Here is a 57,671-nt window from a genome sequence, read left to right on the forward strand (position 1 = left end):
TAAAAACCAAAACAAAATTGAAGTTTTTTTAAAGTTTTTTTTCGAAAGAAATCAAACTCCACTTCCTGTTATCATTACCAAATTTTTTAAGAACTTTTCGCTATCAAAGCGGCTGCAAATATAAGAAACTTAATTCTAATTCTGCAAATGTTCGATTCATTTTTTTTGATTTATTATTATCATCAAGAAAAAGCCGGAGATAAAAAATGAGAACCTGACACAAGATCAAAATTCTCAGCACTCCCGAATCGAGAGGTTGTTTAGTAGGTGTAAATAATCTTTTAAAAAAAATAAAAAATTCCTACGACCACCCTACCACTGCCTATAAAATACTACTAAACAACCATTTTATAAATCCACTCTCCGTTGAAAGTGGCTACAAATATAAGGGCAAAACCCTATTATTTCCAAACGTTTTTTAATAAAAAATCATCAATAAATCATATTCAATTGATTTATTGATGATTAATAATGAAATAAAATTCGAAATATTTTTATCTGGTCAATTTCCCCGTATTAAGGAGCTTATTTAGTCGCGCTAATTGATCCGAATCCCCCAACACAAAAAGTTGAAACTTTTGATCCAGTATAATATCTGGGGAAGGGTTATAAATATAGTTTCCCTCATCATCCTTTAAACCTATAATATTGGCTCCGGAAACATTTCTAACATTCAAATCAAGAATCGACTTACCGACAAAACAATTGGCAAGATTAGAACAGGAAACTTCTATAAGCTTAACACCCTTTATCGATTGGAGCAAAATTTTATCGACAAATTCAATAATATCAGGCTGGGCAACCAATTTAGCCATCTGCTGCCCACCAAGAAGATCAGGCATAATAACATTATTGGCACCAGCACGCTTAAGCTTATTATCAGACTGAAGCTTGGAAGATCGGGATATGATTCGAATATCAGGATTTAACTCTCTGGCTGTTAGACAAACGTAGACATTTGCGGCGTCATCAGGAATAGCCGTAATCAGCGCCTTGGCTTTTAAAATGTTTGCAGACGTTAAGATCTCTTCCAAAGTGGCATCCCCCTGAATAAACAATAGTTCAGGAATCATTCGTATTTTATCGATACTGGATTCCTTAGAATCAATCACTACAACCTGCTCACCATGATTAAGTAATTCGAGACTTGCCTGACGTCCGTTACGACCAAAACCACAAACGATAACATGATTGCTTAATTTCTCAATTTTTCTAGCCACTCTATAATCTTTTAAATTTCTACGAAAAACACCATCTAATATAAACCGGGTTACTGCTGAAACAATATAACCAAAAATACCAAAACTGGATAATATCAAGAATATTGTAAAAAGCTTTCCATTATCAGAAAGATCATGAACTTCTTTAAAACCAACAGTTGAAATGGTAATAACGGTCATGTATAATGCATCAATAAAATTGTAATCATCATTGAGATGCATGTAACCAACAGTTCCAATACTGATGACCACTAACATCAGAATCAGAGCGAAACTAAGTGTTTTAACATTTTCTTCCCAGACCTTACGTCCCTTTAATGCCATTGCTCGTTTTTATGTGAAAATTAAAAACTAATTTAATCAATCTTATCTAATCACAATAAGGAAAACTACATTTGTTCTGAACGAATAATTCGATTTCCCAATTCACACTCCAAACATCTATACGCGTTACAATATTCCGACTTCAAATGTAACAGAGATTGAGAATGATATGCTGACTTTAGTTGTATTCCTATTTCTTTCCAACCATTTACAATCCTATTCTTTTCGGATTTCAAGCTTTCAAGAATAAACAAAGCTCTATCAACATAAATTGGATTTCCAATTTCTTTACCATAGACAAATAATATGGGGACAATTGCATTAATAATTAAAACATCGACAGTTGCCTGGCCCAAAACTTTGGGCTTATAATCAGCTTTCTCTCCAAAACGATAATGCGTTAACCAATACTGAGAGGCTTCAACCTGCAATAAGGTGTGAAAATCTGCAACATTCTCTATTTGAATAATTTTTGAAAACAAGGACTGTGATTTGTAGATCAGATTAGCCAATTGTGCAATTCGGACTGTAGGAAAGTTTACCGGATGCAGTCGCATAAACTTCCATCGTCCCTTTTCAAGGGGCTTTAAGTCAAATTTGTTTCTCAGAAAATTGTATTCCGCTTGCAGTTTGGAGTAATAGGGATCGCTTAAATTAGAATCATGAAGAAAACCTGCCTGACCGAATAAAATCGCCTCCAACTGCAGAGGAGAATTCTTCTGCTTGGCAAGAATTTTCAAGGGAATTGATCGAGCCAGTTGCTCAAAAGGATCGGCATTAAGTTTCATCCCAAAATAACGAGCCAAAACCTGATAAAACGTTTCTTCCCAGGAATTGGAATTTTGGTGATACATCTGCTTAATGCCCACAGCTTTTCGCTCCAATCGTTCCAGCAACATCCTATCGAGCCAATGACTTACAAAAAAATTATTCAACTTGGGAATATCCCTTTGACAAGGAATCCACAACTGAGAAGACATTAAAGATTGGTATCTATCCAGATATTGCTCAGATATCTCCAACTTAAGACAAGGCAAAAGTCTACCATTAGATAAAACGACATCAACATCATTTTCATAAACAACATGCAGTATGACATTGTTGTATGCGGCATCACTATCGTGATGATGTTTGTACCAATCAGAAGATTTTAAATGAATTTCAACATTCCCAACCCAAAGCAAACCATCAATTTCAATTCGAGCTTCAAAGAAATCCGGCCCCGAATCTCTATTCAACCGTCCCGTATCTATCAGACACAATCGATGTCCTTGATCAGAGAATAAGTTTTGATCATCAAAAAGACGATAAGTCCAGATGTAGTGTAGGAAATCCTCATTCATAAAAACAAATTCTAAGTTGTCAAAATAGAATACTAAATTTATGATATGATTTCTAAGAATACAACAAAAAAAGCGATGATCTTAAGATCATCGCTCCTTTATCTTCTTAATATCAAGATTATAAAATCCCTTTAGCATCCATCAAGTCTGCCATTTCTTCCTGAAGTTCAAGTGCTTTTTCGCGAGCCACTTCTGCAAATTTTGGTGTTGAATCTGCATAGATAATCCCTCGGGATGAGTTAACCAATAAACCACAATGATCATTCATTCCATATTTTGCAACTTCCTGCAAACTACCACCCTGAGCGCCTACGCCCGGAACCAATAGGAAATGATTGGGAGCAATCTTACGAATATCAGACAACATTTCTGCTTTCGTAGCACCTACTACATACATCATATTATCCTGAGAACCCCACTCTTGTGATTTCTCAAGAACTTTTTCGAACAATTTCTGCTCACCTTCTTGAAAGAATTGAAAATCGAAAGCCCCCTTATTAGATGTCAATGCCAATAGAATTACCCACTTGTCTTTATATGAAAGAAAAGGCGTAACCGAATCTTCACCCATATATGGCGCAACCGTAATCGAATCAAAAGGCATATTCTCTAAAAATGCACTGGCATACATTTTCGAGGTATTACCAATATCACCGCGCTTAGCATCAGCAATTAGAAAGACTTCAGGATAATTTTCCTTAATGTAACAAACAGTCTTCTCAAGAGAAAGCCATCCTTTTGCCCCTTTACACTCGTAAAAAGCAATATTGGGCTTGTAAGCGACAACCAAATGAGCTGTTGCATCAACAATGGCTTTGTTGAATTCAAAAATTGGATCTTCTTCTTTTAGTAAATGTTCCGGAATCTTTTTCTCATCTGTATCCAAACCAACACATAAGAAGGACTTCTTTAATTTGATTTGCTCGAATAAAGCTTGATAGTTCATTTGTTATTTATTTAATGGTTGTTTGTATTTCTTATTAATGATGATCCATTAAAATGAGATCAAAAAAAAGGCAGTAGTTAAAAACCACTGCCAAATATTATTATAAACCACTTTCCTTAAGTCGCTCTGCATTCTCCTCAACCTGAAGTTTATCGATAATCTCCTGAATATCGCCATCCATAATTGCACTCAAATTATACAGAGTCAAGTTAATTCTATGATCGGTAACTCGACCTTGTGGGTAATTGTATGTTCTAATTTTAGCCGAACGGTCTCCTGTTGACACCATCGTCTTACGTTTTGATGAAATCTCATCAAGATACTTTTGGTGCTCCATCGCATAAATACGAGAACGCAACTCAATCATCGCCTTAGCTAAGTTCTTAAGCTGAGATTTTTGATCCTGACAAGTCACCACAATACCCGTTGGGATGTGAGTCAAACGAATTGCAGAATAGGTTGTATTTACCGACTGTCCTCCAGGTCCTGAAGAACAATAAGTATCCTTACGGATATCGCTTTCTTTTACATCAATATCAAACTCTTCAGCTTCTGGTAAAACCGCTACCGATGCCGCACTGGTATGCACACGACCTTGTGTTTCTGTTTGAGGCACACGCTGAACACGGTGTACACCTGATTCATATTTCAGAACACCATAAACATTAGCTCCTGTCACATTCAGCACCACCTCTTTGTATCCTCCAGAAGTTCCTTCGCTGCACGAAGACATAGATACCTTCCAACCTTTACTCTCACAGAATTTGGTATACATTCTATATAAATCCCCTGCAAAAATACTCGCTTCATCTCCACCAGCACCCGCACGGATTTCAAGAATTGCATTTTTTGAATCTTCAGGATCGGCAGGAACTAAAAGCAATTTAATATTTTGCTCCATCTCCGGTAATCTTTCCTCAAGCTCTTCCAATTCCATTTTTGCCATTTCACGCAATTCCTCATCGCTCTCTGTGGCTAATATTTCTTTTGATTCGGCAATAGTCTCAAGTGCATTTCTATATTCTCTTGCAGCAGAATCAACCAAATCCAATTCTTTATATTCTTTGCTCAACTTAACAAAGCGTTTCATATCACCCATAACCTCAGGATCGGTAATCAATTGACTCACCTCCTTAAAGCGGATAAAAACACCTTCCAGTTTACTTAGTAACACATTATCGCTCATTCCTATAATCTCTTAAAATTTGCACAAAATTAGGAAAATAAAATCACATTAATCGATTTGCACCTTATTATTAAAACAATTCAACCAATTAATATATCATAATAATAATAAACTAAGGACTCTATCTAAATTCTCTAAACTTTATCCAAGCATAATGAAGTCGCTTGAATTATAAATACAAAGAAGCCGATCATCCATCAATGGGATGATCGGCTCATATTATAAATTCTATTTAATATTCGAATTGCCCGAATTCACTTTTAATCGTCAACTTCTTACTGTCAGAAGCTTCAACTCGCCCAACAATTTTCGCATCTACATTAAAACTTTTCGAAATTTCGATAATATCATTTGCAATTTCAGCAGGCACATAAAACTCATAGCGGTGTCCCATATTGAATACCTTATACATCTCATCCCATGAGGTTCCACTTTGCTCCTTAATCAACTTAAATAAGGGTGGCACATCAAATAGGTTATCTTTTACGATATGAAGATTGTCGACAAAATGAAGAACTTTTGTTTGAGCTCCACCTGAACAATGAATCATACCATGAATTTGAGAACGATACTTATCTAAAGCTACTTTTACAATAGGAGCAAAAGTACGGGTTGCTGACAAAACTAATTTTCCAGCATCCAATTCTGTGCCTTCAACGGCATCAGTTAATTTACAATTCCCTGAATAAACCAAGTTTTCAGGGACTGATCCATCAAAACTTTCAGGATATTTTTCTGCAAGATATTTTGAGAATACATCATGACGAGCAGAAGTCAATCCATTCGACCCCATACCCCCATTATAGCTTTCTTCGTATGTCGCTTGACCAAATGAAGATAAACCAACAATGACATCACCCGCTTGAATCTTTTCATTGGTAATAACATCTTTGCGTTTCATTCGACAAGTTACAGTTGAATCCACAATGATCGTACGAACCAAGTCACCCACATCAGCCGTTTCACCACCAGTTGAATAAATATTCACCCCTAAATCGCGATACTCTGCAAGCAATTCTTCTGTTCCATTAATAATTTCAGAAATAACTTCACCTGGGATCAGGTTTTTATTGCGACCAATAGTCGACGAAAGTAGAATATTATCGACAGCTCCTACACAAAGTAAATCATCAAGATTCATGATAATCGCATCCTGAGCAATCCCCTTCCAAACGGATAAATCACCCGTTTCTTTCCAATACATATAAGCCAGAGACGATTTTGTTCCTGCTCCGTCAGCATGCATGATATTACAATATTCTTCATCTCCAGTAAGGTAATCAGGAATTACCTTACAAAAAGCCTTTGGATAAAGCCCTTTATCAATATTCTTTATTGCATTATGCACATCTTCCTTCGATGCGGAAACGCCTCTTAAGTTGTATCTTTCGTCTTTTCTCATGGTTGGATAGTAGTAAAAAAAGCGCCCTGCATGGCAGAACGCTTTTGTTATTTTTTTGCCGTCGTAAAGTTAGTATTTTTTCCCTTTAACGAAAGCCCTATTCCTCAACTATCTCTTCGATCTTTTTGATCTGTCAAATCTTGACTTTGACTTCTTATCAATTCTCTTTATTTTGATTTCTGTTCTTCTGTTCATTTGAAGGGCAACCTGCTTCTGCTCATCCGTACTTAATCCGTCAATAAATTCTTTACTCAAAACATCACCCACTTTTAAGAATGGATATTTATCTTGTCCTTCTTGTTTTACAACCCAAGGCTTGTTTTCCCCATAGCTCAAAGCCTTCAGTCGAGCTGAATCAACCCCTTCGTCAACCAAATAATCAACACAAACCTGTGCTCTCAATTTCGAAATACTATCGTTCACCTGTTCATTGCCTACAAAATCAGTATGCGAACTCAGTTCTATCAGAATATCAGAATGCGTTTTCATTGTTTCAACTAAATCGTTCAAAGCCTCCTTTGCCTCATCAGTCAAAACCCACTCATTAAATCCAAACAAAACGTTCTTCAATCGGATTGGAACCCCAACTCCTTTAAGCTCAAAGTTCAAATCGACATTCAACTTTTCATCCATATTTCCAGCATCGATAACTTTCTTTTCGGTAAGAAAATCATCCCCCGAAACGGTCACTGTATATTTTGTATCAGCATGAATTGGTAATTTAAACTCACCCTTTTCTCCCAAACTGATATTCGATTTCTCTCCTTTATCTGATTCAACTTGCACACGAACTCTCTTACCGACTAAACCCTCGTCAAAATGAATTTTACCTTCTGCTATTTCTATAATCGTAGGATCAATCTCAAGCTTCTCAAAAGAAAAGATATCATCATTCCCCTTATTTCTAGATGATGCAAAAAGTCCCTTATTCCGACCTGACTGAAAAACAATACTAAAATCGTCAGCTTCAGAATTTATAGGATATTTCATATTCTCAACATCCCATACTTGTCCTCTGGGTTTAGCAACATACAAATCAAGACCTCCCATTCCGTCTAACCTATCGGATGCAAAATACAACATCCCGTTATCGCGGATATATGGGAACAGTTCATCCCTATCAGTATTAATATCTGACCCCATATTAATTGGACTTCCCCAACTTCCACCTTCCGACTTCACCATCCATATATCATTTCCACCATAACCCCCTGCCATATCCGATGCAAAATAAAGCGTTTCACCATCTGCCGAAATCGAAGGATGTCCAACTGATAGTGAATCAGGAACCAAATCTACTTTCTGCAAACCAGCCCATTCGTCTCCTTGCATCGCTACGCGATAAATCTTTGTCCCTTGGTCTTCTCCATCTACTTTCCTTGAAGATGTAAAGTACAACACATTCCTTTCAAGATCGATACATGCAGCCCCATCATTCAGGACAGAATTTACACTATCGCCTAATCTTACAGGTCTTTGCCATGCGAATTCGTCCTTAAATACCGTTTTCACATCAACAACCCGACCTCTTTTATTCTTAACATCCCGCTTAATCTCATTGGTATATTCTGAACGAAAAAGATTAGAATACTTATCACCTGTAACCCCATCTTTCTTAATTCCCAAACCACCTTTTCGGGTACTGGTAAAAACGATAATATTTGTATCTCCACTCAAATACAATGGTGCAAATTCGCTCGCTCGTGTATTAAGCATATCCATCGGACGAACCTTATAAGCTTGAGGGTTCTCTTTCCACTCCTTCAGTTTCTCAAAAACGCTAACCAATCTTTCCTCATCCCCTCTCAAATTTTCGGGCACATAATCCTTGTAAATGGCAAAAGTTTCTTCAGCATCCTCAACATCTCCATTCTTTATCTCTACCTGAGCCAAATGAATCAAAGCCTCCGGAAAAGAATCTCTTCTTCGAACAGCTTTTTTATACCAACCAGCCGCTTTTCTGAGCTCATTAATTTGTTCGAAACTAAGTCCCGCCTTATATGCCACATCTGATCTGAAATCATGATCTTTTGATTTGTTATAAGCCTTATCAAAATACGACTGTGCTTTATAATATTGGCCCTTATCAAACATTGCATCGCCTTTTCGGGCGTAATATTTGGGCGAACAGGCAATATTAAGTAGCAAACAAAGACTTAAACTAGCTCCGATTAAAATCCTCATATTAAAATGGTATAGATTATTCAAATTATAACTTAAACGTCCAATTTAGGAAATCCTGATAAAGATACAAAAGCAGACAAGCTTTTCACTCAGATCAGAAGTATTAATATTGATAAACACAATCAATCTCCTTTTTATTGTCTCAAACCGAGAAGAGAATGCATTTTTTACAAAAATAAAAAGAGAGCCCCAATGTGGAGCTCTCTCTTTTTTATCAATTATCTTAATACAATGGTCCTAAAGACCACTCTAATTATTAAATAATAATTCTCTATACTTAGGCAATGGCCACATTTCATTATCAACCACCAACTCCAGTTTATCGATATGGTATCTGATCTCTTCTAAATAATGACAAACTTTCTTGTCGTAAGCAAAAGCCGATTCCCTTATATCCTCAATAAGGTTACACTCTTTACGTGCATCCACCATTTCAACAACCTTAGCTTTAATAGCAGAAATATGAGATGATATTTGTTTAATCAACTCTTTTCTGGCCCCAGCCAATTCATCAAACTCACTGTTGGTGAAGATATCTCTTAAACCTTGAACATTCTGTATCAATTTTGTCTGATAAGCCACGGCAACCGGAACGATGTGGTTAATAGCCAAATCACCAAGAACTCGAGATTCAATCTGGATTTTCTTTGTAAACTTCTCCATCTCGACTTCAACACGAGCTTCCAGTTCTTTTTCAGTCATCACCCCACTACCGACAAGCGCCTTTTTCGATTCAAGATCCAAATATTTAGATATAGACTCAGGTACGCTTGTAATATTGGTTAGTCCTCTTTTTTCAGCTTCTTTAACCCAATCACCAGAATAACCATCACCATTAAAACGAATTGGTTTTGATTCGATAATCAATTTCTTCATCACCTGAAAAATAGCCTCATCTTTCTTAATTCCCTCTTCAATTAAGAAGTCAACCGAAGCTTTAAATTCATTTAACTGAACAGCAACTGCAGCATTCAAAGCTGTCATAGCTGCAGCATTATTCGAACTAGAACCTACAGCACGGAATTCGAATCGATTTCCTGTAAAAGCAAAAGGAGATGTACGGTTACGATCCGTGTTATCCAAAATAATCTCAGGAATACGACCAATACCCAATTTCAATGCCGTCTTCTCATCCGGGGTCATCTTTCTTTCTCCAACTTCCTCAACAATCATATCCAACATCTTAGAAACTTCGTCACCCAAGAATACTGAAATAATTGAAGGAGGTGCCTCATTTGCTCCCAAACGATGGCTGTTAGAGGCTGTTAAAATTGATGCACGCAACAAATCCTGATTCTTATATACAGCCATCAAAGTATTCACAACAAAACAAAGAAACTGAATATTCCCTTTAGGATTTTTACCAGGAGCTAAAAGCACAACCCCTGTATCGGTTCCCAATGACCAGTTATTGTGTTTCCCTGAACCATTTATCCCGGCAAAAGGTTTTTCATGAAACAAAACTCTGAATTTATGATGGCGAGCAACCTTCTTCATCACATCCATCAACAACTGATTGTGATCATTTGCCAAGTTCGCTTCCTCATAAATTGGAGCCAACTCGAACTGACTTGGAGCCACCTCGTTATGACGTGTCTTAACTGGAATCCCCAGTTTATGACATTCCAATTCAAGCTCCATCATAAAATTAGTCACACGCTCAGGAATCGAACCAAAGTAGTGATCATCCAATTGCTGATCTTTCGACGAAGAGTGCCCCATAAGCGTACGCCCTGTCAAAGCCAAATCCGGACGAGCCTGATACAAAGCCTCATCTATTAAGAAATATTCCTGCTCCCACCCCAAATTGGTGTGTACCTTAGTGACATTCTTATCGAAATACTGACAAACACCTACAGCAGCTTCATCAACAGCTGCCAGAGCTTTTAACAGTGGTGTTTTATAATCAAGAGCTTCTCCGGTATAGGAAATAAAGACAGTAGGGATACAAAGAGTTGTCCCCACAATAAAGGCTGGCGAAGAAACATCCCAAGCCGTATAACCTCGGGCTTCAAATGTCTGACGGATTCCTCCTGAAGGGAAAGATGATGCATCTGGTTCTTGCTGTGTAAGCAAATCGCCTGAAAAATTTTCAATCATATGACCACCATCACCGTAGTCGATAAAACCATCGTGCTTTTCAGCAGTTCCATCTGTTAATGGCTGAAACCAATGCGTGTAGTGCGTAACGCCATTCTCAATTGCCCAGGCTTTCATCCCTGCAGCAACACCCGAAGCCATTTTTCTGTCAATCGCGCCACCATTCTGATTAGCGTCAATCACAGCCTTAAATGCTTCTTTAGATAAATACTTTCTCATAGAGTCTGTATTGAATACAAGATCTCCATAATAATCGGTCACCTTATTTGAAGGCAAATGCACTTCTTTAGGAACTCTTGACAAAAGCTCTGTTAAAGCTTGAAAACGAATAGTGGACATGGTTATTTGGTATATAAGTTAGAGAAAGGGGGTAACTGTTTAAAAAAACACTTTTTCAGAGATACCCCCCCGTAATTCATAATGCAAAGATGAGAAAAATATTTTATTTCTCAAAACATACCTATTAAATTAGGGGTTGATTTACAAATTATGCACAACAAATAACAATCACCCCTGTAAAAACAGGGGGTGGTAATTAAAAATTTAATATTAGGGGAAAAATCAATTTCAACAAAAGCTGCATGCATCTGTTTAGCATGTCTACTAATAGTTATTAGGGATCTTCTTAGCATTCTTCATAAGATAATCCCTAACATCCGATTTTGATGAAATCAATTCATAGAACTCAGAAATATAGGCTAACAATTTAAGACGATTATTATTCTCGAGATAGGTAAAGTCAGAAATAAGAGAATACAATTCATCTTTGTGCTCCTTAAATTCTTCAAATGCAGTTTCAAATTCTTCTTTGGTCCATTGGTAGCTTTTATAACGCCTTTGATATTTTGCATCCAAGTCAATCTGAGGATCAGGCACAAAATACTCGTGACCAACCAGAGCACACCAGTCAAAATCATAAGGAACAGCTACAGGCAGGCTGTTTTCGTCAACTGACATCAGATCGATATTATGCAAACGAGACACATCCCAGTCACAATTACCAACCATATACTGGAATAAAGACAAAACCAACATATTCTTACGGAGAACCTGGTATTGTTTTATATTTCGAAATTTTAAAGAATGACGCCCTATCCGCTTTGCCAAGTGCAATTTATCCTCAACAAAAAAACCAAAACGCTGAAGCGTATCCAGCTTATTCGTATCTATAAAATTGACTCTTGCCAAACGAACCCGATAACTGTAGTCCGTAAAGACATTATACATCTTATAGACCAAAAACTCTTCAAGGGTGTGCAATTCATAATCTTTCTTGAAATTTTGACAATGACTCACATATTTAAGCTTATTTTGACCTTGAAAAATTGTTCCATCTGCTTTTTTTGCATGGAACTTAAAGCGTAAAGGCGGAAAATCACAGGTTTGTTTCCGAAGACGAAAGCCTCCTCTTGGTTTCAACTTAATGGCCATATTTGCAAACGCACAAGATGGATTTTTTACGGTCAAACTGGCATTATGAAACACTCTATTCTCTGAAACATCTGCAAAAAGACTTTCAAAATCAGTTTTAAGATCAATCTCCAAAAGCACCTCATTATCAAACAGACCAACCAAACTCAGACTATCCTGAGTCTGAACACGAGCAAAAGCATGCATGCCAGACACCATCACAAACAACAAAATTATCAAACGCCTCATTGTCTTTACTTAAATCTAATTTAAAAAAAGAAAGAAGTCGAATCTGCTACTTTATATACTCCTTCTCTCCATCTAACAAACAGCGATAAAAATGATCGCCAACTATTAATAATATTTGTGGTCGGAATTGTAGATATCCCATTGGAACATTAAGGGCACATATTTTTTTCTGGTAGAAAAACTTGATCTCATCAAGTTCGGTATGACCAAACATGATCTGTTTCGCACCATAAAAACTTAAAACCTCATCCAGTTCCTTATCTGTTATTCTAGAATAATACCTCGACTCTCTCATATAACCCCGATACCACAATGGGTTTCCTGGAAAATAAATCTTTTGCTTCAATTCTTTAGCCGACATGCTTCTGGCATTGAGCAAACTGTATCGAATATCCTCGTTAATTTGATCTATCGATAAATTCTTTTCAACCACATCATGTGATAAACCGCCATGAACAAAAAGCTTATCATTTATTTTTATTACTGAATTCAAAGATCTCAACCAACGTCCCATATCTGTATTTTCAGCAAAAAAATTATAATAATTCGTTAGCAAACGCTTACTCATATTCCGATACTTACCCGATATATACCGGGTATCATTCATCAATATCATCACCTCATGATTTCCCAATATCAGATGAACACACCCTCCTTGTTCCTGCGCTTTTCGAGATAATATTTGAATAAAATATAAGGCTTCAGTCACCTGATCTCCTCTATCAAAAATATCGCCAACAAAAACAAGATGATTCTTACCAAACTGCCAATTGCCTTTTTTATCAATAACCTGATTGGCAATCAAAAGCGTCTTCATTGTATCAAATTCACCATGAACATCGCCCACAACCATGATTGAATCGACCCCTGAATATTCAGCCTTAGGCGAGACAATTTTCTTTTTCTTAAGCCAATATCGATTTCTATCACCGTATAAGCCCTTAAACAGGATCGAATCTTTCTTAATCTTTACAAGCTTTTCTTTAACATCTATTGAGTTCTCTGCATGTTTGTGCGAAACATACCAGACCTTAACCCTATCATCTGACAACCAAAAGAAATGCGGACCATCTACATAATTGGGCAGATTAATCTTATCCACATCACCTTTAAATATTTTATCATAGGAAGAAAACGCACCTGAGTCCAATCGTTTTTTCTTCTGGGCCTGAGAAACACAAACACACAAAAAAACAGATAAAAACAGAACAAATCCTTTTATCCTAAAAGATGGCTTGATCAACCAGGCAATATTTATCAATACCGATACCAAAATAAGCAACATTCTCTAATCCAAACAAATATAAAAAGTCTCATACCAAACAAGGTGTTCACTATAGATACACTAGTGTTCATTAACGCACAACAAAAATAAATTGAGCTCTGATCTTTAAAGAGAAACAACCTTTTGCAAGATAGTCGCTCCCAAATTAAGATGCCCCTTCTTTTGTACAATAGTCCAACCTCGTCTTTTCAATTCTTTTGCAATAGCAGCATTTATCATGCCATGCCCTACCAAGATAGCAGTTTCTTCCTGATTAGCAAGCTTTTCTAAATTATCAGTCGAAAAAACAACTCGTTCTTTAGCTTTTTTGAAACTCTCTATGCCCTGATGATTAAAACCCAAAACCCAGGAAATACGACTGATCCCTTTCCACAAATCCAATGGTATTTTTATAATAGAACTGGCATTTACAATCTTCAATTCAAACTCTCTAAACACACTATCGGATACAACCGGATAAGAATTCCCAAATAAACTCAAGGCAGTTTCTTGTGACCGTGGCAAGGAAGAACAATAGATTTGGTGAGGTTTAGTTAATGCGATATTCACATAACCTGAAGGGAACTCACAAACCGGAGCCCTGTTATAATTCTCGAGATAATTCTGCGCTTGATCAGCAGAACAAAAGAACTTCTTTTTCAAATTGGGTTTTGCATGTCGAATCAGATAAATCTGAAGAATCCGCTCCCCCTTCTTCTTAAACTGATCTTGAAGATGCGCATCAATGTCTTGAACTGTAGTAAAAGGCAAATTCGTCTCAGCCTGTTGAGCAAATAGAGCCACAGTTGAAATTTGAAGAAAAAACACAATTTGAAACAGATATTTCAGCATACCCGAAAATAATAAATCTAAGCGAGATTACGTATTAAAAACAAATCACCCGACCTCCTCAGGAATAACAATCTTAAATTTCTGCAGCCTCCTGTGCAATGCATTCCAGTTTAAATTAAGAAGTTGGGATGCTTTCGTTTTATTATAACCACACTCTTTCAAGGCTCGCACAATAATATCCCGTTCGATCAAACCCAGATCAAAACTATTGATAATAGCAACCTGCTCATCTTTCTGAGCAATAACCGAAGGGAAGTGATCCAAATTTAAAGTATCTCCTTCACAAAGAATAACAGCTCTTTCAATCAGGTTCGACAACTCTTGTGTGTTCCCTGGAAAATCATACTCTACCAGCTTACTCTCTGCAAACACATCGAACCCATGAATGACTTTACGCATTTTTTCTGAAAAGTGACGGATAAAATAATTCATCAATAGGGGAATATCTTCCCGTCTTTCTCGAAGTGGAGGTATATTCAAATTATATCCAGTTAGTTTCTGAAGCAAGTCGGAACGCAAAGTATTCTTCGCTTTTAAACCATCTAAATCAACCGAACAGGCTGTAATTATACGAGCATCAACCCCCTCATATCTTCTTGACCCAATCTTGCAGTATCTTCTATTTTGAAGTACCGAATTCAACTTGGTTTGCTGATAAATTGACAGATCAACAATCTCATCAAAAAAAAGACTTCCACCTTTAGCAATCTCAAACCAACCCAATTCATCTTTTCGAGCCTCCTTTACAACTGCTTTATCATAGCCAAAAAATCGTGTCTCAAACATGGCGTCAGTCACAGCAGCCATATTAACAGCCGCAAAATGTTTCTTACGCCTACAACTTAAGTTATGAATCTTGCGAGCAATAGAATCTTTATACAAGCCAATTTCACCCGTTATAATCACAGAAATAGAATCATCCTTGGCCAATTCCTCAATTTGAGACTGAACATATTGCATTGATTCACTACAATAGAGTAAACCTACCGAATCTTGCCCATTAAGTTTCCTGGTTAGAAAAGAATTCCGCTGCTCCACTTCCCAGCTTTTCTTTTTCAAGGAAAGAAAATTCTTAGTCCGTTCTATTGATATTTTCAGAGTTGTGTAATCAAAAGGCTTTGGTAAAAAATCAATAACTCCGGCATCGAAAGCATCAACAATATACTGTTCCTCAATCCCTCCACTAATCATGATAACATCTGTTCCGGGATGAAGAGCTTTTATATTCTTCACAACCTCAATACCATTTGTTTCTGGCAGATTGTAATCACAAATTAAAACATCTATTCTTTCTTCAGATAGCAAATCAAAAGCATCAGTTGGGCATAATGCCGTAAAGACAATAAAATCTTTTTCCAGCCTTTGAGATGCAAGCTTCAAATAAAGAGGATTATCATCAAGAATCAGTATTCTTAATTTACTAGTCATGCGATTTCGTTATCAGGATTAGTTTCAATAGAAGAATCTACAGCAAACCATAGATTTATAGGTACATAATTAATTTAATCTCTCAAAAAACAGAATAACTAAATTACAACTTTTATAAATCAATCACCTAATTTTTAACACTTAAAGTTTAAACTTTACAACATAAAACTAAAACTTTCTAATACATAACAATAAACCAAGTATAGGAAATGATGGGGTACAAAAAAAGCCGATCGATAGATCGGCTTCTTGGGTGGTGCCACCTGGAATCGAACCAGGGACACATGGATTTTCAGTCCATTGCTCTACCAACTGAGCTATGGCACCCAATGGGATTCAAAAAATAATAAGTGGTACCACCTGGAATCGAACCAGGGACACATGGATTTTCAGTCCATTGCTCTACCAACTGAGCTATGGTACCCTATTATAATTTGTGATCAAGTTTTAAGTGTGGTGCCACCTGGAATCGAACCAGGGACACATGGATTTTCAGTCCATTGCTCTACCAACTGAGCTATGGCACCGCTTTACTTGAGCGACACAAAAGTAAGCAAAAAATTATCGCCTCCAAATAAATTCTTGAAAATAAACGGGTATTTTAATCGATATATAAAGTTCTTATTACCTTTGCAGCCTAATAAAACTTCATATGCTTTTCGAAACTCACACATTATCAAATGGTATCCGTTTAATTCATCGCCAAGTGGATCAAAAAGTGGCCCACTGTGGAATCATTCTAAATACTGGTTCCCGTGATGAAACTGATGCTGAATGGGGGCTTGCTCACTTTATTGAGCATGTTATTTTCAAAGGAACGAGCAAACGTAAGGCCTATCATATCTTAAACAGAATGGAAGATGTGGGTGGAGAACTCAATGCTTACACCACAAAAGAAGAGACTTGTATTTACGCAACATTTCTGGATAAGGATTATAAACGCGCTTTGGAATTAATTAGCGATATCAGTTTTAACTCAACCTTCCCTGAAAAAGAATTAGAAAAGGAGAAAGAAGTTGTTTTGGATGAGATTAACTCTTATAAGGACAGCCCTTCGGAATTGATTTTTGATGATTTTGAGGATTTAATATTCAAACACCATCCTATTGGGCGAAATATTTTGGGAACACCTGAAAACATCAAAAAGTTTAAAAAAGGAAATATCCAGAACTTTATCAAGAACAACTACCACACCGACCAAATGGTTATTTCGTCAGTTGGAAACATTTCTTTTAAGAAATTGGTTAAAATGGTAGACACCTTCTTTGGATCTATTCCGGAAAACATACGCACAAACAAGAGAGTAAAACCACAAATATACAAGCCCAGAACACTGGTTGTAGAAAAGAATACACACCAGCGTCATTGCATTTTAGGAAACATTGCCTACGACTTAAACGATGACAAACGCATTCCCCTATCTCTTTTAACCAATCTTTTGGGAGGACCGGGAATGAATTCACGTTTGAATTTAAGCCTGAGAGAAAGACATGGCTTAGCCTATAATATCGAATCGAACTATTCACCTTATGTTGATACCGGTGTTGTCAGCATTTATTTCGGCACCGACAAAGGTTATCTGGACAAATGCCTGTCTCTTATCTATAAGGAAATGGATTTGCTCTGCACAAAAAAACTCGGAGCAATGCAATTAAAACGTGCCAAGAACCAGATTCTTGGTCAGATTGCTATTTCCTGTGAAAACAACGAAAACTTGATGCTCAGCGTTGGGAAAAGCTATCTCCTTTACGACAAAATCGATTCTCAACAAGTTATTTACGATAAAATCGAAAGCATTACTGCAGAAGAACTCCTTGAAGTATCAAACGAGATATTAAACAAAGACAATTTGACCACTTTGATGTATAAATAATGATAGAAGTAAATAAAGAACTGGAAGACTATATACTCAGACATTCTGAAAACGAAGAGCAGATACTAAAAGATCTCAATAGAGAAACTCACCTGAAAATGCTTCGTCCAAGAATGCTTTCGGGACACTTACAAGGCAAATTTCTAAAGATGATCTGCCAGCTTCAAAATCCCAAACGTATTCTGGAAATAGGAACCTATACGGGCTACTCTGCCATATCAATGGCGATGGGCACATCTTCCGATTGCGAAATACATACCATTGACTGCAACGATGAGCTTGAACAGTTCACAAGGAATTTTTTCAATCGGTCAGGTTACGAAGATCGAATTACATTTCATATCGGTCAGGCATTAGATATTATCCCTCAGCTTGATGAAAAATTCGATTTGGTTTTTATCGATGCCGACAAGCGTCAGTATGTTGAGTATTACGAAGCCATCATGCCACGTCTAAACCAGGGCGCCTTTATCTTAGCCGATGATGTTCTATGGGATGGCAAGGTTTTGGAAGATATCGACCCCAATGACAAACAAACTCAAGGCATTTTAAATTTCAACAAACATATTCAAAACGACGATCGGGTGGAAAATCTAATACTTCCTATTCGTCACGGTCTGATGATGATCCGAAAAAAATAAATCGATTAAAATAAGATTAAGAAAGTTCCTGAATGAGTTGTACTCATTTTGGAACTTTTTTTTATTTCACCCCATCAATTGGTCACTACAACAAGTCGTTTTTTACCATCCATTTTAACTGTGATCGGTTTCTTAAACCTCACATGCTTAATGGCACCATCAGACTCAATCAGTTCTTGTTTCCTAAGAATATCGTATTCGATGTGCGACATTTCAGAATGGTGATAAACCGAGCAATACCCAATATTCATTGATGTGACATTATGAAAGAAGTGTGAGCCCGAAGAAGCCTCAAGCGGGTAATCTTTATAACTCGTTTCAACTATAAGCTTGGATCTGGAGATATCTTTCCATTGTACCGGAATACCAATCCATTGATCGCGAGTTCCCCATCGCCCTGGCCCAATCAGAATATAATACCGATCTTTATTTGCCATTTTTTGATTTATCGCGGCAATTTTATCTGCAATTTCTACTGTCATATCTTTTTTAAACAAATCGGGATCGATAAAAATAACATCTCTGATTCCTTCAACCAGGCCATTTCCCATTCCTGCATCTGAAAACACCAGGCTTTCTGAAGGGTTGACGGTATCCAAATCGATATTATAATCGTCGGCACCTGCCACCAATGGTTTTATTTGCAAGATATAAAAAGACGATTTCCCCTCTTCATCCCTATTTAAATCGACAGAAAATTCGATCTCAACAGCAGCTCCCATCGCTTCTTCTATAATCTCCAACAAGGTTCGAATTGTTTTAGCTAATGGGATATAATCGTATTTCAAAATATTGGCAAAATTTACAATTCGAGGCCCATACTTATCCAAACCAGGACTGATTGTGTCATTTTCAGCATCATACACAGAAGCACAGTGCGTTAAAGTTCCATGATCTTCGGCATCATCAATATCCAATCGAATAAGTCCAGCCGTATCCCCTTCCAGCAAATTCAATTCTTTTTTCCTAAGATTTACGGCATAAAATTCAGTCTGAGAATTCTTAAACTGATCTTTAGCTGTATTATTTTCACTTGCCGGAAAGGCAGGCGAAAAACGATACGCTTTTTCTCCATCAACCACATACTTCCCCAAACCGACTGCCAAAACAGCAAACCCTTCCTCAGGTTTCATATGTCCGTAAGGATAATAATTATAGGATTGAGCAACACCACTCATATGCGGATAAAAATAATCGCCATAAACATTGCCAACAACTTCCTGAATAATGATACCCATCATCTCCTCATCAACCGAATAATTATTCCCATGAATGCTGGTTTGGGATTCATTCGAAAAAACAGATGCATAAACCAATTTTATCGCATCCAAAACTTGTTGCAAGCGAATATTTAAATCCGGATTACTATTGGGTAGTAAATATGTCTGAAAAATTCCGGCAACCGGCTGCTGAAGAGAATCCTCAAACAAACCTGAAGAACGAATAGCCAGAGGACGATCAAAATTTGACAGAATATGCTTAATTCTATTCTTTAATCGAGACCTCAAACTACCTCCCAAAAACAATTGCTGAATTTCTTCATAGTTTGCAGCCTCCTTTATTTTATCGAGCAAATCGTTACGCTCCATAAAATTCATATACTCATCAATACCAATAACGGCAGTCATCGGAGCCTTCACATTAATTCCGGGCACATAGCTACTCAAATTCAGATTATAAAGCATGGAATTAATAAAAGCCAAACCTCTACCCTTACCGCCCAAAGAGCCTGATGACAATGCCACAATATTTTCTTCATTAAATCCTGGCTGGGTTTTAAAAGCAACAATTTTCCCCTTTTGTTTCTCATTCCGAAACTCATGAATCATACTGATCAGATAAGCCCTGATATCTTCTGCTGATTTAAAATCTGTCGTTTTGTAGCGGGCAATCATCTTTGCAATCTTCACTTCGCCACGAGCCATCAGCCACAAAGAAAAATTATTACGATTGGCATGATAGATTAACGATTCAGCTGGAATATTATACAAATGTTCCTCGAACTCCCGAAGCGACTTAGCCGTTACGATAGGATCTCCATGAATATTTTTATACACAAAATCGCCAAAGCCCAAATATTCTTCAATAAACGCACGAATATCCTGACGCAGATTATCAGAATTTTTCTCAATAAAACTGCATTTCATTTTTTTCGCATAAGATGCATTCCCAACATCCGATGATTGCAGAATAGCAGGCAAATTGGGCAATTCACTCCTAATCTGCTCCACCAGTTTAATCCCGGCTTTCTCGTCCATAACATCATGCACCTTAAACTTCACATCGGAAATCAGACAAAGCAAATAATCCTTATAACGATTGAAGATAGATATGGCCTCGTCATAATTCGAAGCCAAAAGGATTTTAGGTCGGGCTCGCATCCTGAGTATTTTGTATTGGGGATCGGTTATAACATCATCAATAATTCTTTGTGTTTGAGCCATTACACTCTGATAAAGCATAGGCAGGTATCGGGAGTAATATTTTGCAGAATCTTCAATAAGAAGAATGACTCGAACAAGTCCTACATCGGTATCATTTTCAGCGTTAACCTTATCCTCTAAACTTTTAATCATCGCGACAAAAACCTGAGACTCGCCATTCCAAACAAAAATTTTATCGATACTACTTAGATCATAGTGTTTTTCTTCATAAAAACTGATATCAACATCGTTATTCAGCAGAAGAAAAATGGAAATGTATGGAAACTCTTTCTTGACCCGATGACTAAGCTCGATAGGCGTTTTTTTATCTACACCTACCATTACAATTATCATATCAAAATGTTTCGATCTCAGCTGCTTCAATGCCTCATCACAACATGAAACACCTGTCACTCTTGGCATAGATGATAGATTCAGTTGATGATATTCATCAAAAATCTGCTCTGTAAACCGACCTTCCCGCTCAATATTATAAGCATCATAAAGATTTGCAACCAGCAAGATTTCTTTAACCTTAAAAGGCATCAAATCATGATAAACATCTCGATCTGCATTATTCCTATTCAGGTAGTCATTCAATAAATTTCTATTCTCAACCCGGACAAATGGCCCCTCTATATATTGATCATCTGAGTACTCTTCTCCTGTTTTTGTTATCAAATATTTTCCCGCTTCGGTATTGATATACCCCGAAATCATATTCGATATATTATCTATTAAATCGCGCTCCTCTTTAAGAAAAGGCCCTTCGTACAAATCTTCAAACTTCTTCGTGTAAAAAATTTCGATTAGACCGGTTCTCTTATCGATGCAAGCAAAACTTTGGCTCAAAACCCATGGCGAATCGCTAAATCCCGGACTTAAATATTGGCTCCCGTCAAAAGTGATACGCGTCGAAGTATAAGTAGGATACTGCATAGCCTCCTTTAAAATAAAGCAAATATGTTGCAGTGTATCGGGAATTGATTGCGCTTCTTTAATAACACTTGTCGTTTTATTAATAGCTGCCAATTCCTTCAACCGCTCAATATTTTCTTTAGCTAAACGAGAAACTTTTCCTTTATCTGATTGAGATGTCATAAGTCTGTATTTTGCGCCCTTTTAAATTTAACAAAAAATCAGATGATATAAAATCTTGACTCTCAAACATTTCTTTTTTACCTTTAATAAGAAATCTACATCTATTAGATTTCACCCATCCATCGAAATTCAAGATTATTAATTAGATAATAAATTCATTTCTCCAACCTAATACCTATTGTTATGACCCGTATTGAAAATTCAAGTTTCGGAAAAGAATTCATGAATAATTTAATTAATCGTAATCCCGGTGAGGTCGAATTTCATCAGGCTGTACATGAAGTCACTGAATCTCTACTCGATTTTATTGAAGACAACCCCAAGTATAAAAATGCCAAAATTTTGGAACGCATGTCTGAAGCCGAACGCATTATTATTTTTAGAGTGCCCTGGGTAGATGACAAAGGAAATATTCAGGTAAACAGAGGCTATAGAGTTGAAATGAATTCAGCAATTGGGCCTTATAAGGGTGGACTACGATTTCACCCAACCGTCAATCTGGGGATATTAAAATTTCTAGCCTTCGAACAGGTGTTCAAAAATAGCTTAACAACTTTGCCAATGGGTGGGGGTAAAGGCGGATCGGATTTCGACCCCAAACAAAAAACAGATGGTGAAGTTATGAGATTCTGCCAAAGTTTTATGACCGAACTTTCGAAACATATTGGACCTAATACCGATGTTCCCGCTGGAGATATTGGTGTTGGCGGACGTGAGATTGGCTTCCTTTTTGGTCAATACAAAAGATTGAGAAATGAATTTACCGGTGTATTAACCGGGAAAGGACGGGAATGGGGAGGCAGTTTAATTCGTCCCGAAGCAACTGGCTATGGTAATGTGTATTTTGCAGAAGAGATGCTAAAAACCCAAAATGACAATTTCAAAGGTAAAATAGTAAGCATATCAGGATCGGGCAATGTCGCTCAGTTCACAGCTGAAAAGATTATTGAGCTTGGAGGAAAAGTCGTTACGCTTTCTGATTCTTCCGGTTTTATTTACGATGCTGACGGGATAGATGAAGAAAAATTAAAGTTTGTTATGCGCCTTAAGAATATTAAAAGAGGGCGAATTGAAGAATACGCAAAAAAGTTTGGCGTAGAATACCACCCTAACGAAAGACCCTGGAAAATAAAATGTGATGTAGCTCTGCCCAGTGCAACTCAAAACGAGATCAATAAAGAAGAAGCTGAATTATTAATTAAGAATGGTTGCATTTGCGTTTCAGAAGGTGCAAATATGCCATCAACACCTGAGGCGATTGAGGTTTACCTAAAAAATAAAATTTTATTCGGTCCTGGGAAAGCTGCCAATGCAGGGGGTGTTTCAGTTTCAGGATTGGAAATGTCACAAAACTCTCTTCGATTAAGCTGGACTCGGGAAGAGGTTGACGCCCAACTCAAACGAATCATGCAGGATATTCATACCACCTGTGTAAAATATGGAAAGAACAAAGATGGCTTTGTTAACTACATGGATGGAGCCAATATTGGAGGCTTTGTAAAAGTTGCTGAAGCCATGCTGGCTCAAGGTTTAGTATAAAAAAAAAAGAGGCGCTATCGGCGCCTCTTTTCATTTCAACAAAAGAATCTTTTATTATAGCTCAATTGATCCTGCCAATCGAAATCCTCTTCCATCTTTTACAAAACTCAAATCACCCAATCTAAAATAAATTCCTCCTCGATAGGATACGCGTTCACATGCATCCGGAATATGATCGAAACAAACTGATTCAGGTGCCTCAACCCTAACGTAACCAACTTCAGGATAATACTGATAATATCGACCTCTTGCATAATAAAAATCACCATCACAATGATTAATTATAGTTGGCCTAACTGAAAATCTCACAACAACATCACCATATCTTGGATGCGCATAACATCTGTGTCCATGATGCTTATAATAACGACGAACAGCATGCTTGTGGTGATTATGCCCTTGATGCACATGTCTATCATATCGATCATGATGACGATGTCTTACAATTCTATCATTGTGATAATGATCCCCATCATAATGTCTGGTTCTTACCTTTGAATATTGCTTATCTTGGTGTCTATCTTTTTTATGACTTTTGGCATGATAGTTTCTCTTGTTATCATGCTTATTTTCTTTGGTTCTCTTGGTGTATTTGCTCTTTTCATGTCTGCCTCTCTCATCTTGGTGAGAACGGTGTTGAGCAAATGTAGGTAGTCCTGAAAATATAATTGCTGTTACCAATACTGTACCGGCAACCAACTTCTTTAATATCGATCTTCTCATGGCAATTGTATTTAAGTTTTTAAATAATCGTCATCCTCTGGTAGGGACAAATCTTAAACTGATATATCACTGTTTTTATTGCTCTATACAGCAAAGCTTGTGCCATAAAAATAAGAAAGCACCAAACACAAGCGCATTTGATGCTCTAAGAATATGAAATACAATTAGTTCAAACTTATTTTATTTGTTTTCTGCTGTTCCTCAGTAGCTCGGTCGGTAAAACTTCTTTTCTTAGGTCGGATTAAAACTCTCAAAGATTGATCAGAAGTAAAGTAGTTCCAAACCCAGTTAATTAAAATAAAGAACCGATTTTTAACCCCGACTATAGCCATTAGATGAACAAATAACCAAAGGATCCAAGCCATAAAACCTTGCATCTTTAAGCCAGGCAGATCAGCCACAGCCAAATTTTTTCCAATCGTTGCCAAAGATCCTCTATCCTTATAATGGAAAGTTTGCATCTTCTTATTCTTAAGTATATTCTTAAGATTCTTGGCCAAATTCCCGGCTTGTTGCAAACCAACCTGAGCAACCTGAGGATGTCCATTCTGAAATTCACCTTCTTTTTGAATAGACAAATCTCCTATGGCATATATATGATTCAAACCTGAAACTTGATTATACAAGTCAACACGCAATCGCCCCCCTCTTGTAGCTGCTATTTCAGAAATCCCTTTAATCGATCGGGCAGTTACACCAGCTGCCCAAACCAAGGTGTACGAATGAAAGGCTTCACCATTATCCAATTTAATTGACAATCCATCGTAATCTGCAACCCGAGCTTCAGTCTTAACAATCACACCCAATTTATTTAAATAGGCTTCTGCTTTCTTTGAAGCGACATCCGACATCCCATTCAGCAAGCGGTCTGAAGCTTCAAACAAATAAACATTCATCAAACTAAAATCAAGTTCTGGATAATCTTTAGGAAGAATATCTGATTTCATCTCTGCCAATGCGCCTGCCAGCTCAACCCCGGTTGGACCACCTCCAACCAAAACAATATTCATATAGTTGGCAGCCTTCTCAGGATCAGATTCATTAAGCGCTTTTTCGTAATTACGCAAAATTGAATTTCGAAGAAAAATGGCTTCAGAAACGGATTTCATTGGAATGGCGAATTGCTCGATATTCTTATTCCCGAAATAATTGGTATCAACTCCGGTAGCCAAAACCAAATGGTCGTATTTTAGTTTTCCCAAACTGGTATAAATCTCCTGAACATTGGGGTTTACCTCCAAAAGTTCTGCCATTCGAAAATGAACATTTTTACGTTTTTGAAAAATTTTACGCAATGGGAATGCAATAGAGCTTGGCTCCAAGCCCGATGTTGCCACTTGGTAAAATAAAGGCTGAAACTGGTGATAATTATTCTTATCAATTAAAACCACCTGATAGGCCGTATTGGCTAATTGACGCGCAAGCTTTAAACCTGCGAATCCACCCCCAATAATCACAACGCGCTTCTTTCCATTTTCAGGTATATGCTTAATATCTTCCATCTTATAATTATTAGAAAAATGACTCCAATCTCTTACTGGAATAAAAGATTCTTTTATCTGATACAAAATAAAGAACAAATTCTCTAATAATCTAATTTCATGCTATTTTTAACCTTTATAAAACAAATCCAAGTTTCGATTAGGCTCAAAACTTGGATCAATAATTAGATATTATATTCCGGACTATTTCTTTGCAGCAATAACTGACATTTCAACTAATAGTTCCGGTCGAGCCATTCGAGCTTCAACACAGGCACGAGCCGGCTGATGTCCATCCTCTACCCAAGCATCCCACACCTCATTCATTGCAGCAAAATCTTTCATGTCGCGCACATAAATAGTAACCGATAAAATGTGTTTCTTATCAGAGCCTGCTTGTTTCAATAACTCATCAATTTTTTCAAGAGTCGTTACTGTTTGTTCCTTAATATCTGCATTCGCATCTTTGGCTGTTTGTCCGCACAAATATATCGTCTGATTATGCTCTACAATTCGACTCATTCTGGGTGTTGAATCTTTTCTTATTATACTCATCGTGTATCGTATTTAAATTAATAGCGATCACGAAGATAATAAATCAACCTCTATACAAACATTTATTACTATCTTCATCAGAAAGTAATCCTGAAAAAACAATAATCATGAAAAAATCAGTTTGTGTCTTAGTTATATTAATAGGGCTCGCAGCCTGCAGTAATCGCTGTGCCTCAAAAGGTCAATCGAAAAATCCTCTTGAAGATTTAACTTGGCTGAAGGAATTAAAAGAATCTTTGAAAGATAGCGATGTTCAGAAAACGATTTATCAGGCTTCGTACAAAAAAGAAACCGTATTTTATTTGATGGTTACTGATCCTAGAGTCAGATTAGCCTTCGGAGTTACGCTGTGGGATTGCGAAGGTAAAGTAATACGAGAATTTAAATCAGGAGAATCTGAAGATTTTGAAAAACTGGTTATTGATAGAGTTGTTTTATACGAATACATCCCTAATAAAACAGAGTGATATTTATTCTTTCCCTCATAATTCTAATAATATAAAAAAAAGCGTCATTCCTAGGAATGACGCTTTTATTAATATATCGATTGTTCAAATTATTTCATACTGGCAATGCGATCTTCTAAAACCTTGATTTTAGCTTCAGCATCAGCCATTTTCTTCTTCTCCATTTCAATCACTTTGGCAGGCGCATTATTTACAAAACGCTCGTTGCTCATTTTCTTTTTAACAGACATTAAGAATCCTTGTGTGTATTTCAATTCTTCTTCCATCTTCTTAAGTTCTTCTTCAACATTAACAAGATCTCCAAGCGGAATAAAATATTCAATTGCATTCACAATAAATGACATGGCTCCAGTCATTTCACCATTTGCAACAGCAATTTCTTTCAGATTACACATTTTAGCCACAACACAGTCAAAAGAAGCATCGTAATTATCCTCTTTTGATTTGTAGTTCATCTCCAAAACTTCCTTGAAAGCAATATTTTTCTGCTTGCGGATATTACGAACAGCTACAATCACTTCTTTCACCTTCTCAAATTTTGCTAATAGCTTAGCATCATATGAATCTGGCTTAGGCATAACGGAAACCATGATGCTATCTTCTTCAGAACGATCGGCTAATAATTGCCAGATTTCCTCAGTTAAGAAAGGCATGAATGGGTGCAACAACTGCATCAACTTCTCGAAAAGAGAAACCGTTGAATCGAAAGTCTTCTTATCGATTGGTTGCTGATAAGCTGGCTTAACCATTTCCAAATACCATGATGAGAATTCATCGCGGAATAAGGTATACACAGTCATCAGAGCTTCGCTGATACGATATTGCTTAAACTGCTCATCCAATTGCTCCATGGTGTTGTTCAATCGAGCATGGAAAACTTCAGTTGCTATACGCGCATATTCAGGTTGTTCGATATCGGCAACATCCCAACCTTTAACCAAACGGAATGCATTCCAAATCTTCGTTGTAAAGTTACGTCCCTGTTCTGGTAAGTTTTCGTTGAATAGCAAGTCTCCTCCCGCAGGCGAACACAATAACATACCCACACGAACACCATCCGCACCATACTTAGAAATCAAGTCTAATGGATCTGGTGAATTACCCAATGACTTAGACATCTTACGTCCAATTTCATCACGTACAATACCAGTTAAATATACATTACTAAATGGCTTCTCTCCTTTATATTCATATCCTGCGATAACCATACGAGCAATCCAAAAGAATAGAATATCTGGTCCAGAAACCAAATCATTCGTTGGGTAATAATATTTGATTTCTTCATTTTCAGGATTACGAATACCGTCGAATACTGAAATAGGCCACAACCATGACGAGAACCATGTATCCAGTACATCCTCATCCTGACGTAAATCTTCAGCCTGATATGTTTTTCCTGTTTTAGCCGTAGCTTCAACTAAAGCTTCTTCAATTGTTTTGGCAACAACATAACCCCCTTCAGGCAAATAATAAACCGGAATGCGCTGTCCCCACCATAACTGACGAGAAATACACCAGTCCTTAACATTCTCCATCCAATGACGGTAAGTGTTTTTAAACTTAGCCGGATGCAATTGAATATCATCGTTCATGACATGCTCCAAAGCTGGCTCTGCCAATTCCTTCATATTAAGGAACCACTGCATACTCAGCTTAGGCTCGATAACCGCATCAGTACGTTCTGAGAAACCTACTTTGTTCACATAGTCTTCAACTTTAACCAAGTTACCGGCTTTCTCCAAATCAGGAAGAATCAAGTCACGAACTTCAAAACGATCTTTGCCAATGTAAAGCTGTGCCGCTTCACTCATGGTACCATTATCATTGAAAATATCAATGGTCTCCAAATTATGACGATCTCCAATTTCGTAGTCATGAATATCGTGAGCTGGTGTAATCTTTAGAGCACCCGTTCCGAATTCCATATCGACATATTCATCCTCTATAATAGGAATCGAGCGATTCACCAATGGTACGATACAACGCTTACCTCTTAATTGAGCAAAACGCTCGTCATTTGGATTGATACAAACTGCTGTATCACCCAGAATAGTTTCAGGACGAGTGGTTGCAATAGTAATATACTCATCGCTACCTTCAACCTGATATCTTAAATAATAAAGTTTCGATTGTAATTCTTTATGGATTACCTCTTCGTCAGAAACAGCTGTTTGCGCTGATGGATCCCAGTTCACCATACGAACTCCACGGTAGATTTTATCTTTCTTATACAAGTCGATAAACACATCGATTACCGAATCGTAAAGAGATTCGTCCATTGTAAATGCTGTACGCTCCCAGTCGCATGAAGCTCCCAATTTCTTAAGCTGCTCCAAGATGATACCACCATGCTTTTCTTTCCACTCCCAGGCATGTTTCATAAACTCTTCACGAGTGATATCTTCTTTAGAAATACCTTCTTGTCTAAGTTTATTTACAACCTTAGCCTCAGTAGCAATTGATGCATGGTCAGTACCTGGTACCCAACAGACATTCTTTCCCTGCAATCTAGCTCTACGGACCAATACATCCTGAATGGTATTGTTCAGCATATGCCCCATGTGTAACACACCGGTGACGTTTGGTGGCGGAATTACAATTGTATACGCCTCTCTCTCGTCTGGTACAGAGTGGAAGAATCCTTTATCCATCCAATACTTATACCACTTGTCCTCCGATTCTGCAGGATTGTACTTTGTTGGGATTTCCATTATTTATTGATTTACTGAGTTCTCAATTTCAAACCGCTAATTCCTAATCAACTGTCTTTCAATCGAAGCAACTCATATTTAGATAATAATTATTTGCAAAAAATTTGGCACGAAATTAAGAAATTCTCAGCTAAAAACCCTTGTTAAGTCGTAGATTTTAAATAAAGTCTGCACAAAATATCTTCCGGGCATTTTTCAGATTATCTAAAACACAAAAAAGAATCTAATTTCTACACCAATATTACGCACATTCAACCCTCCTGAAACAAAATCATAATTATAATTATTGTACAACTGAGAGTATTGCCAAAATCGCAATATCTAAAAAATACTCTAATGAAAAATCAGCTAAACAAAAACACGCAACTTTCTTCAGTGAAATTTACCTCCCCTTATAAATAACAGATTTTGTAAGAATTAGAGGAAAAATCGTACGCAAACGTTTCCGTAAAAAAGATAAAGACATCTTTTAATACAAAAAACACAAACAATTTTTATATATTTAAATATTAGTGTTGAAGAGCAGGTAAATATGGTATTAAATTTATGCCAATCTGAATATATTTGTCTTCGAATAGAGAAATATTTCTTCAATAAAGAACATCAAATTTTTAGTTATAATATATAATGTCGTTTTAGATAAAAACCATTTGGGTCTTTAAGCTTAATTTCTGAAAAGCGAGGTGGTGAATTTTTTTAGCGGCATGTTTAAAATTACGAATATGAAAATAACTGTTGTAGGCGCAGGTAATGTTGGCGCAACTTGTGCAAATTGCATCGCTCAAAAAGAATTGGCAAACGAAGTCATATTGGTTGATATCAAAGAAGGTTTATCTGAAGGTAAAGCTCTTGATATGTGGCAAACAGCTCCAATCAATTATTACAACACACACGTTAAAGGTGTAACTAATGATTACGCTGCCACTGCTGGTTCAGAGGTTGTCGTAATCACTTCGGGTCTTCCTCGTAAACCAGGCATGAGCCGTGATGACTTAATTTCAATCAACGCTGGCATCGTAAAATCAGTAACTGAGAACGTGGTAAAGCATTCTCCTGATGCTATCATTATTATCGTTTCGAATCCACTTGACGTGATGACTTACGCAGCTTTCTTAACTGCTAAAAAAGCATCGAATAAAGTGTTTGGTATGGCTGGTGTTCTAGACACTGCTCGCTACCGTGCTTTCCTAGCTGAGGAATTAAATGTTTCTCCTAAGGATATTCAAGCTTTACTAATGGGTGGTCATGGTGATACTATGGTTCCACTTCCACGTTACACAACTGTTGCGGGTATTCCTGTAACGGAGTTAATCGATGCTGATAAATTAGAAGCAATCATCGAAAGAACTAAAAAAGGTGGTGGTGAATTGGTTAACCTTATGGGAACTTCAGCTTGGTATGCTCCAGGTGCTGCCGCTGCTCAAATGGTTGAAGCCATCGTTCGCGATCAGAAGAGAATCTTCCCAGTTTGTGCACTTCTTAACGGCGAGTATGGCATGAAAGATATCTATTTAGGTGTACCTGTTAAGTTAGGCAAGAACGGTATCGAAGAGGTTATCGAGGTGAAACTGAACAAAGAAGAAATGGAACTTCTTGAAGGTTCAGCAGCTGCGGTAAAATCGGTTATGAAAGTTTTAGATGAGATGGATATTATGTAGTATCCAAATACGTCTTATATCACTTAAAGGCCTGGCATTTATGCCGGGCCTTTTTTATCGACCACTATCAACTGCCACAGGCATGATAAAACATTGATTTTACAATTTAACATCAATTAACCTCAAGACTCTATTGCATAACTTTCAGGCTTTATATATTAGCGACTCGTTTTAAAAGAAATCAATGAATCGATACGCCTTTACCATTTTACTTTTCTTAATTCCCCTGATCGGATCTGCTCAAAAAACAACGCTGATAAAAGGTCGGGTACTTGAATCAAATACACAAGTCTCAATTCCCGGAGCGACTATTCTATTCATTAACTCAAAAGATTCTCTGGATAGAACAGGAACGGTTACAAATAACAAAGGTGATTTCAACTTGAAAGTAAAACCTGGCCAATACGACTTATCGATCTCTTTTATTGGCTATCAAAAAATCAACACATCCCTTACTATTGATAAAAAAACAGTTGATATCGGGCAATTCAAGTTGACTGAAAACAAAAAAATGCTGGAAGAAATTCGTGTTGTTGAAACCCTTCCACCGACAAAACAAAAAGGAGATACAACCATTTTTAATCCTGAAGCCTACAAAGTTAATCCCGACGCAAGTGCAGAAGACCTGATAGCAAAAATGCCGGGTTTCTTTAATATTAACGGCAAGCTTTCGGCTCAGGGACAAACCGTTAAGGAGGTATTAGTAGATGGTAAAAAGTTTCTCGGCAACGACATCAACAAAACTTTAGAGACCATTCCAAGCGATGTTATTAAAAATGTTGAGGTATATGAATACAAAAGTGATGAATCGAAGTTCACAGGTTTCGAGGATAAAGAAAAAAAGAAGACCATTAATATTGTAACCAAACAAAAAAGCAAGCACATGCGCTTTGGTAGTTTGGCTGCAGGTATGGGGAAAGATGAAAAATATGCCATCAAGGCCAACCTCAATCAATTTTCTGAAAACAACCGATTTACTCTTACCGGAAACACAAAAAATGTAAATGCCCCACTTCATCTGAACCGTAAACGAACTTTTAGAAGATCGATAAACGGGAATGAGCTTCAACAAAACAAATTAGGACTCAATTTCAATACGCAAGGTGAACAAAAAAATGAATTTTCTGCAGGTTATAATTATTCAGATAACGAGACCAAAAACGAAAATCGGAGTCTGAGAACCTACACGTCATACCCCCTTGAAGGACAAACGCTTTCCCGGGAGAGCCATTCAGAAGATAATGAAGGGAGCCATAATCTTAACCTTTACTGGGAGATGAACTCCCATCCCAAGAATCAGATGACAATAAACTCCAATTTATCAACTTCTGATTCTCGATCAAAAAGCACCTCTAACTCCGAAACCCGTCTCTTTGATGCATTTCTAAATTCTAATAGCAATAATAAAAGTCAGAATAACACATCTGTCAATATCGATCAGCACCTATATTTTTCAAGAATGCTGAATGAAAATGGCCGAACGCTATCTATAAATGCATCTTACAACAGGAACGAAAATGATTCTGATGACAGTCAAATTTCTGAGATAAAAGGGGAAACAGAACAGACAAACCAAAACATCGATCAGAAATCAGATAATAATGCCAAGTCCGCAAATTTCAGGGCAGGCCTGTCATTCAATGAGAAAATCGGAAAAAAAGGCCAATTATCTGTCGGTTATAACTACTCAGTCAACACCGAGAAATCGAAAAAATCCAGTTATAATTTAGATGCTGACAATCAAATATACTCGCAACTTGACACCCTGACATCGAATCAATTTAAAAATTCGACAACAAACACGACGGGACGATTATCTTACAATCATCGCCTTAAAAATATAAGTGTCCGAATTGGTGCTGATTTTCAGCATACAACTCTCGAAAACGAAGAAACATTTCCAAAGCAGCATGAACTGAACAAGACCTATTTTTCAGTACTCCCATCGGCACAAATTTCGCTGACAATGCAAGAGAACAAGGTGCTTAATATCTTATATCGAATGGGTACATCAAACCCGAGGGCTAAACAACTGCAGGAAATCGTAAACATTTCAAATCCCCTGTTTATCTCAATGGGAAACTCAAAATTAAATCAAACATCAAGTCACAATCTGATGGTCTATTATTCAGCTTCGAATATGGAAACAGGCAGTTTCACGGCCTTTAATTTTAATGCAAGCAAAAGTAACAACATAATAGGTCGAAGAACAATTATCGCTCTGCAAGATACCCTTATCAACAACACGTATTCAATGCCCAAGGGCGGACAATTTTCACAGCCGACAAATTTGGACGGGAGATACAACCTACAAACAAGTTTCACGTACGGTATTCCAATCAAGAAACTTCAATCAAAATTAAACATCAATACCTCTGCAAATTTTTCGCATAACCCCACTTTGGTAAATAACCGGAAAGCATTTTCTAATATACTAAGCCTGGATCAAGATTTAAAACTCAGTTCAAACATTAGCGAAAGATTCGACTTTACCATTTCAAGCCTAACCCATTATACACGTTCTAAAAATACCGGACAAAACTCATCAGGAGCAAAATATCTCTCACAAACCAATAGCTTAAGTCTGTATTGGAATTTTGCAAAAAACCTAATTCTGAAAACCAGTACAAACTTCAAACACAGAAATAATATCAGTTCAAACACAGTTGAAAACAATTGCTTGCTTGACATAGGTTTATCCTGCAAAGTTTTCAAAAACAAAAGGGGTGAAATCTCTCTGGTTGCATACGATATTTTAAATCAAACCAGCGAAAAAAACCACTATGTAAACGACCTGTATACATCAGACAATTATTCTAAAAAGCTAAACAAATTCTACATGCTTAGTTTTACTTATAAAATCAGAAATAAAAAGAATGACGAGGTGAACTGAAACAGGAATGCAATCATACATCCTGTCCAAAAGTGATACATCTAATGTCTTCGCCTTAAAACACCCACCTGCAAGTAATATTTAAACGACTTTAAGTATTAATTCATAAAAGATCAGTATTCTTCCCTACCATTAGCTATCTTTGGTTCTCAATTAAAAAAATCAAGGTCAGAATGTTTATGAATAACTCACCCATCCATATCCCTATTGAAATTATAGAGCTTGAAACTCAAAGTTTTCATCTACTTATAAAATGTACTCTAAATGGTGAACAAGATGGCGATATGGTTATTGACACAGGTGCTTCAAAAACTGTATTTGATAGAAATTTCGTCCTAAATTATCAACATAAGGAAAAAGATAAAGATGAATTACAATCCTGTGGATTGGGAGGGGATGATATCGAATCAGATTTAGTCGAAATCGAAAGCTTGAGCTTTGGCGACTTTAAATCTGAGATTTTAAATGTTGTTCTCATCGATTTAAATCAGATCAATAAAATGTATGAGAAACATTGTCAACGACAAATATGTGGCTTATTGGGCAGCGATTTTTTACTGCGTCACCAAGCGATTATCGATTATCAGAAAAGTATCCTCATTTTAAACAAAAACCAATAAAACCCATCTAAAATATTGAGACTGAGCACAAAAATATAGTTCAAAAAAAATCAAAAAAAAATAATATATTTGTGCGTTAATTTAAGGTGAAAAATAAAAATATCACATAATAAGAATTTATTAAACCTAAACACATGCAAAATAAAGGAGCGATAAGACTGCTCGCTATTGTATTTGCCCTAGTGAGTTTGTATCAATTGACTTTTACCTACGTAACAAAGAAGGTTGAGAAAGATGCTCGACTGTACGGTGCTGGCGATATCAAGAAAGAGCAAACTTACCTGGATTCAATTCGAGGAGAAAAAGTATACAGTTTCTTAGGAATTAAGGGCTATACTTACAAAGAGTGTAAAGAGCTTGAGATGAACTTAGGGCTTGACCTTAAGGGGGGGATGAACGTTACAATGGAAGTTTCTGTTGTTGATATCATCAAAGCAATGGCTAATAACAGCAAGGATGAAACCTTTGTTGCTGCTATTGAAAAAGCGAAGCAGATGCAAGCTAACTCTCAGGATGACTTTGTTACTCTTTTCGGAAGAGCATTCAGCGAAATCAATCCTAGCGCTCAGTTATCTTCGCCAGATATTTTTGGTACGCTTGAACTAAAAGATAAAATCCCTTTTGGAGCTAAGAACGACGAAGTGTTAAAAGTTCTTAAGTCTGAAACTGAAGCAGCTATTGACAATACGTTCAACATCCTGCGTTCTCGTATCGACCGTTTTGGTGTGGCACAGCCTAACATTCAGAAAGCGGATGTTTCAGGTCGTATCATCATCGAACTTCCAGGTATTAAAGATGCCGCTCGTGTTCGTAAACTTCTTCAAGGGACTGCAAGTCTTGAATTCTGGGAAACTTTCACTTACAGTGAGGTTGGCGGAGCATTAAATGCGGTTAACACAAAGTTAGCTGAAATTAACGCTGCCAGCGAGGTTATCGAATCGAAACCTGAAGTTAAGAAAGAAGCTAAAGCTGACGAAGAAGTCGCTCTTCTAGACAAAATTGAAGGTGAGTCACAAGATTCATTAAGCAATGCTAAAGAGTTGGCTAAGAAATACCCTCTATTCTCAGTTCTTAATCCGAACCAAGGTAGAAGTGGATCATCTTTAGCTGTTGTGGGTTACTCACACATCAAAGATACAGCACGCGTCAACAACATTTTCGCAATGCCGGCTGTTAAATCTGTACTTCCTCGCAACTTGAAATTTTTCTGGGGAGTTAAGTCTATAGACGATGCAGGTAACATCTTTGAGCTTTATGCAATTAAAGTAACATCACGTGATGGTAAAGCACCTCTTGATGGTGATGCTGTAACTTCTGCTCGTGAGGAAATCGATCAAAGATCAGCCAGAGCTGAAGTCTCAATGAGCATGAACGGTGAAGGTTCTAAAGTTTGGGCACGTTTAACTAAGGATAACCTTCAGAGAGCAATTGCAATTGTTCTTGACGGTTATGTTTATTCTGCTCCTACAGTACAATCAGAAATTAAAGGAGGTTCCTCTTCAATTAGTGGTAACTTCACTATTGCTGAGGCAAAAGACCTTGCTAACATTCTTAAGTCAGGTAAACTACCTGCCCCAGCTCACATTATTGCTGATGAAGTTGTTGGTCCATCACTAGGGAAAGAGTCAATTCAAAAAGGGATGTGGTCATTCATTATCGCCTTTGTATTGATTCTATTCTATATGTTCTTCTTCTATAGCAAAGGCGCTGGTCTTACAGCAAATATTGCTTTGATTACCAACTTATTCTTCATCTTTGGAGTTTTAGCATCATTGGGTGCGGTATTAACCCTACCAGGTATAGCGGGTATTGTCCTGACAATCGGTATGTCGGTTGATGCGAACGTACTTATTTTTGAGCGTATTCAGGAAGAGATGAAAGCCGGTAAAGGTTTAAGTCTGGCAATCTCTGATGGTTATAAAAATGCTTACTCAGCAATTATCGATGGTAACTTAACAACCCTTTTAACCGGTATTATTCTTTACATTTTTGGTGAAGGTCCAATTAAAGGTTTCGCGACAACGCTTGTAATCGGTATTTTATCTTCATTATTTGCAGCGATTTTCATTACTCGTTTGTTCTTTGAAGGTAGCCTTAAGCGTAAGCGTAACATCACATTTACAACAAAACTTACTGACAATTGGTTACGTAATGCAAGCATTGCTTTCATTCAGAAAAGAAAAGTTTTCTATGTGATTTCTGCCATTGCGATCGTAATTTCTCTTGGATCATTATTCACTCGTGGATTGAATCAAGGTATTGACTTTACCGGAGGTAGAACATACGTTGTAGCTTTCGATCAGCCTGTAGTTGTTGGAGAAATTGCAAAATCTCTTGATGCTGTTTACGGACACGCTCCTGAGGTAAAAACATTTGGTGGTGATAACCAAGTTAAAATTTCAACTAAATACAAGATTGACGAAGAAGGTACAGAGGTTGATGATGAAGTAGAAGCAAAACTATATGAAGGATTGAAACAATATCTTCCAGCAGGAACTTCTCAGGAATCATTCCTTGAGAATAACCGCAAGATGTCTCAAAAAGTAGGTCCTACTATTGCTGATGATATTCGTCAGTCAGCAGTTTGGTCTATTTTATTCGCACTAATCGTGATTTTCCTTTACATCATGGTTCGTTTCTCTAACTGGCAGTATGGTTTAGGTGCGGTTGCTGCACTTGCTCACGATACAATTATTGTATTGGGTATCTTCTCTGCAACCTACAGTATCATGCCATTTTCATTAGAGATTGATCAAGCCTTTATTGCTGCGATTCTAACAGTAGTGGGTTATTCGATTAATGATACCGTGGTTGTATTTGACCGTATTCGTGAGTACTTGGGATTACATCCTAAGCGCGATCCGGAAGAGAATATCAACAATGCATTGAATAGTACATTGCGTCGTACATTTAGTACTTCTCTTTCTACTTTAGTTGTATTGTTAGCGATTTTCTTCTTCGGTGGAACATCTATTCAAGGTTTTACATTTGCATTAATTGTTGGTGTTGTAGTTGGTACATACTCTTCACTATTTATAGCAACGCCTATTGCTTACGATACCAAACTGCGTATTCAGAAAGTAATTTCTAAAAAGAAATAAGACGCATTCGTCTTGATATATTTCATGCCCCGAGGTTTTCCTCGGGGCATTTTTTATTTCATTATTTTAAGTATTGATTAATAAACACATCATTCCCATTCTTAATTAATTAAAGCTTATACAAGAATCAATCACTTTTGGTATCTTTGGGCAAATATTAAATTAAAACATCATGTTATTATTTATTAGTGGCCCGGAAATAATTGTTGTTATTCTTGTTATCGTTATGCTTTTTGGAGCAAAGAAAATTCCTGAATTAGCACAGGGATTAGGGAAAGGAATAAAGGAGTTCAAAAAAGCAACGGAAGATATTAAAAAAGAAATCAAAGATGAATCTGATATCATCAACAACATCAAGGATTTCAAAGACGATATCTCTAAGAAATTGTAAGAGCTGAACTCAGCAAATATCCCCTATATAATAATTCATTAAGGCAGAGAACTTTATTCTACTGCCTGTTTTTTGATATCCTTTTTCTGCCCCTCAATTTGCAATTTTCTTTTACACATGGACTATCTATATCTCATCATAGGCTTTGTTATTCTTTTATCAAGTGGTGATTTACTGGTAAAGGGTGGTGTTGCTTTATCATCCCATTTCAAAATATCCACTCTTGTTGTAGGGGTTACCGTCATTTCTTTTGGAACTTCAGCTCCCGAACTTTTTGTAAGTTTAGGTGCTGCATTATCAGGCAGTCCGGATATAGCCATTGGTAATGTGGTCGGATCAAATGTCTCCAATATCGCACTGGTTTTAGGCTTTACCGCCATCTTATTACCCTTGCCGGTCAAAAGCAATTCTCTAAAGTTCGACTGGCCAGTTATGATGGGCGCTTCACTCCTATTCTTTGCCTTTGCGCAGAACAATCTGATCGAAACCTGGGAAGGGATCGCTTTTCTTATTCTACTCGTTGCCTTCATGGTTTTCACAATAATGAAATCACGAGGCAATAAAGACGAAGAATTCAAAAAACCAAAACAATCTATTTTCATGGCTCTTGTTTTGATCGTTCTCGCCTCTATAGGACTTTATTTTGGTGCCGATTTATTAGTTGGTGCGGCAAAAAATATTGCCAGAGGATATGGTGTCAGCGAACGGGTTATTGGCCTAACACTTGTCGCATTTGGCACATCAGTACCCGAACTTGCAACTTCAGCCGTTGCAGCTTTAAAAAAAGAAATGGATATTTCGGTTGGGAATATTATCGGCTCTAATATCTTTAATATTTTAGGCGTATTGGGTGTGACATCAGTCGTTAAAAACATATTTGTCAGTGATGCTGTTTTGAATTTCGACCTGATTTGGATGCTAGCTATTTCTTTTCTTTTATTTTTGTTAGTATTACCTTTAAAAAGAGCAAAGCTTCATCGTTGGAAAGGCTTTGTTTTAATTCTCGTTTACACAACTTACGTCTTCTTTGTATTCGCCCAATAAAACGCGGTTACAAAAGAAGAAAATCAAAATAGCCTGCAATTATGATTGAAGCAAAACAACTGAAAAAAAGTTTTGGACAAGTTCATGTCCTAAAAGGTCTGGATTTTAATGTCCAGAAAGGGGAGATTGTAATTGTTGTGGGTGCCAGTGGGGCTGGCAAAACAACCCTGCTTCAAATTCTTGGAACTTTAGATAAACCCGATTCTGGCCAATTGTATTTTGATGGCATTGATATTTCAAGCCTAAATGAGAAAGACCTATCAGCTTTTCGAAACAAAAATATTGGATTCGTTTTTCAATTTCACCATCTCTTACCTGAATTTACAGCATTAGAGAATGTTTGTATTCCAGCTTATATCGCTAAAAAATCAAAAGTTGAAGCAACAACAAAGGCTAAGGAACTTTTGAGCATGTTAGGTTTGGATCATCGTCTGGATCATAAGCCATCGGAGCTGTCAGGTGGAGAAAAACAGAGGGTTGCTATTGCTCGTGCCCTGATCAACGAACCCATGGTGGTCTTTGCAGATGAACCCTCAGGGAATCTGGATTCTGTCACGCGACAGGAACTACACGAGATTATCGTAGACCTTAGAAACAAGCTCAACCAAACTTTTGTCATCGTAACACACGATTTGGAAATGGAACATATGGCTGATCGCAAAATTGTGATGACCGATGGTATGATAGAGGCAAACTAAATTCCACTGAAGTGAAACTGTCCAATTCTGAACTCAAGTCTTTTCTCGATGAGAAATACGATCTCTACAATCGGGAAACATTTATCGATACCGATCCCATTCAAATTCCCAAAGGGTTTACAAAAAAAGAGGATATTGAAATAGCAGGTTTTCTTGCGGCAACCATTGCCTGGGGACAACGGCCTACCATCATAAGAAATGCAAAGAAACTCATGCAATGGATGGATGAAGCCCCCCATGATTTTATACTGAATGCTGAAGATTCCGACCTTGATATTTTTGCAGAATTTAAGCATCGCACCTTCAATGGTAAGGATGCCATTTTCTTTATAAAATCACTTCAGAATATCTATAAAAACCATGGTGGATTAGAAACCGTTTTCTCTAAACCATCAGCAAATGATGGTGATGCAAAAGATGCCTTGGCTCATTTTAGAGAGGTCTTTTTCTCCATTGATCACCCTTCGCGAACGGAGAAACATGTTTCCAACGTTCTAAAAAAATCATCAGCTAAACGCCTGAACATGTTCCTAAGGTGGATGGTTCGTAATGACAAACGCAGCGTAGACTTTGGCATTTGGAAAAAGATGTCGCCAGCAGATCTCTATTTACCCCTGGATGTGCATACGGGTCGGGTCGGTCGCAAACTCGGTTTGTTAAAACGGAACCAAGACGATTGGCCAGCTGTGGCCGAAATCACACAATCCTTACGACAACTCGATCCAATGGATCCGGTCAAATACGATTTTGCCCTCTTTGGTTTGGGCATTTTCGAAAAGTTTTAAATTAACAAGACGATAAAATACTCTAAGCATTAAAACATGGCTAATTCCTATTTCCAATTCAAGCAATTCAAAATCAATCAGGATGGTTCTGCAATGAAAGTGGGAACTGATGGGGTTTTATTAGGCGCATGGGCAGATGTCAATGGGGCAAGATCTTTTCTGGATATTGGAACAGGAACAGGTTTAATTGCCATCATGTTGGCTCAGCGAACAGAGAAAACTTCAAAGATTGATGCCGTAGAAATTGATGCTTCATCTTATCAACAAGCTGTTAATAACTTTGACGATTGTCCTTGGTCGAGCCAAATTGAAGCCTATCGTACTTCTTTTCAGGATTTCATCTGCAAAACAAGCCTTAAATACGACGTAATTGTTAGCAATCCACCCTATTTTATCAATTCACTGAAGGCAAAAGAGGAATCCCGCACGCAGGCACGACATACCGATGGTTTGCCGTTCGAAGATTTAATTGAAGGAGCAAAAGCTTTATTAAATCCTGAAGGCAGATTTTCTGTCATTTTGCCCGTAACTGAAGGCGATTATTTTATTCGATTGGCTCGAATTACAGGATTCAGCCTAAGTAAAAGAATTGAGGTTCTTCCCAATCCAGGCAAACCAGCCAAACGACTCCTGATTGAATTGACTCTAATAAATTCGAATACGGAAGAAGGCTCAATATGTGTTGAAAATGGTCAGCGACATGTTTACAGTCCCGAGTATATTGAGCTTTGCAAAGCTTTCTATTTAAAGATGTAAGCCAGCATTTTACCCGCTCATCAGTCAGTAAATCCTCAGATTACCATCACATCGTCTAATGACCAGTGGCTAAACTAAAGTTTGTCCATTGCTCTATCAACTCCTGTCTGTTAGGATCATCCCCGGCCTTGAGTCTATTTAGCCGTTGGTTAATCACCTCCTTACTTGAAAGTGAAGAACGATAGACCTCAGTCGGAAGCAAGGTACTAAAGATGCTGATACCCACTTTCTCGTTGCCAACCAATTTAAAATCTGTTCCCATCAGCTTACTTAAAGCAAGTCTGATATGGCATGAAAACAATACCTGATTATTAGAATTCAAACGCACCTGACAATCCTCATCCTGTTCAAGTGTACTCACACTGACATTCTCTTTTAAACGAGCATCCTCATATTCATACTTCTGAAATCGATCGAAATATTCTTCTTGCAATTCATTTGAACTGAAGCGATTTATGTAATTTTTAAAATCAATTCTGGAATAGGGCTTTTCAACAGGCAAAGGAAAATTTATACCAAAAACTTGCTTATTCTTCCCATCAGGATCCAACCAGATACTCAATCCCAAATTATAGATTCTATTCAATGTCAGTGGTGAATTTGTAGACAGGATAATATCCAGATAGGATTTATCATTAGACAACTTCAGAGTCAGCTCATCTTCGGGAAAGAAAACATTAGCCTCAACCCCCTCCAAAGAATTTTGAATAGATGAAGTTTCATTCCAACTTGACTGAAGTGCAGGCAAACTGCTACATGACGATGCTATAATTAAAAGCCCCAAAAGGGAAAACAAAATAGATTTTCTCATGAAATTTATTAGCTGATTGATCTACAAACTTAAGAAAATGAACTCAAGTTTACCTACAATCTTCTACAGTCTCGGTGAAATAAACCCCTAATTCTTTCAACTCTTTTAAAACAGGTTCATAAATCTGAGATGAAACAGGAATCTGAACACCAGCCAGACTAATCTTAGATTGAAGAATCAACTTAGCAGCAATAGCCAGAGGTAAACCAACCGTGTAAGCCATAGCCGTATGGTTCTGATCTTTCCCCTCATAACTCATCGACGAAGTAATTTTCTTTTGCTGACCATTTAATTGATAAACAAACTGATGCTGCATTACCAAAAGATCTTTATCATCGGGATCAAGCGTCCACTTTTCCTCCAAAATTTTCTGAAGAATCAAAGCAGGTGTTCCTTCTTTCACCCCCACTTTCTTATCAGAGAATAAATCCAACCATCGGAATTTTTCCATAATTGGATCATCTGGTGAGACCGCAATGCAATCGGCAAATCGCACTTCAACAGATCGCTCGTCATAAGGTAGAAAACTCTCAATATATTCCTTGTAAGTCAGGTTTTCAGAATCACGCATCACATAGGATTCATCGGTACAGCCCAAACTTACAAACGCATTCCAGGCCTGACAAAAACCTGGCCGACGCATGGTACCCCTCAAAATACTAGGAATCTCTTCAATGTGATACAGACTTCTGTACGAAAGAGAATCTCTATTGGGATACACCTCAAAATCGCCATACCCGGGCATAATTGTTTTAAGAGGATGTGCAAACACTTGCTGATATGGCAAGTATTTATATTGACCTTTTTCCTTATAAGTCGCTACACCTTGTCCGGCTGTCACTACATTACGTGGATTCCAGGTAAATTTATACTGCCAAATATTCGTTGAGCATGAAGGAGCTAAAATACCTCCACAATAGGATCTAAAACTCAACAACTCTCCCCCTTTGGCTTTAATCTCATCAATAATTTTCATCGCTGACATATGATCGATCCCCGGATCAACACCCAGCTCGTTCAATAAAAGAACGCCACGTTCTTTTGCCTTTTTATCCAAAACCTGCATTTCCGGCGACACATAGGACGGGCTCAAAAATGGCTTACTCTGCTTCACACATTCACGCGCCAACATAGGATGCATAGGGGGTGGTAGCATAGAAATAACCAAATCAGCCTTATCCACTTCCCGAGCTCGCTCTTCTTTATCCGAGACATCAAAATTAAAGGCAAAGCCATTGGCATTTTGCTTGATTTTACTTTGAGCAAGCTCCAACGACATATCGGCTAAACGAACTTGCCATTGATTTTCGCTTGCATGTTCCAAAAGGTAGTCTATCAGACTCGTGGAAGATAGGCCTGCTCCAACGATTAAAATGGTTTCCATAGTATAAGAAAATTCAAATTGGGTTTTGGGTTCAGATTTTGATCATTAAATATTGCAAGAAAAGAGCAATATAAAAAGACAATGAGGTATTATTTTGCAGAAAAACTAAGAATCAGTTCGTTTTGAATTTTATAATAAATTTTAGATCCCCTTAATCTTATAAAAAGGTTGCTCAACAAACAGATTATTAAAAAACAGCAAAGCTCTTTTAATAAGTCTCCATCAAAGCTTATATTTGTTCTAAATTTATTTTACCTTCCCTGATTCATTTTTCAGGTTGAAAATAAAGAGCCGATTAAGCCCCGTTAAATACTTGATATTTAACACCAGCAATAATTAACGGCAAGTATACAATTAATCGAAGCATATCATTCGCCCCTTGCTTTATGATTGATCCCATCAAGCAAAACGGCAACAAAATATAAGTCCTTGGCAAAGCAAAAAAAAGCAGTTGAGACCCCTTTGATGAAACAATATTATCAAATGAAAGACAAGCATCCTGATGCTATCTTATTGTTTCGTGTGGGAGATTTTTATGAAACCTTCTCAGATGATGCCATTCGCACATCTGAAATTTTAGGCATTACTCTAACCAAGAGAGCAAACGGTTCGGCCTCCTATGTGGAACTGGCCGGATTTCCTCATCATGCCATTGATACCTATCTGCCAAAATTGGTAAGAGCTGGCATGCGTGTGGCTATTTGTGAGCAACTGGAAGATCCTAAAAAAACCAAAACCCTGGTCAAAAGAGGCATTGTAGAATTGGTTACTCCAGGCGTATCCTACAACGACAATGTCCTTGAACACAAGGAAAATAACTTTCTAGCCTGTGTGCATCTTGAGAAAAAATCGGCTGGTATTGCCTTTCTCGATGTTTCGACGGGTGAATTCCTGACAGCTGAAGGAAGCTTTGAATATATCGACAAACTGATGGGTAACTTTCAACCCAAAGAAGTTCTCTATCAGAAAGGAAAAGAAAAACAATTTCATGAATTGTTTGGGGGTAAATTTTACACCTTCACCATGGACGATTGGGTCTTTACTGAAACGGCTGCCCAGGATCGCTTACTCAGACATTTCGAAACCAATTCCCTCAAAGGCTTTGGGGTACACAACCTTCGGGATGGTATTATTGCCTCAGGCGCTATTCTTCAGTATTTGGATTTCACCAAGCATTCGCAAGCAGGGCATGTCACTCAAATTGCGCGAATCGAAGAGGATCGTTATGTGTGGCTAGATAAGTTTACGCTTCGTAATCTGGAACTCTTTGGCGCCTTAAACGAGGGGGCTAAAACCCTGTCTCAGGTGATGGACAAAACCTTGTCGCCTATGGGATCAAGGTTACTTAAACGATGGATAGCTCTACCACTTAAAGATCCTGTTCGCATCAACAACCGTTTGGATGTGGTGAAGTATTTTCATGCCAATGAAGAGAAAGCCTGGGATATTGAAGATGAAATCAAACAGATTGGTGATCTGGAACGGATTATATCCAAAGTTGCAGTGGGACGAATTTCGCCACGTGAGGTGGTACAGCTTAAGAATGCACTCATCGCCATTGAACCCATTCAAACCAGCTGCCTGCAATCAGGAAATGAAAACCTGGTGAAAATTGGTGAGCAACTGAACCCCTGTCAGAGTATACGTGAGAAAATTGAGAATGAAATCAAAGCAGATCCTCCGGCTATGGTGAGCAAAGGGGGCGTGATTGCTGATGGTGTATCGGCTAGCCTTGATGATTTGAGAAAGATTGCCTTTTCAGGAAAAGATTACTTATTACAGATGCAGGTTCGCGAAAGCGAGCGCACCGGTATTCCATCTTTAAAAATTGGCTTCAACAATGTATTTGGCTACTATATCGAAATCCGAAACACACATAAGGATAAAGTTCCTGAAGAGTGGATTCGCAAACAAACACTAGTAAGTGCCGAGCGTTATATCACTCAGGAGCTCAAAGATTATGAAGACAAGATCTTAGGAGCTGAAGAAAAAATTCTAGCTCTTGAAACCCGTCTATACAACGACCTAGTGATCAGTATTACCGATTACATCAGCTCCATTCAGCTGAATGCTGCTATGATTGCCCGATTGGACTGTCTGCTTTCTTTTGCCAAATTGGCCAAGGAAAATCAGTACAGCTGCCCTGAAATTAATGACAGCCAGGTGATCGATATCAAACAGGGACGTCATCCTGTGATTGAAAAACAGCTGCCGATTGGGGAATCTTATATTGCCAACGATGTGTATCTGGATAACGACAAACAGCAGGTGATTATCATTACAGGACCCAATATGGCAGGTAAGTCAGCCCTACTGCGTCAAACAGCCCTTATTGTACTGATGGCTCAGATTGGTAGTTTTGTTCCGGCAGAAGAAGCTAAAATCGGTTACGTGGATAAGATTTTCACCCGTGTAGGTGCCTCCGATAATATCTCTTTGGGCGAATCAACTTTCATGGTCGAGATGAATGAAGCGGCCAGTATTTTGAACAATCTGTCTTCCCGCTCCCTTATTCTTTTAGATGAATTAGGACGTGGAACCAGTACCTATGATGGGATATCCATTGCCTGGTCGATTGTGGAGTATATACACGAGCATCCTAAGTTTAAAGGGAAAACCCTTTTCGCAACCCATTATCACGAGCTGAACGAAATGGAGCATTCTTTCAACAGAGTGAAGAACTTCAATGTGTCGGTTAAAGAGGTCAATAATAAGGTGATTTTCCTACGCAAATTGGTTCCGGGCGGATCCAACCACAGTTTTGGTATTCATGTTGCCCGAATGGCTGGCATGCCCAAATCGGTGGTGAAACGTGCAGATGATATCCTCATACAGCTTGAAGGTAACAAAAACGGTGAAGCTCTGGCCAAGCCTGTTGGCGATATCGCACAACAACGCGAGGGTTTTCAGATGAGCTTTTTTCAAATGGACGATCCCGTTCTGCAACAAATTCGCGATGAAATACGAGGAATGGATCTTAATAATCTGACTCCGATTGAAGCTCTAAACAAACTTAACGAGATCAAAAAAATATCCGGATTGTAATCCAACAAGAATTTAACTGGACTGAGAAAAATGTTTTTCAAAAAAAATACATTTTTTTTCAGTCCAGTCATTTCAATAGTGATTCTCTGACTTTCAGGAAGTCACGAACCCTGCGGTTTTATTAGTATTCCGAGAAAGTGAAAAAAAAGAAGCTATTTTCATTTTTTCTTTTGCAGAATCAAAAAAAGCGCATATATTTGCAACGTCAAAACGAAAAAACAATGGCTGCCGAGCCTTGTTGATTCACCGGAAGGAGCAAAAGCACTATGCGAGAATAGCTCAGTTGGTAGAGCACAACCTTGCCAAGGTTGGGGTCGCGAGTTCGAGTCTCGTTTCTCGCTCAATCCTTTAAGGATGCCCGGATGGTGGAATTGGTAGACACGCTGGACTTAAAATCCAGTGGCTTCACGGCCGTGCGGGTTCAAGTCCCGCTCCGGGTACAAAAAAAGCTTCAATCACAAGATTGGAGCTTTTTTTATGCCTTAATCTTTCACTTTCCCTTAAAATTAATAGTGGTTTCAAAACCGCATTTTCTACAACGGATGGTCATCTCCTTAATCGAACAAATTCTTAAAAGGTAGTAAGACAGACCCGCAAAAATAAAGGCAGAGACAGACATGCCCCAGAAAAATAATTCATCGTCAATATAGATAATTGTTGAAAGAGCTTCATAAAGACTAGTCATGGCTAAAATCAATAAAATGATGCCAAAACTTTTCCTTATAACAGGTCGGATACCAATACATGTTTCGTTTAAGTGTTCCCAGTCTGATTCTTGCCCCTCTTTACATCTACACTTCGGATATACAATTGGTTGGTTAGAGTTATTCATTATATCCAGTTATCCAGCCAATTTACAAAAAAAGTGGATGCTTTGTCTGAACTATTTGATGAATGGATTACACAAATAGGACAAGCCTATTTGAAATTAGAAACGAAGAATAAAATTCTGAAGTCTACCAATTACACAATTGAGAGAATAAAACAACTAATAACCTATTCTTCCAAAAACCTCAATCAGTTTTCTACTCAATTCAACTTGATTAATTCTCTTATCAGATAAAATAGCCTGAACAATGTACAAATATTCAGGCATCTCACCTTTTTTCCACTGTAATGAATCGTTGAATTTATCTTTTATAATTTCCGATATTTTTATCCCCAGAGATTCCAAAGAATGTCTTTTTTTATCCGGAAAATTACACGGGTTTCCTCTGTCTCTGGCGCATGATCTACACTGCCAGCAATGCCCGGAAATTAAGATTTCACTATAAGGAAAGTCAGCTTCAATTGACAACAACCTCTGATTAAAGCATTTCTTTTGAGCATGATAATCCACGATAGACTCACTGGAATCTAAATTCTTATTCAAAGAAAGCTTGATCCCGATAATATTCACAAACTTATACTGATTCAGATATTCAACTATATCAAAATCGTGAGGTGGACACGACCAGAAAGCACCAAAATTTGGACACTTACTACAATAGCCTAATATTTCGTGAGGAAAATAATATTGAAAAAGCTCTTCGATGGAATTTTCCGAAATATGCAAAGTGAAATTGGGAATAGTCTTATTCATCCTGTTTTATTAATTAGCTGAGTAGCAAAACTAGCGATTCAAAAACAAACTGAGATATTCTGCATTTAAAATTTTACTTAGAGTCCCTTTGTTTCCTATCTTTAAACACTATCTTTATGATCAGTCAATCACGCTTAAAATACGCGTTAAAAACAATCCAATACTCAATAAATGAAAAGAACACTCTCTATTTTAGCATTCTTCATTCTATTCTCTTTTAGCTCATTTGCACAAAATGATAAGGCTTATGAAAACACCCTGTCTGAAATGTTTCAGGTATCGGGCTCAGAAGAAACATTTAAAGTAGCCATCAACCAAATATTGGCGGCCTACAAAGGACAATACCCTCAAGTATCAGCAGAAATTTGGACCGAGATGGAAGCGGAATTTCAAAAAGCATCAATGGATGAGCTTGTGGTGATGCTGGCTCCTGCCTATCAAAAACATCTGACTCAAAAAGATTTGCAAGAACTTATTAAATTTTACAAAACGCCTATCGGGACAAAATTTGCAAAGAAAACACCACTACTCACTCGCGAAGCCATGCAAGTGGGACAGCAATGGGGCATGAAAATCGGTCAGGATTTCGCAGCCAAAATGAAGGCTAAAGGATATTAATTTAATCCAACATCTTCTATAAATTGCTGCTTAGTTTCATTACTTTGCAGCAATTTTTTTATTAGAAACTACTCCTCATTTATAGAAACTCAAAACTATGAGCATCGTTCGATTAATGACATGCGAGTCTGCCGTTGAAGCCAACCTAATTAAAGGTCGGCTTAAAAATGAAGGCATCGAAGCTTTTATTACCAATGAGAATTTTGCGAATTTGATGCCGCATTACAATCGCATCTTGAATTCCGGCATACAAATCATGATTAGTGACTTGGATTATAATAAGGCAAGTGAAATTTTAGAACTAAACACCAAACAAGAATGCATTTGTCCCAATTGCCAATCGAGAAACATCAAATTTAGTTTAGGTCAGAATAAAGTCAAAAAAATCTTTATCATCTTCTTTTCTCTTATCACAGCGACACCATTCAACAACCTAAAAAGTGTGTACAAGTGCCAAGATTGCAAAACTGAATTTTAAAACAGAACCAATGGAAACAAAAATTACCATACTTTGCGAGAACGAAACAAGCAAAAGAGCTGCTCGTTTTTGTCGATCGGAATGGGGCTTTTCAGCTTTTGTGGAAACAGAACAGGCCAACATTCTTTTTGACACTGGACATACCAGTTTGTACAAGCAGAATGCAAATGCCCTGGATATCGATCTTAACCGAAGTGATTTTGTTGTGCTGTCACATCACCATTGGGATCACACGAGTGGCATGCTTAGTCATGAATTTAAGGAGAAGAAAAAACTGATTTTACATCCGCACATTCTTGATAAAGTTTCTGAAGAGAAGGCTCATATTTTTAATCGCGACTTTGAAGTCATTTCCACAGAAGCAAGTCTGGAGTTCACTTCCGGCATTTTCTATTTGGGTCAAATTCCAAGGGAAATGAGTTTCGAAAAAGGCGAGCACAAAGGCGACAGCATGCTCGATGATTCTGCCATAGCCATAAAAACAGAAAAAGGATTAATCGTTCTAACGGGTTGCTCTCATGCCGGTATTTGCAATATATGCGAACACGCCAGAAAGGTAACAGGACAGAATCTTTATGCTGTTGTAGGTGGTTTTCATCTAACACAAAAAAATCAAGCTACAGTAAGAAAAACAATTGAGTATTTTAAATCACAAAAGATAGAACACATTTACCCGATGCATTGTGTCGATTTTCCAACGTTGGTTCGTTTTCACAGTGAATTTAATTCCATTAAATATGCCACTGGCGACGTCATTAAGCTTTAGATAATCGCCTAAAGAATCATGCCGCACTCTTTGCGTGAAATAGTCAGTTTCCCTAACTTCGACTCATCGATTAAAAAGGATGATTATGGCCAAAACAATAAAGACAAACGCACTGCGCATTCTGGATAAAAATAAGATTAGCTACGAAGCTAAAGACTCTTCAGACTTGGGCACTTCAGACAGTCCAGATACGGATGCCACACTCATTCACAAAACTCTGGTTGCTCGTGGTGTCAGTAAGGAACTGTATGTCTTTATAATTCCCCTTTCAAACGAGTTGGATCTCAAAAAAGCAGCGAGTGCAGCCAAAGAAAAAAAGATCCTAATGCTTCCTGAAAAGGAACTTTTACCAAATACGGGTTATATCAAAGGAGGCTGCTCGCCTATCGGCATGAAAAAACAATACAAAACCTTTCTTGAAATTAGCTCGATAAAAATGGAGCAAGTCATTGTGAGTGGTGGGAAAATCAAATTTAGGATTAAGCTAAAGCCTGGTGATCTCATGCAGCTTATTGGAGCTAAGGCTGCTGATCTTGTAAAATAATTCGCAAAAAAAATCACCTCACAGAATATGACGTGACTCTCTTCATTCTTTCTTTCCTTAACGCCTACTGAGTTTCATCCCACTTTTTACCAAGGTTAGAAAGATTTGCCTTCATTAAATCATCAGGCGACATAGCAATTCTAAATTCGCAAAAGGCTTCAAAGTTTAAAAACCAAGGCTCAGCAATGGATGGGATAGCGGATGCATCAGAAACTTCTGCGATCATAACAGCACCACGGTTACCATCTTGTTCTGTAAAATAAATACTTTCCGGCTTGATCTCTTCAAGAATGCGTCCAATTAATTCGCCAGCCTTACCATTTCGAACCATTGAATTGAAGGGTTCTACAGGAAACATGACATTAACTAACATCTTCATAACTATCAATTTTAATTAATAAGACATTAAGGTACGAAATAAAACAGTCAAGATCAATCATAAGTCCCCCAATATAAAAGCCCAAAGACATCTACACTATCTCAATCAACCGTTCACAATAAATCCACACCCAATATAATCGAGCACAACAAAACTCCGAATTCTTTTTTAGATTTACAGCCACTAACAAGCAAACTAAATCTCATGAAAGATTTCAATAATAGATTATTAACATGTGTGAAACAAGCTTTACCTGCGGGTTTAAAAACCTCCTTATGGCTCATTAAACTCACGCTACCCGTTTCATTCGCTGTCCTCTTATTGAATTACTTCGGCCTGCTGGTTATTATGGCTGAATACACCAGTCCAGTTTTTCGAATCATAGGTCTGCCCGGTGTTGCAGCACTCGTTTTAATCACCAGCATTTTCACTAATATTTATTCCGTTGTGGCTGTACTCACAACTCTGGCACTCCCCGTCCGTGATGGTACTATATTGGCTGTTATGTGTCTCATTTCTCATGGTTTCCTCATCGAAACCGCTATTCTTAAAAAAACAGGCTCTTCGGCAACTCGCATGCTTTTGCTACGCTTAGTATCAAGTTTTATTATTGGAGGCTTGCTCAATTTCATTCTGCCAGGCTCTCCCTCAGACGGTGCTTTCGCTTATCAGACTCAGAGCGATAATTTGACTCAAGTCATCATCGCGTGGCTACCACAAATTGGTGCCACTCTACTTAAAATTGTTATTTTGGTTAATGCCCTACTCATCGTACAGCGTTGTATGGAGGAGTTCGGTATCTTAAAATATCTGACCAAGCCTCTTTCTCCTTTTATGAAATTGATGGGCTTACCCAAGGAATCTTCTTTCCTATGGATGGTTGGGAATACCATTGGCCTTGCATATGGTTCTGCCGTGATGCTTCAAAAAGTTGAAGAAGGGCAACTCAAACCCAAAGAATGCGATCTTCTCAATCATCATTTAGCCATATCCCATTCACAACTGGAAGATCCTCTTCTATTTTTAAGTTTGGGCTACTCTATTCCTGTTCTTATCATTCCTCGCGTTTTGTTTGCCATTATTGTAGTTTGGCTGAGAAGAATTGAGAATGCCTTAAAGGAAAAAAAACAGAAAACTGTAAAAATAGCCTATTAAAGCACAGTATTTAACAGTATTAAATCGCAATAATCATCGAAAAGTTTAAAAATATGGGGTTGATTTAATTTTGATGATGTTTTCAAGAAAAATTTACCCCTTTTAACTAATCACATTGTAAAAAATGACGTTTTGTATGGGGGTCCATCAAAATTAGGGTCATTTCAGGAAATTACATATAAAGCTGAAAGATCACCTTATCTCCAACAGGGATATTAGCAACTAATTGTACTGCTTCTATACTCCACTACCATTGAAAAGGGGGGCTAAGCGAAAAATTCATTTTTTTGAAGATAAATCTCTTCGAAACAGGATGCTGTACAACAGTAAATCTCACCTCATCCAGCTAGTCATAAAACAAGCTTAAACCCAATAAAAACAAGGCTTTCAGAACAAAAACATGTTAGTGCCAAAATCCAGGGTTCTGCTTGGAAAGCAAGGGATATCTCTTCTATTTTAGCAATTGAAAACAAGACTGAGATGCGAGCATGCAATCGTTATAACTCATACCTATTATTTAATGAGTCATTAATGCAAATTGCCAACATCAGACAAATCTTAAAACACAAACATTAAATAAATAATTACGTCATGACAAATGCTTCAGTTGCTTTGAACCCAAACAAATTGGTTCAGTACTTACAAAAAATGCCAAATGAATTCACCAAAGAGGATTTGATTCGATATATCGAGGAGAATGGCATTCAGATGATCAACTTCCGTTACGTTGCCAACGACGGTAAATTAAAAACATTAAACTTTATTATAACTGACCGCAACCACCTTGACAATATATTGAGTACTGGTGAGCGCGTTGACGGGTCAAGCCTTTTCCCATTTATCGAAGCAGGATCGAGTGACCTTTATGTAATTCCTCGTTTCAAAACAGCTTTCGTAAACCCATTTTCAGAGATTCCAACATTGGATATTCTATGTTCTTTCTATACTGCTCAGGGCGAACCATTAGAGAGTGCTCCTGAATACATTCTTAAGAAAGCTCACGATTGTTTCAAAGAAAAAACAGGCATGACTTTTAAAGCCATGGGTGAGTTGGAGTACTACATTAAGAGTGCTAAAGCTGAACTATATCCTGGTGAAGACCAAAAAGGCTACCACGATTCACAGCCATTTACTCAGTGGGAAAACCTACGTCGCGAAGCGATGGTTCTTATTGCTCAATGTGGTGGTAAAATCAAATATGGCCACTCAGAGGTGGGTAACTTTATTCTTCGCGAAGATGGTTACGAACAACACGAAATTGAATTCATACCTGTTGAGGCAGAAGATGCTGTTGATCAATTATTAATTGGTAAATGGATCGTTCGTATGTTGGCAGCCCGCGAAGGTGCATTGGTAAGCTGGGCTCCCAAAATCACAGTAGGGAAAGCCGGTTCTGGTCTTCATATTCACATGATGCTTGAAAAAGATGGCAAAAACCTATGTGTTGAGAATGGTAAACTGAGTGATATTGCAAAAAAAGGAATTGCTGGTATCATGGATCTTGCTGGTCCATTAACCGCATTTGGTAATACGATTCCAACTTCATACCTGCGTTTAGTTCCTCATCAGGAAGCGCCAACCTACGTATGTTGGGGTGACCGTAACCGTTCTGTATTGGTACGAGTGCCACTTGGATGGTTAGGATCTAAAGATATGGTTAAAGAAGTAAATCCTCAGCAGCAAGCTGATACGCGTGACTTCTCAAGCAAACAAACTTTCGAATTCCGTGTTCCTGATGGATCTGCAGATATCTACATGCTGGTTGCTGGTTTAATCGTAGCTGTACAGCACGGTTTGGAAAGTGAGGATTCACTGGAAAAAGCAGAAGCTTTATATGCGGATATGGATATTTTCAGTTCTAACTTCTCTGAAAAACTTGAAAAACTAGAGCAACTACCAACTTGTTGTTACGAAAGTGCAGACAGCCTATTGGCTAAACGTGAAGTTTTCGAAAATAACAATATTTTCCCAGCAGGAAGTATTGATGCTGTTGCTGCTGGCCTTAAGGCATACAATGACCATGGTCTTAACGATCGTATCTTAGGTCATCACCAAGAGATTATGGCAATTGTAGACAAGTACATTCATTGCATGTAATCAAATTGATCTATCAGTTTCTTGCAAAAAGAAAACCGACCAAATAAGAACACCTACTAACAATCAAAAGGGATTTCAGCCATTGGCTGGGATCCCTTACTTTTTGTATTGCATCTTCACAACAATTAAATTCCCGCAAATACAACAGATATTCGCAGATTACCTCTTGAATAACAATCATCATTTCTTAAAACCGACACATCCTCACATTAGCATTAGCAAATCAAAGTATCACCCAAGCATCTCATCAATTAGTCGTATCTTCGCATAAAACCGAATAAACTATGAATAAAAATATAAACGAAAGCTGGAAAAAATATCTGGAAGCTGAATTTGAAAAACCCTATTTCAAACAGCTGGAACGTTTTGTTGATAATGAATATCAAGAACACGAAATCTACCCGCCCCAGGAACTTATATTCAGAGCATTTAACTCCTGTTCGTTCAATCAGATCAAAGTTGTTATTCTAGGACAAGACCCTTACCACGGACCTAAGCAGGCTAACGGTTTGGCTTTTTCGGTGAATGATGAAATGAAATTCCCACCCAGCTTACGAAACATCTATAAGGAGATGAATCAGGACCTGAATATTCCCATATCGAGCAAAGGGAATCTGGAAGACTGGGCCAAACAAGGTGTTCTCCTAATTAATGCAACGCTAACTGTTAGAGCTAATGAGGCGGGATCGCATCAGAAAAAAGGTTGGGAAGAATTCACCGATGCTGCCATCAAAGCTTTATCTGAACAAAGAGAACAGCTGGTTTTTATTTTATGGGGCTCATATGCACAGAAAAAAGGAGCTCAAATTGATTCTACTAAGCATCACATCATCAAATCGGCACATCCTTCACCCCTATCGGCTCATCGTGGTTTTTTTGGTAGTAAGCCATTCAGTCAAACCAATAGATATTTAAGGGAGCAAGGTCTGGAACCCATCAATTGGGAGTTGAAACATGAAAGTGCTCAAAAAAGCTTAAACTTTTAATAAAAAATGGGGTTGCCGAATTTATCGACAACCCCATTTTTTTATTCTTTCCCCGAAATCTATTCCTGCTCTATACTAAGCCTGTGAATTAAAGCTTTATTCCCATCCCCTTTCAATAAAAAAGTGGTTCTAAAATTTCCATTATCGGTCATTAGAGTTCCAATAAAATAGGGCGAATCAGCTTTTCCACCAATATGCTTCTTCTTCAGACTTTTAGGCTTATACTTTTCAAAAAACTTCGCCATAATCTGTTTGGCTTGCGATCGGCTATAAATGGCTTCCTTATCCTGAATCTTCAACTCGATTCTATCACTAAAGAAACCAGCCAAACTAATGCTATTCCCTTGTTGAAATGATGCCACCAGCCCTTTGGGTAAATCTTGTTCTTGTTGTGCAAAAGCAGAAATACTCAGAACCTGTATGGCGATGATAAGTATGTATTTTAAAAATCTCATAAAATGAATGTTTATCGTAAATTCAAACTCATTAGAACAAATACCATGCTGAATTCAAAACGCAAGGTAATAAGAATGTACTAAAAATTTATCTTTTAGCCATATTATCGTGATTAGTACCACCTTTATATTTTATTTCAAACAGACTGAAGCTATCTTTGTCCTATCAGAAACATAGTCGTACACACTAAAGACGATAAAAGAAGCGTTTCATCTAAATGCTAAAAATTTGTTCAATAAATCAACCTCAGATATATGAAAACCACATTACTTGTTATTGGAAAAACTGATAAAGACTTTGTGATAAAGGGCATAGAAGAGTATCAAAAGCGATTGGTACACTATATGCCTTACGAAATGAAAATTATTCCCGATATTAAAAACACCAAAAACCTTTCGGAACAACAACAAAAGCAAAAGGAAGGCGAACTGATTTTGGCGCAGGTAAAAAGCGGCGATCTGCTTATTCTTTTAGATGAAGGAGGTAAAGAGTTTTCATCCACAGGCTTTTCGCAGTATATCGAACAAAAGATGCTAAGTGGTATTAAAAACCTTATTTTTGTTATTGGTGGCCCCTACGGTTTCTCACCGGAAGTATACAAGCAGGCACAAGGAAAAATCTCATTATCTAAGATGACCTTTTCGCATCAAATGATTCGAATGATCTTTACTGAACAACTTTACAGAGCCATGACGATTCTGCGAAATGAGCCCTACCATCACGTTTGATGATCTCAGTAAATTATGCTAATTTAAGAGCTGTATTTATTTTAATTTGAATCGATTAAATCCTTGATGTTTAAATACGAATGGCATCATCCTTGTGAAACGGTTTTTCTTAAACGAATGTGTTGTAACTTATATCCCTGATCTTGAAAAAAAATAAATTCATCATCTTTTTGCTTGTTGTCCTATCCCTTTCATTACTCACCGGGATACTTATCGACTCACAAGCAAATGCTAAAAAAAACACAAAAAATAAGCTTGATCACTTTCAGAAAGTTTTTCTTGAAAAGGAAAATTTATTGGATGAATTCACAGGCTATTTGGCAGAAACTCTATCGAAACAAGATGAATTTATTTTTGATACCGACAATCTCAATACCGAAGAAAATGAACTCAAAAACAGGGAGCTCTCCCTTTTTGCTCTGGAGAAGGACAGTCTGATTTATTGGAGTAATAATTCAATCAATCTTCCCTATTCTATTATTAACAAAAATTTCGAATCAAAGGTCGCATTCATTGACAACGCATGGTTCTACATCAAAAAGACTCAATATAAAAACAAGCAACTTCTGGGATTGATTCTAATTCAGCAAGAATACTCCTACGAAAATAAGTACTTAAAAAAGCATTTTGCTAAAGCATTCGACCTTTCAGATTCATACATCATCCAATTTCATAGCGATGATCCCAATGCAATTAAAAACAAAAAAGGAGAAACACTTTTCAGCCTCGAAAAAGAAAAAGACAACTTCCTTTTCCAGACCGATTTCAATAAGGCTGTTTACTTCTATTTTCTAAGCTTATTATTCGGGATATTGTTAGCCATACAAATCATTCGAATCAAGAAGAAGTTATGGTATAGAACCATCGGCATTTTTATTTTTGGACTGCTCATGATTGGACTAAGATATATCATGCTAAGCAAAGGTATTCCCAGTGTTTTTTCGAGTATGGAACTGTTTTCACCCGTTCTTTTTGCCTCTTCGTTCTATTTCCCATCATTGGGTGATTTTGCAATAAACAGCTTTTTTATTTTTAGTTTCATTTATGCCTATACCAAATACCTTCCTCATCAGGTTTTACTTAGAAACAAGGCGCTGACCTTTAGTTATATTTTCTTATTTATCAACCTGCTATTCTTTTCGCTCTTATATGCAACCATCAATATCCTCTTCAAAAATCTGGTCTTAGATTCGAGCTTATCCTTCCAAATGTTTGAGATAAAGAGTAATTGGATCTACTCCATGTTTGGCATGGTTGTTCTGATACAACTATTC

At 37.5% G+C, this 57,671-nt stretch carries 45 protein-coding genes and 5 tRNA genes (1 of these 50 running past the window's edge); 25 read left to right on the forward strand and 25 right to left on the reverse strand.

Annotated elements, in window-relative coordinates; genetic code table 11:
- Positions 1-494: 494 nt before the first annotated feature.
- The 14 genes from EV201_RS15880 to EV201_RS15945 form a co-directional block, all read right to left on the reverse strand.
- Positions 495-1,544: a potassium channel family protein gene (locus tag EV201_RS15880; protein ID WP_130308635.1), complete on the reverse strand. Its 1,050-nt coding sequence runs from the start codon at positions 1,542-1,544 to the stop codon at positions 495-497.
- 65 nt (positions 1,545-1,609) lie between these two features.
- The gene (locus EV201_RS15885; protein ID WP_130308636.1) at positions 1,610-2,887 is read right to left on the reverse strand and encodes a DUF2851 family protein; all 1,278 of its coding nucleotides are present in this window, start codon (positions 2,885-2,887) and stop codon (positions 1,610-1,612) included.
- 118 nt (positions 2,888-3,005) lie between these two features.
- Positions 3,006-3,833, reverse strand: a complete 828-nt coding sequence (gene pyrF / locus EV201_RS15890; RefSeq protein WP_130308637.1) for an orotidine-5'-phosphate decarboxylase — start codon at positions 3,831-3,833, stop codon at positions 3,006-3,008.
- A 100-nt stretch (positions 3,834-3,933) separates the two neighbouring features.
- On the reverse strand, positions 3,934-5,019 hold the full coding sequence (gene prfA, locus EV201_RS15895) for a peptide chain release factor 1 (protein ID WP_130308638.1): 1,086 nt from the start codon (positions 5,017-5,019) through the stop codon (positions 3,934-3,936).
- Positions 5,020-5,251: 232 nt separating this feature from the next.
- Positions 5,252-6,421: an AIR synthase related protein gene (locus EV201_RS15900; protein WP_130308639.1), complete on the reverse strand. Its 1,170-nt coding sequence runs from the start codon at positions 6,419-6,421 to the stop codon at positions 5,252-5,254.
- Positions 6,422-6,529: 108 nt separating this feature from the next.
- Entirely contained in the window at positions 6,530-8,605 is a 2,076-nt protein-coding gene (locus tag EV201_RS15905) for an OmpA family protein (RefSeq protein WP_130308640.1), read from the reverse strand.
- Positions 8,606-8,854: 249 nt separating this feature from the next.
- Positions 8,855-11,044 (reverse strand): glutamine synthetase III family protein, encoded by a 2,190-nt coding sequence (locus tag EV201_RS15910; RefSeq protein ID WP_130308641.1) that lies wholly within the window; start codon positions 11,042-11,044, stop codon positions 8,855-8,857.
- Positions 11,045-11,308: 264 nt separating this feature from the next.
- Positions 11,309-12,364 carry a hypothetical protein gene (locus tag EV201_RS15915; protein ID WP_130308642.1) on the reverse strand — a complete coding sequence of 352 codons (1,056 nt, stop codon included), beginning with the start codon at positions 12,362-12,364 and terminating at the stop codon, positions 11,309-11,311.
- A gap of 46 nt (positions 12,365-12,410) precedes the next feature.
- Positions 12,411-13,649 carry a metallophosphoesterase gene (locus EV201_RS15920; RefSeq protein ID WP_130308643.1) on the reverse strand — a complete coding sequence of 413 codons (1,239 nt, stop codon included), beginning with the start codon at positions 13,647-13,649 and terminating at the stop codon, positions 12,411-12,413.
- Between the two features lie 105 nt (positions 13,650-13,754).
- Positions 13,755-14,480, reverse strand: a complete 726-nt coding sequence (locus EV201_RS15925) for a histidine phosphatase family protein (RefSeq protein WP_130308644.1) — start codon at positions 14,478-14,480, stop codon at positions 13,755-13,757.
- 45 nt (positions 14,481-14,525) lie between these two features.
- A complete protein-coding gene (locus EV201_RS15930) occupies positions 14,526-15,908 on the reverse strand; it encodes a sigma-54-dependent transcriptional regulator (RefSeq protein ID WP_130308645.1) in 1,383 nt (460 codons plus the stop codon).
- 254 nt (positions 15,909-16,162) lie between these two features.
- A tRNA-Phe gene (locus EV201_RS15935) sits at positions 16,163-16,235 on the reverse strand.
- A gap of 24 nt (positions 16,236-16,259) precedes the next feature.
- A tRNA-Phe gene (locus EV201_RS15940) sits at positions 16,260-16,332 on the reverse strand.
- Positions 16,333-16,362: 30 nt separating this feature from the next.
- A tRNA-Phe gene (locus tag EV201_RS15945) sits at positions 16,363-16,435 on the reverse strand.
- A gap of 125 nt (positions 16,436-16,560) precedes the next feature.
- Here EV201_RS15945 and EV201_RS15950 point away from each other — a divergent pair.
- Both EV201_RS15950 and EV201_RS15955 read left to right on the forward strand, forming a co-directional pair.
- The gene (locus EV201_RS15950) at positions 16,561-17,781 is read left to right on the forward strand and encodes a M16 family metallopeptidase (RefSeq protein ID WP_130308646.1); all 1,221 of its coding nucleotides are present in this window, start codon (positions 16,561-16,563) and stop codon (positions 17,779-17,781) included.
- Positions 17,781-18,422 carry an O-methyltransferase gene (locus EV201_RS15955; protein ID WP_130308647.1) on the forward strand — a complete coding sequence of 214 codons (642 nt, stop codon included), beginning with the start codon at positions 17,781-17,783 and terminating at the stop codon, positions 18,420-18,422. The genes EV201_RS15950 and EV201_RS15955 overlap by 1 nt, the downstream gene beginning before the upstream one ends.
- Before the next feature lie 74 nt (positions 18,423-18,496).
- Here EV201_RS15955 and EV201_RS15960 read toward each other — a convergent pair whose 3' ends face one another.
- A complete protein-coding gene (locus EV201_RS15960; RefSeq protein ID WP_130308648.1) occupies positions 18,497-21,946 on the reverse strand; it encodes a PEP/pyruvate-binding domain-containing protein in 3,450 nt (1,149 codons plus the stop codon).
- A gap of 183 nt (positions 21,947-22,129) precedes the next feature.
- Here EV201_RS15960 and gdhA point away from each other — a divergent pair, with 183 nt between their 5' ends.
- Positions 22,130-23,485 (forward strand): NADP-specific glutamate dehydrogenase, encoded by a 1,356-nt coding sequence (gdhA, locus tag EV201_RS15965; RefSeq protein WP_130308649.1) that lies wholly within the window; start codon positions 22,130-22,132, stop codon positions 23,483-23,485.
- A 54-nt stretch (positions 23,486-23,539) separates the two neighbouring features.
- On the opposite strand, the gene EV201_RS15970 is transcribed toward gdhA, so the two are convergent.
- From EV201_RS15970 to EV201_RS15980, 3 genes are all read right to left on the reverse strand, one after another.
- Positions 23,540-24,208 carry a DUF6515 family protein gene (locus EV201_RS15970; RefSeq protein ID WP_130308650.1) on the reverse strand — a complete coding sequence of 223 codons (669 nt, stop codon included), beginning with the start codon at positions 24,206-24,208 and terminating at the stop codon, positions 23,540-23,542.
- Positions 24,209-24,372: 164 nt separating this feature from the next.
- Positions 24,373-25,710, reverse strand: coding sequence for an NAD(P)/FAD-dependent oxidoreductase (locus tag EV201_RS15975; protein ID WP_130308651.1), 1,338 nt, complete (start codon positions 25,708-25,710; stop codon positions 24,373-24,375).
- Positions 25,711-25,893: 183 nt separating this feature from the next.
- Complete coding sequence (locus tag EV201_RS15980; protein ID WP_130308652.1) at positions 25,894-26,244, reverse strand: RidA family protein; 351 nt, start codon at positions 26,242-26,244, stop codon at positions 25,894-25,896.
- 107 nt (positions 26,245-26,351) lie between these two features.
- On the opposite strand from EV201_RS15980, the gene EV201_RS15985 reads away from it, so the two are divergent.
- The gene (locus tag EV201_RS15985) at positions 26,352-26,711 is read left to right on the forward strand and encodes a hypothetical protein (protein ID WP_130308653.1); all 360 of its coding nucleotides are present in this window, start codon (positions 26,352-26,354) and stop codon (positions 26,709-26,711) included.
- 89 nt (positions 26,712-26,800) lie between these two features.
- On the opposite strand, the gene EV201_RS15990 is transcribed toward EV201_RS15985, so the two are convergent.
- Positions 26,801-29,422, reverse strand: coding sequence for a valine--tRNA ligase (locus EV201_RS15990; RefSeq protein ID WP_130308654.1), 2,622 nt, complete (start codon positions 29,420-29,422; stop codon positions 26,801-26,803).
- Between the two features lie 722 nt (positions 29,423-30,144).
- Here EV201_RS15990 and mdh point away from each other — a divergent pair.
- The 9 genes from mdh (at position 30,145) to EV201_RS16035 (ending at position 41,368) form a co-directional block, all read left to right on the forward strand.
- Entirely contained in the window at positions 30,145-31,080 is a 936-nt protein-coding gene (mdh, locus tag EV201_RS15995; RefSeq protein WP_130308655.1) for a malate dehydrogenase, read from the forward strand.
- A gap of 184 nt (positions 31,081-31,264) precedes the next feature.
- Entirely contained in the window at positions 31,265-33,973 is a 2,709-nt protein-coding gene (locus EV201_RS16000; RefSeq protein WP_130308656.1) for a TonB-dependent receptor, read from the forward strand.
- Positions 33,974-34,152: 179 nt separating this feature from the next.
- Positions 34,153-34,593, forward strand: a complete 441-nt coding sequence (locus EV201_RS16005; RefSeq protein ID WP_165389688.1) for a retropepsin-like aspartic protease — start codon at positions 34,153-34,155, stop codon at positions 34,591-34,593.
- Positions 34,594-34,727: 134 nt separating this feature from the next.
- Positions 34,728-37,694: a protein translocase subunit SecDF gene (gene secDF, locus EV201_RS16010; RefSeq protein ID WP_130308658.1), complete on the forward strand. Its 2,967-nt coding sequence runs from the start codon at positions 34,728-34,730 to the stop codon at positions 37,692-37,694.
- A 172-nt stretch (positions 37,695-37,866) separates the two neighbouring features.
- Positions 37,867-38,085, forward strand: coding sequence for a twin-arginine translocase TatA/TatE family subunit (tatA, locus tag EV201_RS16015; protein ID WP_207224521.1), 219 nt, complete (start codon positions 37,867-37,869; stop codon positions 38,083-38,085).
- Positions 38,086-38,202: 117 nt separating this feature from the next.
- On the forward strand, positions 38,203-39,129 hold the full coding sequence (locus tag EV201_RS16020; protein WP_130308660.1) for a calcium/sodium antiporter: 927 nt from the start codon (positions 38,203-38,205) through the stop codon (positions 39,127-39,129).
- 41 nt (positions 39,130-39,170) lie between these two features.
- Positions 39,171-39,827, forward strand: a complete 657-nt coding sequence (locus EV201_RS16025) for an ABC transporter ATP-binding protein (protein WP_130308661.1) — start codon at positions 39,171-39,173, stop codon at positions 39,825-39,827.
- Between the two features lie 11 nt (positions 39,828-39,838).
- Positions 39,839-40,612, forward strand: a complete 774-nt coding sequence (locus EV201_RS16030) for a TIGR02757 family protein (protein WP_242610509.1) — start codon at positions 39,839-39,841, stop codon at positions 40,610-40,612.
- 36 nt (positions 40,613-40,648) lie between these two features.
- Positions 40,649-41,368, forward strand: a complete 720-nt coding sequence (locus tag EV201_RS16035) for a tRNA1(Val) (adenine(37)-N6)-methyltransferase (RefSeq protein ID WP_130308662.1) — start codon at positions 40,649-40,651, stop codon at positions 41,366-41,368.
- 55 nt (positions 41,369-41,423) lie between these two features.
- Here the strand turns inward: EV201_RS16035 and EV201_RS16040 are convergent, their stop codons facing one another.
- Positions 41,424-42,179 (reverse strand): hypothetical protein, encoded by a 756-nt coding sequence (locus EV201_RS16040; RefSeq protein ID WP_130308663.1) that lies wholly within the window; start codon positions 42,177-42,179, stop codon positions 41,424-41,426.
- A 49-nt stretch (positions 42,180-42,228) separates the two neighbouring features.
- Complete coding sequence (locus EV201_RS16045; RefSeq protein WP_130308664.1) at positions 42,229-43,563, reverse strand: saccharopine dehydrogenase family protein; 1,335 nt, start codon at positions 43,561-43,563, stop codon at positions 42,229-42,231.
- Positions 43,564-43,992: 429 nt separating this feature from the next.
- Between EV201_RS16045 and mutS the strand changes: the two genes are divergently transcribed.
- The 3 genes from mutS (at position 43,993) to EV201_RS16060 (ending at position 47,048) form a co-directional block, all read left to right on the forward strand.
- On the forward strand, positions 43,993-46,608 hold the full coding sequence (gene mutS, locus EV201_RS16050) for a DNA mismatch repair protein MutS (RefSeq protein ID WP_207224522.1): 2,616 nt from the start codon (positions 43,993-43,995) through the stop codon (positions 46,606-46,608).
- 268 nt (positions 46,609-46,876) lie between these two features.
- A tRNA-Gly gene (locus EV201_RS16055) sits at positions 46,877-46,949 on the forward strand.
- Positions 46,950-46,964: 15 nt separating this feature from the next.
- Positions 46,965-47,048 (forward strand) — tRNA-Leu (locus tag EV201_RS16060).
- Between the two features lie 50 nt (positions 47,049-47,098).
- Here EV201_RS16060 and EV201_RS16065 read toward each other — a convergent pair.
- Together EV201_RS16065 and EV201_RS16070 are read right to left on the reverse strand one after the other, a co-directional pair.
- A complete protein-coding gene (locus EV201_RS16065; RefSeq protein ID WP_130308665.1) occupies positions 47,099-47,440 on the reverse strand; it encodes a hypothetical protein in 342 nt (113 codons plus the stop codon).
- 156 nt (positions 47,441-47,596) lie between these two features.
- Positions 47,597-48,190, reverse strand: coding sequence for a DUF2284 domain-containing protein (locus EV201_RS16070; RefSeq protein ID WP_130308666.1), 594 nt, complete (start codon positions 48,188-48,190; stop codon positions 47,597-47,599).
- Between the two features lie 171 nt (positions 48,191-48,361).
- On the opposite strand from EV201_RS16070, the gene EV201_RS16075 reads away from it, so the two are divergent.
- From EV201_RS16075 to EV201_RS16090, 4 genes are all read left to right on the forward strand, one after another.
- A complete protein-coding gene (locus EV201_RS16075; protein ID WP_130308667.1) occupies positions 48,362-48,808 on the forward strand; it encodes a DUF2059 domain-containing protein in 447 nt (148 codons plus the stop codon).
- Positions 48,809-48,905: 97 nt separating this feature from the next.
- On the forward strand, positions 48,906-49,286 hold the full coding sequence (locus tag EV201_RS16080; protein WP_130308668.1) for a putative signal transducing protein: 381 nt from the start codon (positions 48,906-48,908) through the stop codon (positions 49,284-49,286).
- A gap of 10 nt (positions 49,287-49,296) precedes the next feature.
- A complete protein-coding gene (locus EV201_RS16085; protein WP_130308669.1) occupies positions 49,297-50,052 on the forward strand; it encodes an MBL fold metallo-hydrolase in 756 nt (251 codons plus the stop codon).
- A gap of 85 nt (positions 50,053-50,137) precedes the next feature.
- The gene (locus tag EV201_RS16090) at positions 50,138-50,596 is read left to right on the forward strand and encodes a YbaK/EbsC family protein (RefSeq protein WP_130308670.1); all 459 of its coding nucleotides are present in this window, start codon (positions 50,138-50,140) and stop codon (positions 50,594-50,596) included.
- Between the two features lie 64 nt (positions 50,597-50,660).
- Here the strand turns inward: EV201_RS16090 and EV201_RS16095 are convergent, their stop codons facing one another.
- Complete coding sequence (locus EV201_RS16095) at positions 50,661-50,975, reverse strand: panthothenate synthetase (RefSeq protein WP_130308671.1); 315 nt, start codon at positions 50,973-50,975, stop codon at positions 50,661-50,663.
- Positions 50,976-51,179: 204 nt separating this feature from the next.
- Here EV201_RS16095 and EV201_RS16100 point away from each other — a divergent pair, with 204 nt between their 5' ends.
- From EV201_RS16100 to EV201_RS16110, 3 genes are all read left to right on the forward strand, one after another.
- Positions 51,180-52,130: a nucleoside recognition protein gene (locus EV201_RS16100; protein ID WP_130308672.1), complete on the forward strand. Its 951-nt coding sequence runs from the start codon at positions 51,180-51,182 to the stop codon at positions 52,128-52,130.
- Between the two features lie 591 nt (positions 52,131-52,721).
- Positions 52,722-54,227 carry a glutamine synthetase family protein gene (locus tag EV201_RS16105; RefSeq protein ID WP_130308673.1) on the forward strand — a complete coding sequence of 502 codons (1,506 nt, stop codon included), beginning with the start codon at positions 52,722-52,724 and terminating at the stop codon, positions 54,225-54,227.
- Between the two features lie 284 nt (positions 54,228-54,511).
- Entirely contained in the window at positions 54,512-55,213 is a 702-nt protein-coding gene (locus EV201_RS16110; RefSeq protein WP_130308674.1) for a uracil-DNA glycosylase, read from the forward strand.
- Positions 55,214-55,272: 59 nt separating this feature from the next.
- On the opposite strand, the gene EV201_RS16115 is transcribed toward EV201_RS16110, so the two are convergent.
- A complete protein-coding gene (locus tag EV201_RS16115; protein WP_130308675.1) occupies positions 55,273-55,668 on the reverse strand; it encodes a DUF4783 domain-containing protein in 396 nt (131 codons plus the stop codon).
- Positions 55,669-55,923: 255 nt separating this feature from the next.
- Between EV201_RS16115 and rlmH the strand changes: the two genes are divergently transcribed.
- Together rlmH and EV201_RS16125 are read left to right on the forward strand one after the other, a co-directional pair.
- The gene (gene rlmH / locus EV201_RS16120; RefSeq protein ID WP_130308676.1) at positions 55,924-56,397 is read left to right on the forward strand and encodes a 23S rRNA (pseudouridine(1915)-N(3))-methyltransferase RlmH; all 474 of its coding nucleotides are present in this window, start codon (positions 55,924-55,926) and stop codon (positions 56,395-56,397) included.
- 143 nt (positions 56,398-56,540) lie between these two features.
- Positions 56,541-57,671 carry the 5' portion of a sensor histidine kinase gene (locus tag EV201_RS16125; protein WP_130308677.1) on the forward strand. The gene runs 2,532 nt beyond the window's last position, so the window shows 1,131 of its 3,663 coding nt (coding positions 1-1,131); it begins with the start codon at positions 56,541-56,543; its stop codon lies beyond the right edge, outside the window.

It is taken from the genome of Ancylomarina subtilis, from assembly GCF_004217115.1.
In the GTDB taxonomy this organism is placed as follows: Bacteria; Bacteroidota; Bacteroidia; order Bacteroidales; family Marinifilaceae; genus Ancylomarina; species Ancylomarina subtilis.

Excerpts from the sequence above, each read along its gene's own strand:
- mdh (WP_130308655.1), top strand. The coding sequence starts at position 30,145 with ATGAAAATAACTGTTGTAGGCGCAGGTAATGTTGGCGCAACTTGTGCA.
- tatA (WP_207224521.1), top strand. The coding sequence starts at position 37,867 with ATGTTATTATTTATTAGTGGCCCGGAAATAATTGTTGTTATTCTTGTT.
- EV201_RS16040 (WP_130308663.1), bottom strand. The coding sequence starts at position 42,179 with ATGAGAAAATCTATTTTGTTTTCCCTTTTGGGGCTTTTAATTATAGCA.
- prfA (WP_130308638.1), bottom strand. The coding sequence starts at position 5,019 with ATGAGCGATAATGTGTTACTAAGTAAACTGGAAGGTGTTTTTATCCGC.
- EV201_RS15985 (WP_130308653.1), top strand. The coding sequence starts at position 26,352 with ATGAAAAAATCAGTTTGTGTCTTAGTTATATTAATAGGGCTCGCAGCC.
- gdhA (WP_130308649.1), top strand. The coding sequence starts at position 22,130 with ATGACCCGTATTGAAAATTCAAGTTTCGGAAAAGAATTCATGAATAAT.
- EV201_RS16070 (WP_130308666.1), bottom strand. The coding sequence starts at position 48,190 with ATGAATAAGACTATTCCCAATTTCACTTTGCATATTTCGGAAAATTCC.
- EV201_RS16005 (WP_165389688.1), top strand. The coding sequence starts at position 34,153 with ATGAATAACTCACCCATCCATATCCCTATTGAAATTATAGAGCTTGAA.
- EV201_RS15955 (WP_130308647.1), top strand. The coding sequence starts at position 17,781 with ATGATAGAAGTAAATAAAGAACTGGAAGACTATATACTCAGACATTCT.
- EV201_RS15990 (WP_130308654.1), bottom strand. The coding sequence starts at position 29,422 with ATGGAAATCCCAACAAAGTACAATCCTGCAGAATCGGAGGACAAGTGG.
- EV201_RS16105 (WP_130308673.1), top strand. The coding sequence starts at position 52,722 with ATGACAAATGCTTCAGTTGCTTTGAACCCAAACAAATTGGTTCAGTAC.
- EV201_RS16090 (WP_130308670.1), top strand. The coding sequence starts at position 50,138 with ATGGCCAAAACAATAAAGACAAACGCACTGCGCATTCTGGATAAAAAT.
- EV201_RS15975 (WP_130308651.1), bottom strand. The coding sequence starts at position 25,710 with ATGGAAGATATTAAGCATATACCTGAAAATGGAAAGAAGCGCGTTGTG.
- EV201_RS16075 (WP_130308667.1), top strand. The coding sequence starts at position 48,362 with ATGAAAAGAACACTCTCTATTTTAGCATTCTTCATTCTATTCTCTTTT.
- pyrF (WP_130308637.1), bottom strand. The coding sequence starts at position 3,833 with ATGAACTATCAAGCTTTATTCGAGCAAATCAAATTAAAGAAGTCCTTC.
- EV201_RS15950 (WP_130308646.1), top strand. The coding sequence starts at position 16,561 with ATGCTTTTCGAAACTCACACATTATCAAATGGTATCCGTTTAATTCAT.
- EV201_RS16115 (WP_130308675.1), bottom strand. The coding sequence starts at position 55,668 with ATGAGATTTTTAAAATACATACTTATCATCGCCATACAGGTTCTGAGT.
- EV201_RS16085 (WP_130308669.1), top strand. The coding sequence starts at position 49,297 with ATGGAAACAAAAATTACCATACTTTGCGAGAACGAAACAAGCAAAAGA.
- EV201_RS15970 (WP_130308650.1), bottom strand. The coding sequence starts at position 24,208 with ATGAGAAGATCGATATTAAAGAAGTTGGTTGCCGGTACAGTATTGGTA.
- EV201_RS16035 (WP_130308662.1), top strand. The coding sequence starts at position 40,649 with ATGGCTAATTCCTATTTCCAATTCAAGCAATTCAAAATCAATCAGGAT.
- EV201_RS15980 (WP_130308652.1), bottom strand. The coding sequence starts at position 26,244 with ATGAGTATAATAAGAAAAGATTCAACACCCAGAATGAGTCGAATTGTA.
- EV201_RS15925 (WP_130308644.1), bottom strand. The coding sequence starts at position 14,480 with ATGCTGAAATATCTGTTTCAAATTGTGTTTTTTCTTCAAATTTCAACT.
- EV201_RS16080 (WP_130308668.1), top strand. The coding sequence starts at position 48,906 with ATGAGCATCGTTCGATTAATGACATGCGAGTCTGCCGTTGAAGCCAAC.
- EV201_RS16045 (WP_130308664.1), bottom strand. The coding sequence starts at position 43,563 with ATGGAAACCATTTTAATCGTTGGAGCAGGCCTATCTTCCACGAGTCTG.
- EV201_RS15900 (WP_130308639.1), bottom strand. The coding sequence starts at position 6,421 with ATGAGAAAAGACGAAAGATACAACTTAAGAGGCGTTTCCGCATCGAAG.
- EV201_RS15915 (WP_130308642.1), bottom strand. The coding sequence starts at position 12,364 with ATGAGGCGTTTGATAATTTTGTTGTTTGTGATGGTGTCTGGCATGCAT.
- EV201_RS16065 (WP_130308665.1), bottom strand. The coding sequence starts at position 47,440 with ATGAATAACTCTAACCAACCAATTGTATATCCGAAGTGTAGATGTAAA.
- EV201_RS16100 (WP_130308672.1), top strand. The coding sequence starts at position 51,180 with ATGAAAGATTTCAATAATAGATTATTAACATGTGTGAAACAAGCTTTA.
- EV201_RS16020 (WP_130308660.1), top strand. The coding sequence starts at position 38,203 with ATGGACTATCTATATCTCATCATAGGCTTTGTTATTCTTTTATCAAGT.
- EV201_RS15880 (WP_130308635.1), bottom strand. The coding sequence starts at position 1,544 with ATGGCATTAAAGGGACGTAAGGTCTGGGAAGAAAATGTTAAAACACTT.
- EV201_RS15920 (WP_130308643.1), bottom strand. The coding sequence starts at position 13,649 with ATGTTGCTTATTTTGGTATCGGTATTGATAAATATTGCCTGGTTGATC.
- EV201_RS15905 (WP_130308640.1), bottom strand. The coding sequence starts at position 8,605 with ATGAGGATTTTAATCGGAGCTAGTTTAAGTCTTTGTTTGCTACTTAAT.
- rlmH (WP_130308676.1), top strand. The coding sequence starts at position 55,924 with ATGAAAACCACATTACTTGTTATTGGAAAAACTGATAAAGACTTTGTG.
- EV201_RS16000 (WP_130308656.1), top strand. The coding sequence starts at position 31,265 with ATGAATCGATACGCCTTTACCATTTTACTTTTCTTAATTCCCCTGATC.
- EV201_RS16110 (WP_130308674.1), top strand. The coding sequence starts at position 54,512 with ATGAATAAAAATATAAACGAAAGCTGGAAAAAATATCTGGAAGCTGAA.
- EV201_RS16025 (WP_130308661.1), top strand. The coding sequence starts at position 39,171 with ATGATTGAAGCAAAACAACTGAAAAAAAGTTTTGGACAAGTTCATGTC.
- EV201_RS15960 (WP_130308648.1), bottom strand. The coding sequence starts at position 21,946 with ATGACATCTCAATCAGATAAAGGAAAAGTTTCTCGTTTAGCTAAAGAA.
- EV201_RS15910 (WP_130308641.1), bottom strand. The coding sequence starts at position 11,044 with ATGTCCACTATTCGTTTTCAAGCTTTAACAGAGCTTTTGTCAAGAGTT.
- EV201_RS15930 (WP_130308645.1), bottom strand. The coding sequence starts at position 15,908 with ATGACTAGTAAATTAAGAATACTGATTCTTGATGATAATCCTCTTTAT.
- EV201_RS16095 (WP_130308671.1), bottom strand. The coding sequence starts at position 50,975 with ATGAAGATGTTAGTTAATGTCATGTTTCCTGTAGAACCCTTCAATTCA.
- secDF (WP_130308658.1), top strand. The coding sequence starts at position 34,728 with ATGCAAAATAAAGGAGCGATAAGACTGCTCGCTATTGTATTTGCCCTA.
- EV201_RS15885 (WP_130308636.1), bottom strand. The coding sequence starts at position 2,887 with ATGAATGAGGATTTCCTACACTACATCTGGACTTATCGTCTTTTTGAT.